Below are 56,423 nucleotides of genomic sequence, written 5' to 3'. Positions count from 1 at the left end.
AAGCCGGTCAGGTCGAGCGTATCGTTGTCGTCGCCACCCGCGCCGCCATCCACCAGATCCCCGGCGCCGCCGATGATGGTATCCGCATCATCGCCGCCATAGATGGTGTCGGCATCCGCGCCACCGTCGATGACATCGGCGCCCAACTCGCCATAGATCTCGTCTTCGCCCGCGCCGCCGGTCAGGACGTCGTCAAAGCATTCTTCTTCCGACCCGACCGTGGTGAAGGAAATGTCGCCGATCCCGATGGTGCCGGAATAGGTCGCGGCGTCGCCGTTGTCATGGATGATCGTGAGGCTGGTGATCGGGCCTGCGATGGACACGGTCACGGTGTCGGGCGATCCGCTGCCTTCAACGCCGGGGTTCCAGTTGCCTTCGCCCTCGATCGTGCTGCCACTGATCGCGTGGATGTAGGTGTTCGAGAACACGACCGGAACCTGGTTCCCGTCGGCGTCAAGCGCGATCACGGTGACCTTGTCGTCCCAGGTGCATTCATCGGAATCCACGTCGAACAGTTCAAAACTGATATTGGTGACTTCGCCGGAGAAGCTGACCGAGACCTCGGTCCCGTTGGTCACACTGGCGCTGGTTAGTTCCGTCTCGCCTGCAATGGTGCCCATGTAGAAGGAATCGCCATTGACGTTGGTCGGCGTCGAAACCGTCACATCGATCGAGGAACCGCCGGAGGTGACCGTATTCACCCCGTCGATGTTTGCCCCGACAAAGGAGAAGGACATCGCGGTCGGGGCCGCAGCTCCCGCGCCGCCGACGCTGCCATCATAGTTGGTGTCGCCGCGGATCAGGTCGTTGCCCGCGCCGCCGTCGATAGTGTCGCAGCCTTCGCCGCCCATCAGCCGGTCGTCGCCGCCCGCGCCCGCGATGCTGTCGTCGCCAGCTTCGCCCCAGAATTCGTTGGTATAGGTGTCGGACGGGGCGCTGCCCGATTGGTCGAAGCCGATCAGCGTGTCGTCATGAGCGGACCCGATGGCCCCGTCGATGCCCTGGATGATGCTGTCGCCCTCGGCGTCGCCGCCCGACAGGGCGCCGGTTGCGAGGTTCACATAGACAGCGGAATCCGAGGCCGAGTAGTCGATGTTGTCCTGGCCGGCATTGCCCGCGAAGGCATCGTGGCCTTCGCCGCCAATAAACAGGTCATCGCCCGTGCCGCCGTAAAGAGTGTTGTCACCCGCGCCACCGGACAGCACATCGTTGCCACTTTCGCCATAGACGGTGTCGTCGCCGTCTCCGGCAAGCACAGTATCGTTGCCGCCACCTGCAAGGATCAGGTCGTCATTGCCGCTGTGGCCGCCGATGATGGCATCGTTGTTGTCGACCATGTCGCCCTGCGGATCGCCGGTGTAGCCCGCGTCGATCAGGTCGTCGCCTGCGGTGCCCGAAACCGTGCCGTCCAGGGTCGGCCCTGCAAGGTCAAAGGCAATGTCGCCCACGCCGACGGTGCCGGAATAAGCTGCCGCGTCGCCATTGTCGTGAATGATCTCAAGCTTCACGATCGGGCCGGGGATGCTGACCGTCACGCTGTCCGGAGCGCCGCTGCCTTCGACGCCGGAATTATAGTACCCCTCACCTTCGACCGTGCTGCCGCTGACCGAGTGGTAATACAGATCGGAAAAGTTCACCTCGACCTTATTGCCGTAGGCGTCATAGGCGTAGATCGTAACCTTGTCGTCCCATGTGCATTCGTCGGAATCGACGTCGAACAGTTCGAACGACAGGTTCTCCACCGCCTGGTCGAAGTTGATGACGATCTTGGTCGGATCATTCACGCAAGACGACTTGAGCCCGTCGGACCCGCCGGCCGTGCCTTTGGTCCAATAGTTTCCATCTACATTGGTCGGGGTGGAAACCGAGAACCCGATAGACCCACCTGTTCCCGATGCACTGTTCGTCCCGTCAATATTGGTGCTGGACCAATCAATCAAATAATCCGACATGTCACGACTTCCCTAAAGCCCTTGGCAGCGGACGGTTTCCCGTCCGGGCGTTCACGCAAAAGCAAGCAGAAGCGACCGCAGTCGGTCGGGGCACCACACACTCTTACGTTGGTTGACGGGCTTGCGCCCACCAACCGAAAATTGATGCGAAAGGACATCCCTCGCAGACTAACTCTTCGTTCGGATCAGAAGTTCTGATCGAACCCGACCGCCCCACTCGGCCGGTAAGCCCCCCAGTTGGGCTTTGTCTTGGATACCGGCAAGAATGTGGCAAAAAAAGCGAAAAATATTTGGATGAGAGGGGAAAAACGATTGGTGCGCCGCAATTTGGCCAGATTCTAGTTCGGTTCCACACTCCGATATCCTGCCGATTGTTTCTGATATCGAAACGCGACCTATCCAAAAGGTCAGGTCGCGGGCCGAATGGCGCAACTCATGGTGGAAAAAACGCGGGAGTTCTTGCATCTAGGCCCAAAACTGTTTCATGGCCCGCGACCGATCCGCCGCTCTTAACCATGCGCCAGATTCTTGCCTGATTTCGGAGGGAATTGTCCGCGATCTGTGAAAAGTCCGCTGTTGCCCCCCGGATCAGTTCCATTTCAGGCAACAAACACGATTCGATTCGTCGAAAATTCGATACTTGATGGGTTTTCAAGGAGTTCTGGTGCCGGTGGAGAGACTCGAACTCTCACGATGTTGCCATCGGCGGATTTTGAATCCGCTGCGTCTACCATTCCGCCACACCGGCCAGCGAAGACCGTCTAGCGCCCGGTCACGGCGGCGTCAACGGCCCATGGTTGACCTGCGCCCCGGATTAGGGGACTAAGGTCAAAACAAGGGCACCGAGCAATGATCCGCAGCCTGTATGACTGGACGCTGTCGCTGGCGAACCACCCGCGTGCGCTTTGGGCGCTGGCGCTGATTGCCTTCATTGAAAGTTCGGTTTTTCCGATCCCGCCGGATGTGCTGATGATCCCGATGATCATCGCCGCGCCGCGCCGCGCCTTCCTGATCGCGACAGTTGCCACCGTGTCGTCAGTGCTGGGGGCGCTCCTGGGCTATTACATTGGCGCGGTGCTGTTCGATACGGTCGGCCAGCCGGTGCTGGACTTCTACGGCAAGGGCGATGATTTCGCGGCCTTCGCAGACCGCTACAACGAATGGGGGGCATGGGCCGTCCTGATCGCGGGTGTGACCCCCTTCCCGTTCAAGGTCATCACCATCGCATCCGGGGCCACGGGGCTGTCGATCCCGGTGTTCATCGTCGCCTCTATCATCGCGCGGGCGTTGCGGTTCTTCATCGTGGCGGCCCTCCTGTGGAAATTCGGCCCACCCATTCGTGATTTCATCGAACGGCGTTTGGGTCTTGCCTTTACCGCCTTCTGCGTCCTTCTTGTCGGCGGTTTCATCCTAGTGAGGTATCTATGACCCGGACCCGACTGATCCTTCTGGCCGCCGGTGGGTCATTCGCCCTACTGGCCGGGGCGTTCCTGTTTCAGGCGCTTGGCTGGGCACCCTGCAAGATGTGCCTGTGGCAGCGCTATCCGCACGGGGCCGCAATCGGCATCGGGGCGCTGGCGCTGTTGGGTCTGGGCTGGCGTATCCTGCCCTGGTTGGGTGGGCTTGCGGCGCTGACCACCGCCGGGATCGGGATGTATCATTCGGGCGTCGAACAGAAATGGTGGGATGGTCCGGCAAGCTGCACTGCCTCTGGCGGGGCGCTGGACGGGCTGTCGGGCGCATCCCTCTTGCCCGGCGCCGCGGCGGAGGCCCCTGCCCTCGTGCTGTGCGACACCTTCACCCCGTTCCTCTTCGGCCTGTCGATGGCCAATTGGAACACGATCCTGTCGGTGGGCCTTGTCGTTCTCTGGCTGATGGCGGCGCGGCGGGCCTAGCGCCGTGCGGCGCGGCGGGTCGACAAGAGAAGGTTGGTCTCTGACCGGGTGACGCCCTCCAGCTTGCGAATGTCAAAGAGCACCTGATCCAGCGCCTCAAGCGTATCGGTCCCGATCTCGACGATCAGATCCCACGTGCCATTGGTGGTGTGCACGGCAACGACCTGCGCCATGCCGGTCAGGCGTTGGATCACCTTTTCGGTGCCGCGCCCCTCGATCTCGAGCATCATCAGCCCCCGCACCGGCGAGGCCGCGATATCGTTGCGGGTCAGGACCGTAAACCCAGCGATCTCGCCACTTTGGGACAGGCGGGCGATCCGGGCGCGGACGGTTGTCCGGGTCACGCCAAGATCGGCGGCAAGCTCTGACAGGCTCGCGCGGCCGTCGCGTTTCAAGGCAGCCAGCAGGCGCTGATCCAGTTCGTCCATGATGGGCATCCGTTTTGATCACTCCGCCCCCCTTTTGATCCTTTTGCCTGCTTTTGTCATCCCCGAAATGGCTAAAGTATAAAGCATGGAACAGACTCATATCATCTTGATCGGGGCCCCGATGGACAGCGGCAAGCGTCGTCGGGGCTGTCTTATGGGGCCGGACGCCTATCGGACCGCCGGCATCGCCGAGGCGATTTCAGAGCTTGGGCACAGCGTGACCGATATCGGCAATGTGGTGCCGGACAGGGTGACCGACGTCCCGGTCCTCAAGAACCCGCAGGTGCACGCGCTGGCTGAAACCATCGGCTGGACACAGGCCCTGATGCGCAGCGCGCAAGAGGCAGCGCCGAAAGGGCTGCCGATCTTCTTGGGCGGCGATCACGCGCTGGCGCTCGGTTCGGTCGCAGGAATGGCGGCCCACGCACAGGCACAGGGGCGGCCGCAATTCGTCCTGTGGCTGGACGCCCACAGCGATTTCCACACGCCTGAAACCACCGGCTCCGGCAACCTGCACGGCACGCCCGTGGCCTATGTCACCGGTCAGCCGGGGTTCGATGGCTTCCCCGCCCTGCCCGCGCCGGTGCCCACCGAAAACGTTTGCATGATCGGCCTTCGGTCGGTCGACGGGGCGGAAAAGGCGGCGCTGGAGCGACTGGATGTCTCGCTTGCCGATATGCGGACCATTGACGAGGTCGGGATCACCGCGCCGCTGACCGCCTTCCTGAACCGGGTCGCGGCGGTTAACGGGATGCTACATGTCTCGCTCGACGTGGATTTCCTCGACCCGACCATCGCGCCCGCCGTGGGCACGACCGTTCCGGGCGGGGCCACGGTGCGCGAAGGCCATCTGGTGATGGAACTGCTGCATGACAGCGGGCTGGTGACCTCGCTCGACCTCGTGGAACTGAACCCCTTCCTTGATGACCGGGGCAAGACCGCCAGCCTGATGGTGGACCTCACCGCCTCGCTTCTGGGGCGGCGCATCTTTGATCGACCTACGCGGAGTTTCGCATGACCACCCCTTCCGATCTGGCCCTCGTGCCCTTCGTCTCTGTCGACCACATGATGGGGCTGGTGCATCACATCGGCATCGAACAGATGCTGATCGACCTCGCCGCCGAGATCGAGGCGGATTTCAAGCGGTGGGAGCTGTTCGACAAGACCCCGCGCGTTGCCTCGCACAGCCCCGTCGGGGTGATCGAACTGATGCCAACCTCGGACGGCGAGATGTATGGGTTCAAATACGTCAATGGCCACCCCAAGAACACGCGCGAAGGGCTGCAGACCGTGACCGCCTTTGGGCTTCTGGCGGATGTGAACACCGGTTATCCGAAGCTTCTGACCGAAATGACGATCCTGACGGCGCTGCGGACGGCGGCGATGTCGGCGCTGGCGGCCAAATACCTTGCCCCCAAGGGCGCGCGGACAATGGCGATGATCGGCAATGGTGCTCAATCGGAATTCCAGTGCCTTGCGTTCAAGGCGATCTGCGGGATCGATACGGTTCGGCTGTATGACGTCGACCCCAAGGCGACGCTGAAATGCGCCACCAACCTGCGCGGAACGGGCCTGACGGTTGTGTCCTGCGACAGCGGCGAAAGCGCGATGGAGGGGGCGGAAATCATCACCACCTGCACGGCGGACAAGCAGTATGCCACGATCCTGACCGACAACATGGTCGGCAGCGGCGTGCACATCAACGCCATCGGCGGCGACTGCCCGGGCAAGACGGAACTGGCGGCGCCGATCCTGCACCGGTCCGAGATTTTCGTCGAATACCCGCCGCAAACCCGGGTGGAGGGGGAGATCCAGCAGCTGGACACCGACCATCCGGTGACAGAGCTGTGGCAGGTGATGACCGGTGCCGCCGAGGGCCGCCGGGACGCGCGACAGATCACCCTGTTCGACAGCGTCGGCTTCGCGATCGAGGATTTCAGCGCGCTGCGCTATGTCCACCGGGCGATTCAGGGGACGCGGTTCTTTACCAACCTGGACATGCTGGCCGATCCGGACGATCCGCGCGATCTGTTCGGGATGGTGGCGCGTGCCGCTCCGGGGGCGGTGGGTTAAAACCCACCACCTTCTAATGGTAGCGGAATTCGCCCACCACGTTGCGCCATTCGCCTGGGCGGATCAATTTGCGGTGAGTATAGCGGACCGAATGCAACGGCCCCTCGATCTCTTCCCGCCAGAAGGAAATGAACCCCAAGAGCCTATCGTGATCCGGGGCAAGGTCGTAGTCCTGCCAGATGAAGGTATTGAGAACGTGCGGATGGTCGGGCATGTGATAATAAAGCTCGGCCGTCGTCAGCCCATAGCCCTTCAGCATCAATTCGGTTTCGGTGGTCATAACGCCCCCTTTTATCTGCCTGATGGGAAAATGAGATCACAACCATATTAATTGTCAATTAAAACAAAATATTAGCAGCCGATCCCTGCGGCTGCCAAACTGGCTGGGCTTATGGCGTTGCACCCCATATCCGGGGTCTGATATAACACCGCAAACAAGATATAGCAGCCTTTGGGCAGACAGGCGGACGACGTGAGCGATACCCCGGAAACCCCTGAAAACGAAGAAGAAAAGCCGATCCCGCGCAGCACCTGGGAGGGGCCCAGCATCTCGATTACCTCCGAGATGAAGACCTCTTACCTTGACTACGCGATGAGCGTGATCGTCAGCCGGGCCATTCCGGACCTGCGCGACGGGCTGAAGCCGGTGCACCGCCGCATCCTTTATGCGATGCATGAAACCGGCAATACGCACGACAAATCCTACCGCAAATCGGCCCGCCCCGTGGGCGACGTGATGGGGAAATACCACCCCCACGGCGACAGCGCGATTTACGAGGCACTGGTGCGGATGGCGCAGGATTTCTCGATGTCGCTGCCGCTTTTGGACGGTCAGGGCAACTTCGGGTCGATGGACGGCGATAATGCGGCCGCCATGCGCTATACCGAGGTGCGGATGGACAAACCCGCGGCTTATCTGCTGGCCGACATCGACAAGGACACTGTCGATTTTCAGGACAACTACGATGGTAAGGACCGCGAACCGACCGTTCTGCCCGCCCGTTTCCCGAACATGCTGGTCAATGGCGCGGGCGGCATCGCCGTCGGCATGGCCACCAATATCCCGCCCCACAATCTGGGAGAGGTGGTGGACGCGACCCTTGCCCTGATCGAGAATCCCGATCTGTCGTCCGAGGACCTGATCCATTATGTCCCCGGCCCCGATTTTCCGACCGGCGGCATCATGCTGGGCCGGTCCGGCGCGCGGAAGGCATATCTGGAGGGCCGCGGGTCGGTCGTGATCCGGGCCAAGACCCATGTGGAGGAGATCCGCAAGGACCGTTGGGCGATCATCATCGACGAGGTCCCCTATCAGACCAACAAGGCCACGATGATCGACCGCATCGCCGAAGCGGCGCGGGAAAAGCGGATCGAAGGCATTGCACATGTGCAGGACGAGTCCGACCGCAACGGTGTGCGTGTGGTGATCGAGTTGAAGCGGGACGCAACCGCCGAGGTGGTGCTGAACCAGCTGTTCCGCTTTACGCCGATGCAGACCTCCTTCGGCTGCAACATGCTGGCGCTGAACGGGGGGCGGCCCGAACAGCTGACCCTGCGCAGCTTCCTGACCAACTTCATCGACTTCCGCGAAGACGTGGTGGCGCGGCGCACCGCGTTCGAACTGCGCAAGGCCCGGGAACGCAGCCATATCCTGTGTGGTTTGGCGGTGGCCGTGTCCAACGTGGACGAGGTCGTGGCCACCATCCGGTCGTCCCGCGATGCGGCGGAAGCCCGTGAAAAACTGATGACCCGCCGCTGGCCAGCCCATTCGATCGTCGAGTACCTGAAACTGATCGACGACCCGCTGCACCCGGTCAACGACGACGGCACCTATAACCTGTCCGAGGTTCAGGCCCGCGCGATCCTTGACCTGCGTCTGCAACGCCTCACCCAGATCGGGGTCAAGGAAGTCACCGACGAGTTGGAAGAGCTGGCCGGCAAGATCAAGGAATACCTTGCCATCCTCGCCAGCCGCGAGCGTATCATGGGCATCATCGCGGACGAGCTGCGCGAAGTGCGCGAGTTGTTCGCCGTTCCCCGCCGGACCGAGATTGTCGATTGGTCGGGCGACATGGACGACGAGGACCTGATCGAACGCGAAGACATGGTCGTGACCGTCACCTCGGGCGGCTATATCAAACGCACGGCGCTGGCTGACTTCCGCGCCCAGAAGCGCGGCGGCAAGGGCCTGTCGGGGATGCAGACGAAGGAAGAGGACGTGGTCACCACCCTTTTCGTCGCCAACACCCATACGCAGCTGTTGTTCTTCACCACCGATGGCATGGCCTACAAGCTGAAGACCTGGCGCCTGCCGCTAGGTGGCCGCACCGCCAAGGGCAAGGCTATCGTCAATATCCTGCCGATCCCGACCGGCGTATCGGTTGCCGCAATCATGCCGGTCGACCGGCCCGAGGATGATTGGGACGCTCTGCAGATTGTCTTTGCCACTTCCAAAGGGTCTGTGCGCCGCAACCGCCTTTCGGATTTCACCAATGTGAAATCCAACGGCAAAATCGCGATGAAGTTCGAAGGCGATGATGAAAACACCCGTCTGATCGACGCCCGGATCTGTTCCGAAGACGACGACGTGATGCTTGTGACCAATTCGGGCCGTGCGATCCGCTTTGCGGTGCCGGATGTGCGGGTCTTTAATTCGCGCAGTTCGACCGGGGTGCGGGGCATTCGCCTGCTGGGCGATGACGAGGTGGTGTCGATGTCGATCATCCGCCACTTCAACGCGGAATCGGACGAACGCGCCTCCTATCTGAAGATGCGCCGCCTGATGGCTGGCGTCACCGACGACGAGGCCGCCGACGAAGAAGGCGACGCGGATACGCCGCTTCCCCAGGACCGCTATGCCGAAATGTCCGCGGCTGAAAACCTGATCCTGACAATCACGGCGCAGGGTCTGGGCAAATTGTCGTCCAGCCATGACTACCCGATCCGGGGCCGTGGCGGGATGGGCGTGACCGCTTGGGAAAAATCCATGCGGGGCGGCGACATCGTGGCCTCCTTCCCGGTCGAGATGGATGACCAGATCATGCTGGCCACCTCCAAGGGGCAGTCGATCCGGGTTCCGGTAGAGGGCATCAGCTTCCGTTCGCGCAGCGCGGGCGGTGTACGGGTATTCAACACCGGCAAGGGCGAAGAGGTCGTCAGCGTCGCTTGGATCGCTGATCAGGGCGATGAGGACGAAGGGCCCGTCTCTGACGCTGTCCAGACCAACGACGGTTGAACGGGTAATGTCACACGTGCCGGGGATCGGTCCAGACGGACTGGTCCCCGGCAGCGTGTGATGTTATGATTAACTCATTCTAAAATTCATTGCATGATGGGGAAGATCATGAAAATCACAACCTTGGCCGGTGTCACGGCCGCTACACTTGTTGCATCCTCAGGCGTCGTTCTGGCGGAAGGTTCCAATACCTACAGCGGCTACTACGGAAGCTTCGATCACTTGTCCGACCCAAAAGGAAGCGGTCACCAACTGACTTTCGGCCTCGACCGAGAGTATGACTTCGGCAATGTCGTGGTGTTCGGCGGGCTTTCCCATACTGAATTTGGTGGGGATTTTCCCGACTTTGGGTTTTCGCTGATCAATATTGGCGCCGGATACAAGATCTAGCCTGAGATCATCGTTGGTGCCGAGCTGTTGAACTATCTCGACGACGATGGCGACAGCGATCAGGAACTCGGCCTGTTCGCGCAATATGACGGCGGTGCAACGCGGGCCGCTCTTTACGTGCAGCGTGACCTCAATAACGGATCGGGGTTCTACGGCGGCATCTACGGCGAATTCATGCCCAGCCCGCAGCTTGACCTTCGCGCGTCGATGGAATTCTCGGACGACGGGGCGGAATGGTTCCAGGTTGGCGGTGACTACAAGATCAACCAGTTCACCGTGTCAGCAGCCTTTGCAACCGATCCAAATGCCGATGACTTCAACATTTCTTCTCTGGGCCTGGGCTACCAGATCAACGACCAGTTCGGCGTGGATGTCGGGTTCAGTTGCTGGGATTCGGGCGACGAGTACATGCAGTCGGTTCGGTTGGGTGGCAGCTTTGAACTTGCCTCCGGCGTCGATATCGAAGCCTATGTCGGACGCAGCGAGTTCAGTGTCGGGCCCCAGCTGCGCACCTTTGGCATTTCTCTGAAGTTCGAGACCGGTCAACGGGGCATCATCCATCGTGACCTGATCGAGAAGTCCTATGACGACATCGGTGGAGGCCTGCCGATCTTCATGGTCTTCTAAGCGCATTTCGCCTAGTGCGACGATGGGGCGCCTTCGGGCGCCCCGTTTTGTTTTCGGATGTATTGCACGGCCCCTTTGGCCCCGCTACATCCCCAATATGACAAAGACACTTCATATCGTGGGCGGCGGCATGGCCGGGTCCGAGGCGGCATGGCAGGCGGCACAGGCCGGAGTGCGCGTGGTGATCCACGAAATGCGACCCAAGGTCGAAACCTTTGCCCATCGCACCGGCAATCTTGCCGAAATGGTCTGTTCCAACTCGTTCCGGTCAGATGACAATGAACAGAATGCCGTGGGGCTGTTGCATTGGGAAATGCGGCAGGCAGGCGGGATCATCATGGACACGGCCTATCGCCACCGGCTGCCGGCCGGGGGGGCGCTGGCGGTGGACCGCGACCCGTTTTCCGAAGATGTGACCGCCGCGCTTAAGGCGCTGCCGAATGTCTCGGTGTCATATGAAGAGGTGACAGAGCTTCCCGATCAGGACCACTGGATCTTTGCCACCGGGCCGCTGACCTCCCCGGCCCTGGGCGCGGCGATCCGGGCGGAAACCGGAGCCGAGGCGCTGGCCTTTTTCGACGCCATCGCGCCGATCGTCTACTTCGACAGCGTCAACATGGACGTGGCCTGGATGCAGTCCCGCTATGACAAGGGCGAGACCGAGGAAGAGCGCACCGCCTACCTCAACTGCCCGATGACCAAGGACCAATACGAGGCTTTCATCGACGCGCTGCTTGCCGCCGATAAGACGGAATTCCACGAAGGTGAAACCGCAGGCTATTTCGACGGTTGCCTTCCGATTGAGGTGATGGCCGAACGCGGACGCGAAACCTTGCGCTTTGGGCCGATGAAACCGATCGGGCTGACCAACGCCAATGATCCGACGAACAAGCCCTACGCGGTTGTTCAGTTGCGCCGGGACAACGCGCTGGGGACGCTTTACAACATCGTCGGGTTCCAAACCAAGATGAAGTATGGCGCACAAACCGCTGTTTTTCGAATGATTCCGGGGCTTGAAGATGCGCAGTTTGCGCGTCTTGGCGGCATCCATCGCAACACCTTCATCAACTCGCCCACGCTTCTGGACGATCAAATGCGGCTGAAATCGCGGCCCAATATTCGCTTTGCCGGGCAAATCACCGGGGTTGAGGGTTATGTTGAATCGGCGGCCATGGGCCTTTTGGCCGGGCGACTTGCCGCCGCCGAACTACAGGGCCGAGCGGTGCCTTCGGTGCCAGATACCACCGCAACCGGCGCGCTGGTCACCCATATCACCGGCGGGGCGGATGCGAAGACCTTCCAGCCGATGAACGTGAATTTTGGCCTGTTCCCCCCGGTTGACGGGCTGAAAAGCGGACGGCGCGGGCGCAAGGACCGTTACAAGGCCTATACCGACCGGGCCAAGGTGGACTGGCGGGGCTGGCTGGACGCGCAGGGGTGATCACCCGCTTTGCCCCCTCGCCAACCGGCCCGCTGCATCTGGGCCACGCTTACGCGGCGATCTATGCGCATGACATGGCGCGGGCGGCAGGCGGTCAGTTCCTGTTGCGGATCGAAGATATCGATCAGACCCGCGCGCGGCCCGAATGGGAACAACAGATCTATGACGACCTGACCTGGCTTGGGCTGACATGGGATGGACCGGCGCTTCGGCAGTCCGACCGGATGGACCGATATGAACAAGCGCTTGTAAGGCTATGGGATATGGGCGTTTTATATCCCTGCACCTGCAATCGGCGCGATATCCTTGCCGCCGTGGCCGCGCCGCAGGAAGGCGGATTGATCCTGACCGGGCCGGACGGGCTGATCTATCCGGGCACCTGTCGGCCCGGGACCGCGCCGGTTGGTCCATTGCCCCGGGACACCGCCCTGCGGTTAAACATGAAGGCCGCGCTGGATCATATTGGCAAAAAATCGTTTTCCTTCCTTGAACGCGGCGCCGGTCCGGCCGGTGAACATGGGGAAATCACCATTTCCGACGATGCGCTGGTCGAGGCCGTTGGCGATGTGGTTCTGGCCCGGCGTGACATGGGGACATCCTATCATCTGGCAGTCGTCGTCGATGATGCGGATCAGGGGATCACCGATGTGACGCGCGGTGCCGATCTGTTCGAGGCAACCAAGATTCATGTTGTCCTTCAGTCGCTTCTTGGCCTTCCTTCACCCACCTATCACCATCATCTGCTGCTCCGCGATGACAACGGCAAGCGGCTGGCCAAACGGGATGACGCCCGCGCGATTGCCAAATACCGCGCCGAGGGTGCATCCCCGGAGGATATCCGGCGGCGTGTCGGTCTGTCGGTATAGGTGGGACTTGTCCCGCCGTCCCCGTCAGCGCTCCGGCGCCATCAGCTCCACCTCTCCCCCGTCCCGCACGGCTGTGTAGAAACAGCTGCGCCGATTGGTGTGGCAGGCAGGGCCCGTCTGATCGACAAGAACCAGCAGGCAATCGCGGTCGCAATCCACGCGGAAATCGACAAGCCGCTGCACATGGCCAGAGCTTTCGCCTTTCACCCAGAACGACTGCCGCGAGCGGCTCCAATAGGTGACTTTGCCAGTCTCAAGGGTCCGCGCCACGGCCTCCGCATTCATCCAGGCCATCATCAGCACCTCGCCCGAGCCATGATCCTGCGCGATTGCGGGGATCAGACCATTGGCATCATACTTTAGGCTAGCTGGGTCGAAAGACATGGGATTTCCCTTTTGCATCCGGGCACAGGACCCTATCTAAGGGGGGAAATCACGAAGGGCAAACCGCCATGTCGTCCGACGCCGACCTGATCAAGCTTTATTCCGGCCGCATCCTTGCACTGGCCGCCGACATGCCGCGGACCGAGCGGCTGACCGCGCCAGATGCCACCGCGCGCAAGCGGTCGCCGCTCTGCGGATCGACGGTGACGGTCGATATTGCGTTGAAGGACGGCAAGATCACCGACTACGGACAGGACGTGAAGGCCTGTGCGCTGGGGCAGGCCTCGGCGGCCGTGGTTGGGGCCAATATCGTTGGGTGCAGTCGCGACCAGGTGCAGGCTGGCCGTGATCAGCTTTATGCCATGCTGAAGGAAGGTGGCCCCGCCCCGGATGCGCCCTTTGACGCGCTTGCGGTTCTTGAACCGGCGCGGGACTACAAGAACCGCCATGCGTCGATCCTGCTGGCCTTTGACGCGACCCTTGCCGCGCTGGACGAAGCCGCGGCCAACGCCTGACCTAATCGCGAAAAAAGAAACCGCCGCACATCCGGGACAGGATGGCGGCGGCAGGCAGAGAGTGTTCGCGTGGGACCCGGTTACCGTCCGATTGGGGAGGCAGACCCCGGTGATGACTGGGACAGGCAGTTCAGTCTGGCATCGCAGTTTGGGACAGGCGATGCGGGGACGGACCGGCGCGAAACTCCGGGCAGAAACTCAGAATAGTCCCGGCAACCACAGGCCGGCATAAAGAAGCACGATCAGGGACACCGCACCCAACATGTCGCTGATCAGCGTGTCGCGGCTGCGGGTGATGCTGGCTTTGATCTCTTGGGCCATTGGGGCGTCTCCTGCTCTGGTGTTCTCTTTGTTGCCCCTTTGTTCTCATATGGTTAACGCCGTGTAAAGAACTTTATAAGAACATTAGTGAACTTTTTGGAACATCCAGAGTGGGGTTTCCCCTAACCCACTGAAATCAAACGGATCGCCCGATCCTGTTCCATCAGCCAGAGGAGTGTCCGCGCGGCCTGTCCCCGCTCGCTCGTCAGCCCGGGGTCGTCGTGCAGCAGTTTTCGCGCGTCGGATTGGGCCATCTGCATGACCGCGGCCTGCCGTTCCAGATCGGCTACCCGGAACCGCGGTAGCCCCGATTGCGCGGTCCCGATCACATCGCCTGCGCCGCGCATGGCAAGGTCTTCCTCGGATATGCGGAACCCGTCCTCTGTCTCGCGAAGGATTTCCAGCCGCCGACGCCCACCTTCGGTCAGGGGCGGCTGATACATCAACAAGCAGGTCGAGGCGGCGGCCCCGCGCCCGACCCGCCCGCGCAACTGGTGCAATTGCGCCAGCCCGAAATGTTCGGCCCGTTCGATCACCATGATCGAGGCGTTGGGCACGTTTACCCCCACTTCGATCACCGTTGTCGCGACCAGAACGGATGTCTCTCCGGCGACGAAGCGGGCCATGGCCGCGTCCTTCTCGGACGGGGGCATTTGCCCGTGGACCAGCCCCACCACCCCCTCGCCAAGCGCCGCGCGCAGCACCTTGAACCGTTCTTCGGCGGCGGTCATGTCGCTGACTTCGCTTTCCTCTACCAGCGGGCAGACCCAATAAGCCTGACGCCCCTCGGCCACGGCGCGGCGCAGGTGGTCCACCACTTCGTCCATCCGGCCGGTGCTGACCAATGCGGTTTTCACTGGGGTCCGTCCCGGCGGTTTTTCGTCCAGAACCGAGACGTCCATATCGCCATATTGGGCCAGTGACAGCGACCGGGGGATCGGCGTGGCGGTCATCACCAAGACGTCCACGGCCAATCCCTTGGCCCCCAGTTCCATCCGCTGCGCAACGCCAAAGCGATGCTGTTCGTCGATCACCGCCAGCCGCAGGTCATGGAATTCCACATCCTTCTGGAACACCGCATGGGTGCCCAGAAGGATCTGGATTCGCCCCTCCCTCAACGCCTCCAGCTTGGCCCGACGCTCCGCGCCCTTATCCCGCCCTGTCAGCAATTCGACCACCACGCCCGCCGCCTCGGCCAGCGGCCGCAGCCCGTCTAGATGCTGCCGGGCAAGGATTTCGGTCGGGGCCATCATCACCCCCTGCCCGCCTGCCTCGACCGCGATCAGAAGCGCCATCAGCGCGACCAGCGTCTTGCCCGCGCCGACATCCCCCTGCAACAGCCGGTTCATCCGGGTCTCGGCCGCCATATCTGCGGCGATTTCATCAAAGGCGCGGGTTTGCGCATTCGTGGGGGTGTAGGGAAGCGTGGCAAGAACCTTGCCCCGCAGATGTCCGTCGCCCGTGCTGGCCCGCCCTTTGCCGCGCCGCAACTGCTGCCGGGCCAGCGCAAGGGTCAGCTGATGGGCGAACAATTCGTCATAGGCCAGCCGCTGACGCGCCGGATCGTGCGGCGACAGATCGACCGAGGATTCGGGCGCGTGGGCCGAGACAAGCGCATCGCGCCAATCGGGCCAGCCTTCGCGGGCCTTCAGCCCCGGATCAATCCATTCCGGCAGGTCCGGAGCCATCGCCAACGCCGAGCGTGTCGCCTTGAACATGGTCTTTTGCACCACGCCGGAGGTAAGCGGATAGACAGGTTCATAGGGCGGGATCTGATCCCCCTCCTCGACCGGCAGGATATGATCGGGGTGCGGCATCTGCGCGATCCCGTCGAACAACTCGATCTTGCCCGACACCACACGCCGCTGTCCGGTCGGCAGCACCTTTTGGAGGTAGTCGCCACGGGCGTGAAAGAACACAAGCTGAAACTCGGTCTCTGCGTCCGTGACGTGCACCCGGTAGGGCCGCCCCTTTGTGCGTGGCGGATGGTGCATCCCCACGGTCACCTCGACCGTGACGGTCGCTGGGGCAACCACCTCGCGGATCGTGGCGCGGCGGCGGCGGTCGATCCCCGAATGCGGCAGGGTAAACAGCAGGTCGCGCGGCTTCTCCACCTCCAACTGGCCCATGTGCTGCGCCGTCTTCGGCCCCACACCGTCCAGCGCGGTCAACTCGCCGAACAGCGGCCAGAGGATTTCAGGGCGGCCGCTCATGCGTCCCCGATCAAGGCGAGCCAGCCGTCTTCGTCGATGGTTTCGATCCCTAGGTCCGCGGCCTTTTTCGCCTTGGACCCGGCGCCCGGACCGGCGACCAGAAGGTCGGTCTTGGCACTGACCGATCCGGCCACCTTGGCCCCCAGCGCTTCGGCCCGTGCCTTTGCCTCGGCCCGTGTCATCTTTTCCAGGGTTCCGGTGAACACCACCGTCTTGCCCGCGACGGGGCTGTCGGTTGCGCGTGCCTCGGGCGGGACCGGGGTCAGATGGGACAGCAGGCGGTCGATGGCGGCCCGTTCGTCGGGGTTGGCCAGCGCGTCCGACAGGGACAGGGCCATGACCGGGCCAATGCCGTCCGCGCCGATGAGGTCAGACCATGCAGCGGTCGCGTCGTCGGGAATGTCCTGTCCGGTAAGGGCGGCCGCGCGAGCCTCTGACACCCGGGCGCGGCGGTTCTCCATCGTGGCGGCGGCACGTTCGGCCTCTGCCGCCTCGTCCGCGGCCCTATGGGCCAGTGCGGCCGGGCGCGCCGTATCAAGGGCAGACGCAAGCGCCTCCCACGTTGAATAGTGGCGGGCCAGATCCTGGGCGGCGACTTCGCCCACATGCCGAATACCTAGCCCAAAGATCAGACGGGACAGGGGAATTTCCCGTTTATCTGCAATGGCTTGAAACAGGTTCTTCGCGCTGGTTTCGCCCCAGCCCTCGCGGTTCTTCAACTGCTGAAGTCCCGTGCCAAACCGGGCCTCCAGTGTGAAAATATCCGCCGGTTCCGCGATCCAGCCGTCTGCGTGGAATTGCTCCACCTGCTTGGACCCCAGCCCTTCGATATCGAAGGCAGCGCGGGAGACGAAATGTTTTAGTTTTTCAACGGCCTGCGCGGCGCAGATAAGGCCTCCGGTGCAGCGGCGCACCGCGTCGCCCTCCTCGCGAATGGCGGGAGAGCCGCAGATCGGGCAGGTTTCGGGGAAGACATAGGGCTGTGCCCCCTTGGGCCGTTTGGTCAGGTCCACATCGGCAACCTTGGGGATCACATCACCCGCGCGGTAGACCTGTACCCAATCCCCCACCCGAATGTCCTTGCCCCCGCGAATCTCGTCCCCATCGGCCCCGCGTCCGGCGATATAGTCTTCGTTATGCAGCGTGGCATTGGACACGACGACGCCACCCACGGTGACCGGATGCAACCGCGCGACGGGTGACAGCGCCCCGGTCCGGCCCACCTGAATGTCGATGGCCTCCAGCCGGGTCCAGGCAAGTTCGGCCGGAAATTTATGCGCAATAGCCCAGCGGGGCGTGGTCGAGCGGAACCCGAGCCGCGCCTGAAGCGACAGGTCATCGACCTTATAGACCACCCCGTCGATGTCATAGCCAAGGGTCGCGCGCTGGTCTTCGATGGCGCGGTAGTGGGCGATCATTGCCTCGGGGCTGTTGCAGAGCCGGGTCAGCGGGTTTGTCTGGAACCCAAGGTCGGCCAGCCGCTCGATCGCGCCCATTTGGGTGTTGGACAGGGGCGTGCTCAGCGCCCCCCAGGCATAGGCAAAGAACCGTAGTGGCCGGGCGGCGGTGATCGTCGGGTCAAGCTGGCGCAGCGAACCGGCGGCGGCGTTGCGCGGGTTGGCGAAGGTCTTGTCGCCCTTCTCGGCTTGCCGAGCGTTCAACGCCTCGAAATCCGCATGGGCCATATAGACCTCGCCCCGAACCTCCAGCACCTCGGGCGCGCCGGTCAGGGTCTGGGGAATATCCGCGATAGTGCGGGCGTTCGCGGTGACGTTTTCGCCGGTTTCACCATCGCCACGTGTTGCCGCCTGCACCAACGTGCCGTTTTCATAGCGCAGCGACAGCGACAGCCCGTCGATCTTGGGCTCGGCGGTGTAGGCCAGCGGCGCGTCGGGCCCGAGGCCAAGGTAGCGGCGGATGCCCGCATCGAAATCGGTGATGTCCGCGTCTTCAAATGCATTCGACAGTGACAGCATCCGCACCGCATGGCGGACCTTGCCGAATCCGTCCGAAGGGGCGGCGCCGACCTGTTCCGAGGGGCTGTCAGGGCGTTTGAGGTCGGGAAACCGCGCCTCGATCGCGGCATTGCGCAGTTTCAGTGCATCATAGTCCGCATCGCTGATCTCGGGGGCGTCGTCGCGGTGATAGGCAGTGTTCGCCCGCGCCAGCGCATCCGCCAGCCGCGCCAGTTCCTGCGCGGCCTCCTCCCGGCCAAGTTCCGATACCGCTTTGGTCTTCAGCGCCGTCACGAATGCCCCCTTCACCGATCAGACCTTTCCCTCGGTTCGTGCGGGTCCGGGGAAGGTATTGACCAAGTCTTAGGGGGCAAGGATTGCCCCGTCCAGTGGCGCCAGCCCTCAAGCTCCGTGAGTGGTGGGGCCAGCGCCGCTGTCCGGGAGAAAACGACAGCCGTCAGGCGCCGACGGCGAGCCGTTCGCTATCCGATCCGGTGTCGGGATCGCGCAGCACATACCCGCGGCCCCAGACGGTTTCGATGTAATTGTCACCACCGGTTGCCTGCGACAGCTTCTTGCGGAGCTTGCAGATGAACACGTCGATGATTTTGAGTTCCGGTTCGTCCATGCCGCCATAGAGATGATTGAGGAACATCTCCTTGGTCAGGGTCGTGCCCTTGCGCAGGCTGAGCAACTCCAGCATCTGGTATTCCTTGCCGGTCAGGTGCACGGGCGTGCCGCCGACATCGACGGTCTTGGCATCAAGGTTCACCGCGATCCGCCCGGTCTTGATCACCGATTGGGCGTGGCCCTTGGACCGGCGAATGATCGCATGGATGCGCGCGACCAGTTCTTCGCGGTGGAAGGGTTTGGTCAGGTAGTCGTCGGCGCCCGACCCAAATCCACGCAGCTTCGATTCGGTTCCATCCTCGCCCGACAGGATCAGGATCGGCGTGTCCACCCGTGCCAGCCGCAACTGGCGCAAGACCTCGTGTCCAGTCATGTCGGGCAGGTTGATGTCCAGCAGGATCAGGTCGTAGTCATAAAGCTTTGCCAGATCGATCCCTTCTTCCCCGAGATCGGTCGTATAGACGTTCAGGTTCGCGTGGGTCAGCATCATTTCGATGCTTTTCGAGGTCGTTGGGTCGTCTTCCACCAAAAGAATGCGCATCCCGGGGTCTCCGCTTGTCTCAAATCATCTTCGTTAACCTAAATGGCAATTGGTTAATTACCCGTTACCGGACGATTTGAGCTTGGCAGTTCGCCTTAGGGTTGTCTATACTTTTGAAGCGCGGTGGCTTTCAACGCAGCTTCCCCATGCAAGGTTACGGCGGTTTCCCACTCCCGGAATTCATCGTCGGACAGGCCATAGTCGTTCAGCGCTGTTTCGCGCGAGATCAGGCCCGAAGCCACCGCGCGCACCACCGCAGCCTTTCTTGACGCAACCCATCGACGGGTATCCCGAGGCGGAAGATCCGCACGGGTCATGATCGTTCCGTCGGCCAGGGTCACCGCCCTTGGGCCTTCCACTTTTCGCAAATACATCTCTCTCACCCCTCTCGGTCCTCAGACGAAAGCAGGGTCAAACTGGGCGGACAGCCTTAAGAACGGGTGAAACCGCCTCTTGAGAGTATGTCGCATTTTCCTATATTCCGGCAGACCTCAGACCCGATTGGAAAGCCCATGCCGCTTGACCCTGCCCTGAACTCGCTTGGCTTTGCCAAACCGCCCTCGGAAACGCGGGTGGTGGTGGCCATGTCCGGCGGCGTCGACAGTTCCGTGGTGGCCGCGCAACTGGCCGAGGAAGGCTATGACGTGGTCGGCGTGACGCTGCAGCTTTACGATCATGGTGCGGCGCTGGCCAAGAAGGGCGCCTGCTGCGCCGGGCGGGATATCCACGATGCCCGCCGGGTGGCCGAGGAAATGGGGTTTCCGCACTATGTCCTCGACTACGAGAACATCTTCAAGGACGCGGTGATCGACGAGTTTGCCGATAGCTACCTTGCCGGGGCGACGCCAGTTCCCTGCATCCGCTGCAATGAACGGGTGAAGTTCAAGGATCTTCTGGCCACGGCCAAGGACCTTGAGGCCGATTGCATGGCCACTGGCCACTATATCCAGCGCAAGATGGGGCCAAACGGCCCGGAACTGCACAGCGCCGAAGATGCGAACCGCGACCAGTCCTATTTCCTGTTCTCGACCACGCCGGAGCAGCTGGACTATCTGCGGTTCCCGCTGGGCCATCTGCCCTCGAAAGAGGCAACCCGGCGATTGGCCGCGAAATACGGGCTGGCGGTGGCGGACAAGCCCGACAGCCAGGACATCTGCTTTGTCCCCAACGGCAACTATGCCGCGGTGATCGAAAAGCTGCGCCCCGGCGCGGCCGAGCCGGGCGAAATCGTGGACGTAGACGGAAAGGTTCTGGGCACCCATCGCGGGGTGATCCACTACACCATCGGACAGCGCCGGGGCCTTGGCATCGGTGGGCTGGCCGATCCGCTGTATGTGGTAAAGCTGGACGTGGACACCCGGCAGGTGATCGTCGGCCCGAAGGAGATGCTGGCCACGCGGAAAATCCCGGTGCGCGAGATCAACTGGCTGGGCGATGGCGCCTTTGAGGATGCGTCCGAACGCCAAGTTCTGGTCAAGGTGCGATCCACCCGCCCCCCGCGCGAGGCGGTGATCCGCCCCATTTCCGCGACCGAGGCAGAGGTTGAGCTGGTCGTCCCCGAGGAGGGCGTCAGCCCCGGTCAGGCCTGTGTCTTCTATGAAGAGGGCAGCAGCCGTATCCTTGGCGGCGGCTGGATCTGGAAGGGCTGAGGGGGCCATGGGTCAAGACCCATGGTGACAACAAAGGGGCTCTGCCCCTCTGGCCCGTAACCGGGCCATTCACCCCGGGATATTTATTGACCCAAAGAAGGGGACAGCACTTCAGGATCCTTGAGTGCTTGTCACCTCGCGTTCTGCGTGTAGGCTGACAGGTATTGTTAAGGATCAATTGGATGGAAGCTGTCGTTCTCATTTTTCTGGGCGGAGTTCTTGTTCTGTTCTTCGCCCCGAGGCGCCGATCAAGGACGTCCAGACCGCCGGTGGACCTAAGGCCAGAGGTGCGGCGCAGGCCGCCACCGCCTGTTCGCCGGCAATTTGACGGCGAAACGTCAGTTCCCGTGGCCGAGCCGAAGGTTCTGCGGGGCCGGGCCTGGGTGGTGGATGGCGATACCATCGTCATTCAGACGACCCAGATCCGGTTGTTCGGGATCGACGCCCCGGAGATGAACCATCCCTATGGCAAGAAAGCGAAATGGGCGCTTCACGCGCTATGCAAGGGGCAGATCGTCGAGGCGCGGTTGACGGATGTCGATGATTTCGGTCGGACCGTTGCCCGGTGTCAGCTGGAGGACGGGCGCGATCTATCCGCTGAAATGGTCAAGGCCGGGATGGCGATTGATTGGCCGAAGTTTTCCGGTGGGGAATATGGATGTCTGGAACAGCCCGACGCGCGAAAGAAGCTTTGGTTGGCTGACGCGCGTCAGAAGGGGCGCATGTTTGTCTGGGAGAAATTCGAAGCCCGTCAGGCGGAGCGGCGCAAGGATTGCTAGGGCCGGGTCGGCAGCCGGTCCAGCACAGCCCGGGCGGCCCGCAGTCCCGGGGCCTCTCCGCCCTGACCAAGCCGTTCCATCGTGACCCTCATCGCGTCGATCTGCGCCGATGGGTCGGCAAGCACGTTGGACAGCGCCTCTGCGATCGGGGCGGGCTGGCAGTTGGCGCCAATGAATTCGGGTACCGTGCGGGTGTCGGAGACAAGGTTCACCAGCGTCACCGTATCCACCCGCAGCATCCGCCCGATGATCTGCCGTGACAGCCAGGACATGTCGTAGGCGATGACCATCGGAGTCGATGCGGCCGCGAGTTCGAGTGAGACGGTGCCGGAAGCTGCAAGCGCTACATCGGCGGCGCGGAAGGCGGCCAGTTTGGCGGGCTTGTCGGCGGCGGGGAGGATGAGCGGCTCCACGGGCCAAGCGGTGACCTGCTGGCGCACAAGGTCTTCGACCGGGCCAGCGCAGGGCAGGACGATCCGCGCGTCGGGATGGCGCGCCACCACCTGCCCCAGCGCCGCGCCAAAGGTTTCAGACAGACGCGCGACTTCGCCCCGGCGCGATCCGGGCAGGGCAAGGATCAGGGGGGCCGAGCCAATGCCGTGGGTGGCGCGGAACGCCTCTGCCTCGGCCTCGGTCGCGACGGGTTCGGCGACAACCGGGTGGCCGACGAAATCGCAGTCCATCCCGGCGGCGGTCATATAGGGCGGCTCGAACGGGAACAGCGCCAGAACATGGTCGATGACCTGCGCCATCTTCTGCGCCCGCCCCGGACGCCAGGCCCAGACCGTGGGGGCGACGTAATGAACCGTGCGAATACTGCTGGCGGCCTTGACCAGACGCGCGACCCGCAGGCAGAAATCGGGGCTGTCGATGGTGATCAGCACATCGGGTTGCGCCGCGATCACCGCCTCGGCCGTCTGGCGGATGCGCCGTTTCAGGTGGCGGTATTTCGGCAGGATCTCGGCGATGCCCATGAGGCTAAGCTCGTCCATCGGGAACAGGCTGCCCATCCCTTCGGCCTGCATCAGCGGGCCGCCAACCCCTTCGAATGTCACATCCGCTACCTGCGACTTCAGCCCGGCCATGAGCGCGCCGCCTAGCTTGTCGCCCGACACCTCGCCCGCGATCAGGAACACCTTCATGGCTTCACCCACAGGAACATGTCGCGGGCCTCTAGCGTGGTGATGACCGTTTCAAGGTCTAGGACCATGACGCCTCCGGCCCCGATCACGATTCCGGACAGTCCCGCCTGCGCCGCGGCCCGTGCCGTATATGGACCGATCAAGGGCATATCGGCGCGCATGTCCTGACCAGGCTTGGGTGCCTTGTAGAGGATGCCGCCCCGCGCCGTGTCACCGAGACCGGCCAAAAGCGCGTCTGTCCCGGCGTCGTCTTCCCGCGCGACGACCCGGCCATCACGAACGATCACGGCCTGCCCAAGGTCGGCGCGCCCCATTTCCTGCAGGGCAGCGTGGGCGGCGGCGACATCGGCGTCGATCTCATCCGGACGGCGGCCACAATACATGCCAGATGGGGGCAGAAGGTCGGGCAGCAGCTCTGCCGCGCCAACCACCGCGAAACCCATGTCTTCGAACAGGGCAATGATCGCCCGCAAGGCCCCATCGTCCCCCTGCCCCATGGCAGCGGCCAGCCGGGGGATCAGCGGTGCGGTGGCGGCGTCAATCAGCGTAGGGTCGATTGCAGGGCGACGCACAGCGCCTGCCAGACAGATCCGGGTCACGCCGGACGTTTTCAACGTCTCAAGGAGGGTGCCCAGCGTCTCCAGCCGGAACCGCCGACGCGGCAGGTTCGGCTCCACCTCGGAGGGGAATTGTTCCAATTCGCACAGCACAGGCGGATGCCCCTGCCCCGACAATTCGCGGACTAGAACCGGGGGCAAGCCGCCCTGCCCTGCGATCAGCGCAAGTGTCATCACGGGGTCAGGAAATTGCGGTCGGTCTCGCCAAGGATGAAGTCGACCATTTCGCGGACGTAAGCGCTGTCGCTTTCGTCAGACAGACGGCGGGCGCGGTCCATGAACGATCCTTCGCCGTCCTTGAGCATCTGAAAGGCGGCGCGCAGCGCGGTAATATCGGCGCGGTCGACGCCCTTGCGCTTGAGCCCCACAAGGTTCAACCCGTCCAACTGCCCACGCGGCCCTTGGACCAGCCCGTGCGGCAGCACGTCATTGGTCACCATGGTCACGGCGCCGATGATCGCGCCGCGGCCGATGCGGACCCATTGGTGGACCCCGCACAGACCGCCGATGATCACGTCATCCTCGATCACGCAATGCCCGGCCACGGCCGAGGAATTGACGATGATGACCCGGTTACCGACCCGCGCGTCATGGGCCACGTGACAGCCCGCCATCAGCAAGCAGTCATCGCCCACGCGGGTTTCACCGCCGCCCCCGGCCGTGCCAGTGTTGATCGTGACATGTTCACGAATGCGGTTGCGGGCGCCGATCCGCAGGCGGGTCTTTTCCCCGGTGAACTTCAGATCCTGCGGGATCTCTCCGATCACCGAGAACGGGAAGATGATCGTCCCCTCGCCAATCTGTGTGTCGCCGGTGACAACCACATGGGATTTCAGGGTGACATTCGGGGCCAGAACCACCTCTGGCCCGACCACGCAGAACGGGCCGATGTCGCAGCCCTCTCCGATAATCGCGCCGTCTTCGATCACCGCGCTGGGATGAATTCGGCTCACGCAGGCGCCCCTTGCATATCCATCATCGCGGTGAATTCGGCCTCTGCCGCCATTTCACCGTCGACCGTGGCCACGCCCTTGAATTTCCAGACCTTGCCGCCCGGTTTGCCGCGGGTGGTTTCCACCTTCATGATCAGCTGATCGCCGGGCACCACCTTGCGGCGGAATTTGCAGCCGTCGATCGCCATGAAATAGACCAGCAGGTCGCCGTTGATCAGCCCCATCGTGGTGCCGACCATCACGGCGGCAGTCTGTGCCATCGCTTCGATGATGGTCACGCCGGGCATGATCGGGTTGCCGGGAAAATGCCCCTGAAAATGGGGTTCGTTCATGGTGACGTTCTTGATGCCCGTCGCCGATTGGGTGCCGTCGATATCAACGACCCGGTCCACCAGAAGAAACGGATAGCGATGCGGCAGGATCGCCTGAATCAGCTGGATATCGGCGGTGGTGGGGGCTTCGGTCATGCGGCGGGTTCCTTTCAGGTGTGGGCGGTTCGCCCGTCTTTCCACCTGAGTAGCAACAAGCCCTGCACCCGGCAAGCACGGCGGCACCTATTGCGGCGCAGCCACCTGTGGAACTGAATAGACATCCGCACCATCGCCGATTTCTGCGTCGATCGCCCGAACGGCGTCGTCCGTGATATCGACGGACTGTGCAAACAGGCGGACCGACCGTCGATCCAGCAACAGAACAGCACCCCGGTCCTGCATGAAGGTCGCCAGGATCGGGTCGGCTGTCGAAATAAAGACCGTCAACAATTCTTCACGCGCGGACTGAAGGGCGGTTTCCTTCGCATCTTGGGTCGCGCGGATCACCTGAACCCGCGCGTCAAATTCCTCTGCCGCTTCGCGAAAATCGGCAGGAGCCATGTCCGGCCGCCGCGCTGCAAGCTCTTGTTCTTCGGCCTGCAATTCCTGCGTGATGCGGGTGTTTTCCGCCTCAAGCGCGCGGGCGGCCTGCGAAAATTCCGCCACGACCCGCTGCCCGAACATGGATTGGGAAAACGCCCTGTCGTAGTCGATCACCAGAACAACAGGGGCGACGACGACAGGGTCTTGTGGCGTGACATTGCCCGCATCCTGCGATCGGACGGGTCCGGCGGCCAGAGCCGCCAGAAGTCCAACAAGCGCAAGGCGGACTCGCATCAGAACGTGGTCGACACGGTCAGTTCGAACGACCGCGGGTCATCCTGCGGCTGGGCGTCCAGCGCCTCGGTCCAGTTGAACCGCAAGGGGCCGATGGGCGTGGTCCAGAACAGCGACACACCAACCACGGACCGTGGCGTGAAATCGTTGTAAAGAACGTCCGACGTATCGGCGAGACCAGTATCCCAAAGCGAGCCGTAATCGAAGAACACCCCACCGGACATGCCGTATTCCTCGGGCAGGCCAAGCGGGAATTCCGCCTCGAGCCGGGCGACCGCATAGGCGTTGCCGCCAAGCGCGTCGTCGGTCAGCGCATCGCGCGGTCCGAACCCACCGGGGTTGAACCCGCGCATCTGGCGGCTGGACAGGAAGAACCGGTCGATGATCCGGCTGTTGCCGTTGGTATAGGACAAAAGCCCCCCTTCCAACGTTGCGCGCAGGGTCACCTCTTCGTTCAGAACGTCCGCTTCGGCTGCGGCAACTGCCGTGGTCTTGACGAATTCAACATCGCCAAACCCATATTCCTGACCGAACCGCAGGTAAACGCCGGCCGTGGGGTTCAGCCCGTTGCGGCGGCTGTCCCATGTATAGGTGTAGCCGACCGAATTGGTCCACAGCCCGCCAACCAGACCATCGGCCACGATCGGGGCGCTTGCGGTGGTGACATCGCTGATGTCGGCATAGTCAGCCGAATAGAAGACCCCCAGCCGCGACCGTTCGCCAATCGGGAAGGTCAGCGAGGGCGAGAAGGTGAACTTCTCGGTGTCATACAGAGCGTTTTCATTGTCCGTGGACGCATATTCCACGTCAAACCCGAACCGTAGATCGCGGCCCAGCAGGTTCGGCTCGGCAAAGTTGAACACGAACAACCGGTTGGTTTCGGCAGTCGACAGGTTGAAGTTGAGCGACTGCCCACGACCCAGCCAATTGCGCTGCGACAGGCTCGCGACCAGTGACAAGCCGTTGTCGGAGTTGAAGTTGGCACCGAAGGACAGCGACCCGGTCGGCTGTTCAACCACGTTCACATCCACAATGACCTGATCGGGGCTGGAGCCTTCGCGGGCCTGCACATCGGCATTGCCGAAGAAACCAAGCGCGCGAATGCGTTCGGCGCTTTCGCGGATCGAACGAGGGTTGAAGGGGTCGCCTTCGACAACGCGAAACTGGTTGCGGACAACCCGGTCAAGCGTGGTGTTGTTGCCTTCGATGTCGATCCGTTCGACGAAGATGCGCGGCCCACGGATCAGCACATATTCCACGTCAAGCGTCAGATCGCGGTCGTTGCGGGTAATCCGGGGTTCGACCTGCATGAACTGCACGTTGTTCTGAAGGGCCAAACGTTCAAGACGCGCAATATCGTTTTCAATCGCCACTGGCGAATAGATGTCGCCCGACCGGGTCCGCAACGCGGCCTCGAACACGTCGGCGTCCACTTCGTCCATTTCACTGGACAGGGTGACTTCGCCGAACCGATAGCGCTGCCCTTCCTGAACGTTGAAGGTAATCAAATAGGCGTCGCGCTGACGGGTCAGGGACACATCGACGGATTGCACTGTGAAATCGACATAGCCGCGCGACCGGTAGAAATCGGTCAGCACCTGTTTGTCGAATTCGATCCGGTCGGCGACAAAGGTATCGCGCTGAATGACCGCCCGAAGGATACCGGCCTGTTTGGTTTCGAGAACGCGGCGCAGGCGGCGGTCCGAATATTCCCGGTTCCCGACAAAGCTGATCCGCTCAATCTCGGTCACACCGCCTTCGAACACTTCGAAGACAAGATCGACGCGGTTATCGGACCGGCGGATGATGCGCGGGGTGACTGTCGCATTGATCCGGCCTTGATCGGCATAGGCTTGGGAAATGGCGGCCACGTCAGCCTCTGCCTGGGACGGGCTGTAGACGCGGCGCGGCTGGGACCGTACCAGCGGACGCAGCTCATCGTCGCTCAGCCGGCGGTTTCCTTCAAAGTTGATGCGATTGATCGTCGGGTATTCGACAACCGTGATCAGAAGCGTGTTTCCACGCGGCGTGGCGTCAACACTTTCGAACAGGCCGGTGGCGCGAATCCGCTGAATGCCGTCGTTCAGATCGGCCGTTGAAACGGCCTCTCCCCTCGTGACGCCGAGGTAGCTGAGAATCGTTGCGGTTTCGATCCGCTGGTTGCCGTCGATCTGGACCGAGGAGAAGACAAAGCTTTGCGCCACCGCGCGGGAAGCTGGCAGGGCCGCCAAGGCAATGAAAACAAATACGAAAAAGGCGCGGGCAAAACCCACGGTTCGCGCAAAGGCGTTATTGTTGTTCATATGCATAAATCCAGCCACTTCAGACATCCCAGATACAAGATGAAGTAGCTGTTTGGGGGGGGCTTGTCAAAACGAAGAACGCGCCCGAAGGCGCGCATATCTTATCCACAGGCGGGTGGAGTTATCCCCGTCAGAAGGACCCGAGCAGGGACCCGAGCCAAAGCGCCGCAATGATGGCGGCGCCGTACATCAGCCGGTCCAGGTTTAGGCTGAACAGGAAAGACAGGCTGCGGTATCCGGCGTTGATCGTCTGCATGGCATTGCCCCGTAGGTTCGAATGTCGTTGTTCGAACTATCCCCGCGAAATGTGGCGCAAAGGTGGCAAGGGTTGGACGGTTTGTAGGTTTCGCGCGGTGATCGCCTAGCAGAGGAACAGTTCGTTGGTCAGCGCGAAGACCATCAGCGACAGGATCAGGGTCAGCCCGATCGTGTACATCACCCGCAGCACCTTGTCCGACGGGGGCTTGCGGGCCACGGCCTCGTAGGCGTGGAACACAAGATGGCCGCCGTCCAGAACCGGGATCGGGAACAGGTTTAGCATGCCCACTGCGGTGGAAATGACACCAATGAAGCCGATGAATTCCTCGAGTCCCGCGGATGCCATGGCACCGGACGCCTGCGCGATCCCGACCGGGCTGGACAGGTTGCAGGTCGAGATATCGCCGACGATCATGTACCACATTGCTGACAGGGACAGCTTGATTAGGTACCAAACCTGCCAGACGCCGTTTTCAATCGCCGTCCACAGGCCCGGAAACTCGGTTTCCGCGTCCAGCACGATGCCGCCGTTGATCCCCATGATATAGCGGGTTTCAAAAGTGCCGTCAGAGCGGGTCACATCCGACATCTCGGGCGTGATCGCGATTTGCAGCGTCTCCCCTGCCCGCCAGATATCAAGGATCAGATCGCCCCCGCCCGACGCGTTCACGATTTGGATCATCTGATCGAAGGCAAAGACCGGCTGCCCGTTGATCGCGGTGACCACATCGCCCTCTTTCACGCCCGCGGGTGCGGCGGGTTTGTCGAAACTGACGCTTTGGACGGCGGTGGTCTCCGGGTAAGGGCCAAGGACGACCATCTCGGTCCCGTTCCGGCGGATGGTATAGTCCAGCGCGGGTTCCAGCGGCAGCGCGTCCAGCACGTCGGACAGATCCTCGCCCCGGCTGATCTCCATCCCCTCGATCGCAAGGATCTGGTCGCCTTCCTGAATTTCCACAACATAGGGCGCAGGAAGGTCAGGGACGCTGCGAACGGTCATCGGATAGGACACGATGCCGTAGATCATCCCAAAAATGGCAAAGACCACAGCGGAAAAGATGAAATTGGCCAGAGGCCCGGCAAAAACTGTTGCCGACCGGGCCCAAAGCGGTGCGCCCAGCATGGTGTTGCGCCCGCCCTTGGTGCCGCCCGCGCTGGCGGCATTGGCATCCCCCAAAAACTTCACATAGCCACCCAATGGCAGCGCTGCGATCTGCCAACGGGTGCCGTGCTTGTCCATCCGGCTCCAGATCACCGGGCCAAAACCCAGCGAGAACACCTCGGCATGGATGCCGGACCAGCGCCCGACGATATAATGGCCGTATTCATGGATCGCGACGATCACTGACAGTGCGACGACGAAGGCGGCAAGGGTCCAGCCGATGTTGCCAAAAATGGGGATGAAATCTGCCATGGGCCTCTTGGTCTAATTCTTTTGGGCAAGCGCGGCGGCGATCCGCCGGGCCTGCGTGTCGATCTCTGCCACCCTATCTAGGCACATCGGGGCATTTTGCAGCCCCAGATCGGGAGAGATTTGGGCGAGCGTGTCTTCCACGACCCCGGACATGTCCATGAACCCGATTTTTTCGGCGATGAACGCATCCAGAGCGGCCTCTTTCGCGGCGTTGAAGGCCGCCCCCGCATAGCCGCCCGTTTCCATCACCTCGCGGGCAAGGCGCAGCGCGGGATAGCGGGCCTCATCTGGCGCGCGAAAGGTCAGTTGCCCGATCTTGGCAAGGTCCAGACGCTCGACCGGCAGGGGGTGCCGGTTTGGGTGGTTCAGGGCGAACCCGATGGCGTGGCGCATATCAGGGGGGCCGACATGGGCCATCAGCGCCCCATCCTGAAACCCAACCAGCGCATGAACAAGGCTTTCGGGATGCACCAGCACCTCGATCTGATCCGGCGTGAGGCCGAAAAATTCATGCGCTTCAATGACTTCCAGCGCCTTGTTGAACATCGACGCGCTGTCGATGGTGATCCGCTGCCCCATTGCCCAGTTTGGATGGGCCGAGGCCTGCGCGACGGTGGCGCGGGCCATGTCCTCCAATGACCAGTCACGGAATGCGCCGCCGGACGCGGTGATGATCACCCGTTCCACGGCGGCGAGGTCTTCTCCGATCAAGGCCTGGAACACGGCGGAATGTTCGCTGTCGACTGGCAGGATGCGGGCGCCATGCGCGGCGGCCTCGGCCGTAAGGATCGGACCGGCGCAGACCAGCGATTCCTTATTGGCCAGCGCCAGCGTCGCCCCTTGTCGGACCGCTTCGATCCCCGGGCGCAGGCCCGCGGCCCCGACAATAGCGGACATGACCCAATCGGCGGGGCGCTGCGCGGCCTCGATCAACGCGGGCTCGCCCGCTGCCGCCTCAACCCCGCTTCCGGCAAGCCTGTCGCGCAACGCGGGCAATAGCGCCGGGTCGGCGGTAACGGCCACATCCGCGCGGAACCGGATTGCATCGCGGGCCAGTTGGTCGATGTTCTGCCCGCCGGTCAGCGCAACCACGTCATACCGGTCCGGGTCACGGGCAATCAGGTCGAGCGTGTTCTGCCCGATGCTGCCGGTTGCCCCAAAGACCGAAATCCGCCGCACGTCAGGCCCCGGAAAACAGCATGTTGAACAGAAGCAGGAACAGCCATGCCCCGGCCAGCGCATCGAAGCGGTCCAGAAGGCCGCCGTGGCCGGGGATCAGGTTTGAACTGTCCTTGATGCCGGTCGCCCGCTTGATCGCGCTTTCGGCGATATCGCCCATCTGCCCGGCAAAGGCGGTCAGGATCGACATCAGGATCAGGATCGCCGGGGCGCCATCGAATACGACCAGGGCCCAGCCGATCAACCCGGCCCCGACCCAGCCCGCGATAGTCCCCGACCAAGTCTTCTTGGGGCTGACGCGCGGCCAGAATTTCGGCCCGCCCATCGTCCGGCCCGCGAAATAGCCCATAACGTCAGACGCGACGATCACCAGCACGACCCAAATGATCGCGAACAACCCGCCATCGGCCCCGCGCAGCATTACCAGATACCAGACCGCCATTTGTAGGCCATAGGCATAGAGCGGCACCCAAAGGCGCAGTTTCCGGCCCTCCGAGGCCAGAAGCGCTGGAACGGCTAAGAACAACAGGAAAGATGGCAGGCCGCCGGGCCAAAACGCGAGCGCCATGAACACGGCCCCAAGCGCACCCGCGGCCACATGCTTGGCGCTGTTGTCGGGGATCACCATCCGGGCCAGTTCCCAGATCATCAGCCCGGTCACAACCACCCCAAGCGCGGCAAGTGCAAGCCCCCCGGCCCAGATCGCCCCGGCGCCGATCACGACCATCACCAGCGCGGACAGAACCCGCGCCCGAAGGTCGGTCCAGTTGCCGCCCTCAGTTGACATCGGCCTCTCGCACCGCGCCGAACCGGCGATCCCGGCCCGAGAAATTGCCGACCACGCGGGCAAATTCGGCGCGGGTAAAATCCGGCCAGAGCGTATCGACGAATTCGTATTCCGCATAGGCCGATTGCCAGAGTAGGAAGTTGGAAATCCGTGCTTCGCCGCTGGTGCGGATCACAAGGTCGGGGTCGGGCAGCACATGGGTATCAAGGAATTTCGCCAGCGTTTCGGCGTCCACGTCCTTGTAGGACAGGCGGCCCTGTTCGACCTCATAGGCCAGCCGCTTGGCCGCGCGGGTCACCTCGTCCCGGCCGCCATAGTTGATGGCGACGGTCAGGTGGCATTTGTCGTTCTTCTCGGTCAGCAGTTCCAGGTGGTCCATCAGGTCCACCAGATCGTCGGCCAGTTTCACCCGGTCGCCGATAAACCGGACCCGGACACCCGCCTCGAACAGGTCGCGGGCCTCGCGCTGGATGTAGCGTTTGAACAGCTTCATCAGACCGGCAACTTCGGTCTGGGTGCGTTTCCAGTTCTCGGTCGAAAAGGCGAAGATCGTCAAATACTTGACGCCCAGTTCGGGACAGGATTCCACGATCTCGCGGACCCGTTTGGCCCCGGCGTGGTGCCCGAAAAGACGCGGCCGCCCGCGCATCTGCGCCCAGCGGCCGTTGCCGTCCATGATGATGGCGACGTGACGCGGGCCGTTTTTCTGGCTGTCTTTCGCCATCACCACTTCCTTTTTACGCGACGGGGTAACCCGTCAGACCTGCATGATCTCGGCTTGCTTGGTTTCCAGCATCGCGTCGATCTTCTTGACGTAGGTGTCGGTCAGGTCCTGAACTTCGGATTCCCAGAACTTCTGATCGTCCTCGGACAGACCATCGGCCTTGGCCTTCTTGACCTGATCCATCCCGTCGCGACGCAGGTTGCGGATTGCCACACGGGCGTGTTCGGCATAGTTGCCGGCGACCTTGGTCAGCTCGCGGCGGCGTTCCTCGTTCAACTCCGGGATCGGCAGCATGATGATGGTGCCGTTCAGCTGCGGATTGATCCCCAGCCCGCTTTCCCGGATCGCCTTTTCCACCTTGCCGACAAGCCCCTTGTCCCAGACGTTGATCGTGACCATGCGCGGTTCGGGCACGTTCACGGTGCCGACCTGATTGATCGGGGTCATCTGGCCGTAGGCATCCACCTGAACCGGCTCCAGCATAGAGGCCGAGGCACGGCCGGTCCGCAAGGATGCGAATTCAGTGCGCAACGCGGCAAGCGCTCCGTCCATGCGGCGGGTCAGGTCATCGGTATCGAGTTCGAAATCATCGGACATCTGCTCTGCTCACTCTTCTTGGGGCAGTTGATTGCGAAAGGGTTTAGTCCACGAGGGGGCAAATGTATAGACCATCCGCCCCCGGGATCGTGCAGCGCTTGTGCAGGCGCTATCCGTGGACCTTGGTGTAGGTGCCTTCACCGGCCAGAATGCCCTTGAACCCGCCGGGTTCATCCAAACTGAAAACGATGATCGGCAGGTCGTTGTCGCGGGCCAAGGCGATGGCAGAGGCATCCATGACGCCAAGTCGTTTCTGCAACACGTCATCATAGCTGACCGTGTCATAGCGTGTGGCATCGGCGTGTTTCACTGGGTCCTTGTTATAGACCCCGTCCACCTTGGTGCCTTTGAAGATCGCCTCGCAGTTCATTTCGTTGGCCCGCAGGGTCGCGGCGGTGTCGGTGGTGAAATAGGGGTTGCCGGTACCGGCGGCAAAGATGCAGACCCGTTTCTTTTCAAGGTGGCGGACGGCGCGACGGCGGATATAGGGCTCGGCCACCTCGTCCATGCGGATGGCGCTGATGACGCGGGTGAAGACCCCCAGCCCTTCCAGCGCAGATTGCATGGCCAGCGCGTTCATCACCGTGGCCAGCATCCCCATGTAGTCGGCGGTTGTCCGCTCCATCCCCTGGGCGCTGCCCTGAAGACCGCGGAAAATGTTGCCGCCGCCGATGACCATGCAAATCTCGACGCCCATGTCGTGGACCGATTTCACTTCGCGGGCGATCCGCTCGACCGTTGGCGGATGCAGGCCGAATGCCGTGTCCCCCATCAGCGCCTCCCCGGAAATCTTCAGCATGACGCGGTTGAAGGTGGTTTTTCCGGTGTCGTCGCTTGTGTCGGTCATGGCGGGGCCTTCCAAAACTTGGGGGGTGCTTTCTTCCGGGCGCAAGATGTATGAAAAGGGGCGCGGGTTCAATAAGCTGCGGGCCGCGCGTGGCGGTTTTTCCCGCCCCAACGGGGGGCAACGCGGACAACAGGGGATCAGATGAGCGACACAGGCCTTGATCTGTCCGCCATTCCGGCGGACCTGCCAGTGGTGATTGCCGGGCCGACTGCCTCGGGCAAGTCGGCGCTGGCGCTGGCGATCGCGGCGGGGTCGGGCGGGATCGTGGTGAATGCCGACGCGCTGCAAATCTTCGACGGTTGGCGCATCCTGACCGCCCGGCCCAGCCGGGACGAAGAGGCGGTCGCGCCGCACGCGCTTTATGGTCATTTGCCCTATGACGCGGACTATTCCGTGGGCCACTGGCTGCGCGACGTAACCCCCTTTTTGTCCGGGCCGGAGCGGCCAATCATCGTCGGGGGAACCGGGCTCTATCTAACAGCGCTGACCGAAGGGTTGGCCGAGATCCCCGCAACCCCGCCAGATATCCGGGCAGAGGCCGACACGATTCCCCTGCCCCGGCTTGTGGCCGACCTTGACCCCCGCAGCCGCGACCGGATCGACCTGAACAACCGCGCCCGCGTTCAACGGGCGTGGGAGGTGCTGCGCGCCACCGGGCGCGGGATCGCGGACTGGCAGGCCGACACACCGCCACCGCTTCTGCCCGCCGATCAGGCCCATTGCGTGGTCTTGATGCCGGAAAAAGAATGGCTGAACGACCGGATTGCCCGGCGGTTCGACATGATGCTGTCCCAAGGCGCGCTGGAAGAGGCACAAGCGATGCTGCCCAATTGGAACCCGGCACATCTGTCGTCCAAGGCCATCGGCGCGCCCGAGCTGATCGCGCATCTGAAAGGCGAGATCACGCTTGAAGACGCGCGCGAGCGCGCCATCATCGCCAGCCGCCAATATGCCAAGCGTCAAAGAACTTGGTTTCGGGCCCGAATGGCCGGATGGGAAAAGATACAGAAGTTATCCACAGGGTAATCCCCGGAAATTGACTGTTTCCGCCCGGTTCTGCCGTTGTTTTACAGGCGCGCCCGGTCCAAACTTGCACATATCGAACACGTGTCGAGGGGATGGGACATGGACTTTCAGGATCCGGCTTTGGCCAATCGCCTGTCGCTGACCGCGGTCGGCTACAATTCGTCCACCGGCAAATGGCGGACCGAGGCGATGCGCAGCCACAGCTCTCCCCGGCTTTTGTACATCGGGAAAGGTCAGGGGCGGATCACCATCGCCGGTCTGACGCGCGGCTATGGGCCGAACAACCTGATCTTCATCCCCGCTCGCACCATGTATGGATTCGAGGTCGGGCCGACGGTTTTTGGCCAGATGCTGACCATTCCCGCCGCCATGGCTGCCGAATGGCCGGACGAACCGGTGCATCTGCGGTTGCGCGATGTGCTTGGACAAAAGGAACTGGCCCAGTTGTTCGACAATCTGGAACGGGAACTCGTCTCGGCCCGCTCGGGACACAGCCGCGCGGCCCATTACCATCTTGGCCTGTTGTCGGTGCTGTTCGAACGGCAGATGGACCTTCAGGCCGAACAGGAGCCGGCCGGCAAGGACCGCACGACCAGCGCCGCCGCGAAACTGGTCGCGGCCTATTCCGATCTGGTGGACCGGGATTTCAGATCGTCCAAGGGGGTCGCGGAATATGCTGCCGCGCTTGGGGTGACGCCCACCCATCTGACCCGCTGCTGCAAGCAGACCTGCGGCAAATCCGCCCTTGCCATTCTGAATGACCGAACCCTGTTCGAAGCACGGATGCTGCTGCGGCAAACCCGGCAGCCGGTGCAGGCGATCGCGGCCAATCTTGGCTTTACCTCTCCCGCCTATTTCAGCCGCGCGTTTCACAGCGCCACCGGGCAGACGCCATCGGCCTTCCGCCGTTTGGGACCGATTGCAAATCCCCGATAGGCAGGTCCGACGTGGGCTGCTTCCGCATGCAATTGCATACATCGGGCATGTCGCAAACATAACGGTCCAACGTCGCTTTTGTGATCAGAAAACCTGATGAAGGTCATTGACGTTGCGTCGAAAAAGTTGCGCAATGTTCCCGACACGGGAGGAAAGACGCAATCTTATTGCGTTAGTGCCGCAACGAGGATGTTGCGGCATCACGATCCCACGTCAGTGAAGACGCCACCCTGGTGGCGCCGCCGTTCCGGGAACCCGGCCTGGTGGACAACAATACATGTCGCAGGGAGAAACTGACATGACAGAACTCAACAAGGATCTTCATCCGGCCGCGTATATGTACGCGGAAGAGGAAAAAGCCGGCAAAATGGATCGCCGCGAATTCCTTGCCCGGACGACCGCGCTTGGCGTGAGCGCCACGGCAGCCTATGGCCTTCTGGGCCTGCAGGCCCCGGTTGAAGCCGCCGCGCACATGCAAGCCGGTGGGACGCTGCGCATTCAGCAGGAAGTGCGCGCGCTGAAAGATCCCCGGACCTGGGACTGGACCCAGATTTCGAACTTCTGCCGCGGTTGGCTGGAATACCTCGTGGAATACAACCGCGACGGCACCTTCCGTCCGATGCTTCTGGAAGGCTGGACTGCGAACGACGACGCCACCGAATACGTGCTGAACGTGCGCAAGGGCGTGACCTGGAACAACGGTGACGAACTGACCGCCGATCACGTGGCCTGGGTCATCAACTACTGGTGTGACAGCGGCGTGGAAGGCAACTCGATGGCCACCCGGATGGGGTCGCTCATCGACGCTGAAACCGGCGTGGCCCGCGAGGGCGCGATCACCGTCGTCGACAGCCACACCATCAAGCTGTCCCTGCCGGCACCGGATATCTCGATCATCCCGGGCATGGCCGACTACCCGGCCGCCGTTGTGCACCCGGACACCAACCTTGACGATATCATGGGCACCCCGATCGGCACCGGCGCCTTCCTGCCGACCAGCCTCGAGGTTGGCGTCAAGGGCGTGCTGACCAAGAACGCCGACCACGACTACTGGGGCAACTCGGTTGACGGCTATGCCGGTGGGGCGCTGGATTCGATCGAATTCATCGACTACGGCACCGACCCGGCAACCTGGATTGCCGCGGTGGATTCCGGCGAAGTCGACATGCTGTATCAGAACAACGATGAATTCATCGACATTGTTGATGCGATCGGCTGGGAAAAATCCGAAGTGGTCACCGGCGCGACCGTCGTCGTCCGCTTCAACCAGCAGACCGAAGTTGACGGCATGAAGCCCTATGCCGACCTCCGCGTGCGCCAGGCCATCAGCCAGGCCGTGGACAACGCTGTTGTTCTCGAACTCGGCTATTCGGGTCTGGGCGTTCAGGCCGACAACCACCACGTTGCCCCGGTGCACCCGGAATATGCCGACATCGGTCGTCCGAAGTATGACCCGGCCGGTTCCGCCGCGCTGATGGCCGAAGCCGGCATGGCCGATTTCGAGCATGAGCTGATCACGCTGGATGACGGGTTCAACAAGAACACTGGCGACGCAGTTGCCGCGCAGGTGCGCGATGCTGGCATCAACATCAAGCGGACAGTTCTGCCCGGGTCGACCTTCTGGAATGACTGGGCGAAATACCCGTTCTCGGCCACCGAATGGAACCACCGCCCCTTGGGCGTTCAGGTTCTGGCGCTGGCCTACAAGTCGGGTGTGCCGTGGAACGAAGCGGGCTATGCAAACCCCGAGTTCGACGCGCTGCTGGATCAGGCCATGTCGATCGCCGATGCCGACACCCGTCGCGAGGTGATGGAAAAGATCGAAACCGTGTTCCAGAACGACGCGGTGATCATCCAATCCTACTGGCGCTCGCTCTATCGTCACTTCCGTCCGGGCGTTGTGGGCGCAGACATGCACCCCTCGTTCGAGATCCACGTGCACAAGCTGGGTCTTGCCGCCTGATAACGGCGCGAAAGACACCCCCATCCCGGGTCAGCCGGGGTGGGGGTTTTCGTGACGGCGGGGGCGATTGCCCGCGCGGCCGCGACAGACTGAAATAAACGGGCATCGAAAAGGTGCCGGTCTACCAACCGGGGGACTCCCATGGGAGCGTTCATCCTACGGCGCGTCGGTCTGATGGTGCTTACCGCACTCTGCCTGACCTTCGTCGTATTCTTTCTGACCAATCTCTATCCAAACCTTGAAAAGCTGGCCAAGACGCAGGGCAGCCAACGTATGTCGGACGCCGAGGTTTCTCAGTGGCTTGATAATCGGGGCTATACGCAGCCCGTCGTCCTGAAGTACGGCCAGTGGCTTGGCGTGCTGCCGACGCCGGTGATCGAAGGCACCGACGGGGAACTGCGCAGCCGCTGCAAGGATGCCGACATGAGCATCGAAGAAGCGCCCCGGTTCTGCGGGGTCCTGCAAGGGGATTGGGGTTTCTCCACGGTTTTCAAGGATGACGTCTCCGGGATCATCTCGACCCGACTGGGCCTGACCGGATGGCTGATGATGTTCGTCATGCTGGTCATGGTGCCCGCCGCGCTGATCATCGGGGTTCTGGCCGGGATGCGCGAGGGGTCCAAACTGGACCGGTCGCTGTCCACCGTCGCCATTACCACCACGGCAACCCCGGAATATGTGTCGGGCGTCGTGTTCATTGCGATCTTCACCTCTTCGGCTGTGGGGCTGAAATGGTTCAACGGCTCGGCCACATCGGCGATGGATGACATCACGTTCGCCAACTTCACCCTGCCCGTCCTGACCATTGCGCTCTATGGAACCGGCTATATCGCCCGGATGACCCGTGCCTCGATGGCGGAGGTGATGACCGCCCAATACATCCGCACCGCGCGGCTGAAGGGTGTGAGCTTCCGCAACATCGTGATGAAGCACGCGCTGCGTAACGCGCTGATCGCGCCCTTCACTGTCATCATGCTCCAGTTCCCCTGGTTGCTGAACGGGGTCGTCATCGTCGAGACCCTGTTCAACTACAAGGGCTTCGGCTGGACGTTGGTGCAGGCCGCCGGGAACAACGACATCGAATTGCTTCTGGGCCTTTCGGTCGTGTCGGTTTTCGTCGTTCTGATCACGCAGCTGATTTCCGATATCGGCTATGTGTTCCTGAACCCCCGCATTCGCATTTCATAAGGAGGCGCAGCCATGGATAATCTTACATGGACCGGTGCGCTGGGCACCATTCTGGACCCGATCCTTTTCGCCGTTGCCGGGTTCTTCATCGTCCTGACCGTCGCACAGATCGTTTTGTCGTTCTTCGCCGCGCCGGTCACCCTGCAATCGAACCCGGACGGCACCCTGCAAAAGCAGGGCGGTGTTCTGGGGACTGTTGAAAGCCTCAACAAGTGGCTGTTGCTGGGACTGATCGCCATTGCCATCGCCTATATCGTCGGCGGCATGATCATGCCCTATGGCTCTGCCGGGATCGTCGGCGCAATGGCCAAACAGTTCACGCCGGTCTGGATCGCGCTCGTCGCGACCTATGTCCTGTCGATCACGTTCAAGCGCAAGCTGGGCCTCTATGGCAAGCTGTTCGACAGCACCATCGGGATGATCGGTTTCGGGTTGGTCATGTTCTGGGTCTACACCGCCATTTTCGGCGCAGCGCTTGAATGGATCCCGACCCACGAACCGCTGACCCAGGTGTCTGGCCTGAAGAACAAGGTGCCCGGCACCGCCGTTCCGGGGGCCGAGGTCTGGGGACCGGGTGCACATTACCTTCTGGGTGGCGACAACCTTGCCCGCGACGTGTTCAGCCGGATGGTCTACGGATCGGGCATCGTGGTGCTGATCGCGCCGATGGCGACCCTGTTCGCCTTCATGGTCGGGATCACGCTGGGCCTGCCGGCCGCCTATTTCGGCGGCAAGCTGGACGCGATCCTGTCTTTCATCGCCAACCTTGTGCTGGCCTTCCCGGTGATCCTGCTGTTCTACCTACTGGTGACACCCGAAATCACCCTTACTGGCCTGCCGCAATACATGGCGACGGTGCTGTTCTTCTTCCCGCTGATCTTCTTCGGTGTGCTGATCCATTCCCGCTACAAGACCCAGCCTCAGCAAAATTACATCCGGCTTGCCGTGGTGCTGATCCCGCTGTTCCTGATTTATGCCTCCGCGATCAACGCAGTTGCCTCCAAGATCGACTTCTGGCCGCTGGATTTCTTCGACATCGCGCCGGGCATTCTGGTGGTTTTCGTCTCGGTGGTTTTCGTGAACTCGCCCACGGTGTTCCGGATCGTCCGGGGTCTGGCGATGGACATCAAGACCCGCGACTATGTGGCCGCCGCGCAGACCCGTGGGGAAACCCCGTGGTACATCATGCTGTGGGAAATCCTGCCCAACGCGCGCGGGCCGCTGATCGTCGATTTCTGCCTGCGCATCGGCTATACCACCATCCTTCTGGGAACCCTGGGCTTCTTCGGCCTTGGCCTTCCGCCGGATAGCCCGGACTGGGGGTCCACGATCAACGAAGGGCGCAAATTGATGGTCGCCTATATCCACCCTGCCCTGCCGCCCGCCTTCGCGCTTCTGACCCTTGTTCTGGGTCTGAACCTGCTGGCTGACGGCCTGCGCGAAGAAAGCCTCAAGGACTAAGGAGACGGACCATGACCAAATGGGATTATGACGGCCCGATCCTCGAGATCGACAAGCTTTCGATCAGCTTCTTCACCCGGTTGCGGGAAATCCCCGCCGTCATGGACTTTTCCGCCAAGGTGATGCCGGGCGAGGCGCTGGGCCTTGTCGGCGAATCCGGCTGCGGCAAATCCACCGTGGCGCTGGGGGTTATGCAGGACCTTGGGGTCAACGGCCGGATCGTCGGTGGCTCCATCAAGTTCAAGGGTCGCGACCTATGCGCCATGTCGCCCGAGGAACTGCGCGACATTCGCGGGTCCGAAATCGCGATGATCTATCAGGAGCCGATGGCCTCGCTCAACCCGGCGATGCGCATCGGTAAGCAACTGATGGAAGTCCCGATGATCCACGAGGGCGTGTCCGAGGAAGAAGCCTACAAGCGCGCGCTTGAGGTCGTGACGGACGTGAAACTGCCCGACCCGGAACGGATGCTGAAAAGCTATCCCCACCAGTTGTCAGGGGGGCAGCAGCAGCGGATCGTCATCGCCATGGCGCTTATGTCGAAACCGTCGCTTCTGATCCTTGACGAGCCGACAACCGCGCTGGATGTGACGGTGGAGGCCGCTGTGGTCGATCTTGTGAAGGACCTTGGCAAGAAATACGGCACCTCCATGCTGTTCATCTCGCACAACCTTGGGCTTGTGCTGGAAACCTGCGACCGGATCTGCGTGATGTATTCGGGCGAGGCAGTGGAACGCGGCAGCATCGAAGACGTGTTCGACCAGATGCGCCACCCCTATACACAGGCCCTGTTCCGGTCGATCCCGCTTCCGGGGGCGGACAAGAATGCGCGGCCGCTGGTGGCGATCCCGGGCAACTTCCCCCTGCCCCATGAACGGCCCAACGGGTGCAACTTTGGCCCGCGCTGCGATTATTTCGAAGCCGGGCGCTGTGATGCGACCGACATCAAGATGGCGCCGGTAGAAGGGGACGAACGGCACGAAAGCCGCTGTCTGAAGTTCACGGAAATCGACTGGGACGCGCCAATTCAGGTGTCCGAGGTCAAGGAAAAGGGCGAGATCGGCCGCACGGTCCTGAAAATGGACAACCTCAAGAAATACTACGAGGTGGCGGCGAACGCGCTGTTCGGCGGCGGCGACAAGAAGGTCGTCAAAGCCAACGAGACGCTGTCGTTCGAAGCCCGCGAATCTGAAACCCTTGCGATCGTGGGCGAATCCGGCTGCGGCAAATCCACCTTTGCCAAGGTGCTGATGGGGCTGGAAACGGCGACCGACGGAAAGATTCTGCTGGATAACTCTGAAATTCAGGGCACCGCCATTCAGGATCGGGACACCAAGACCGTTGCCGACGTGCAGATGGTGTTCCAGAATCCGTTTGACACGCTCAACCCGTCGATGACGGTGGGGCGGCAGATCATCCGGGCGCTGGAGATTTTCAAGATCGGCAAGTCCGATGCCGAGCGGAAGACCAAGATGCTCGAACTTCTGGATCTGGTGAAATTGCCCCGCGCCTTTGCCGACCGGATGCCGCGCCAGCTTTCAGGCGGTCAGAAGCAGCGGGTCGGGATTGCACGCGCCTTTGCGGGCGGCGCCCGGATCGTGGTCGCGGACGAACCGGTTTCGGCGCTGGACGTGTCGGTGCAGGCGGCGGTCACGGACCTGCTGATGGAAATCCAGCGGCGCGAGAAAACGACGCTTCTGTTCATCAGCCACGATCTGTCCATCGTCCGTTATCTGTCCGACCGTGTCATGGTGATGTATCTGGGCCATGTGGTTGAACTGGGCACGACCGATCAGGTCTTCGCCCCGCCCTATCACCCCTATACCGAGGCGCTTTTGTCCGCCGTGCCCATCGCCGACACCCATGTGAAGAAAAAGCACATCGTGCTGGAAGGCGACATTCCTTCGGCCATGAACCCGCCGACGGGCTGCCCGTTCCAGACCCGCTGCCGCTGGAAGTCCAAGGTCGCGGGCGGGCTTTGCGAAAAAGAGGTGCCGCCGGTCCAGACGCTCGACAACGGGCATCAGATCAAATGTCACCTTTCGGCAAACGACTTTGCCGAAATGGAACCGGTGATCGAGGTCGCTGCGGAATAGCGGCGGCGCCTACAAGGGAAAGAACGTTGACAACTCCACCCCCAGCGGGTGGAGTTGTTGCATTATTGAACGGGCGCTGCGGTTCTACCGCGCGGCCAACACGCATTTCAGGAGGAATAAATGTCAGGTCATTTCGTCGTCTGGGACATCAAACGGCAGGATAGTGACGCCCTGCGCAGTGCCTTTACCACGCTGTCCCATGATATCGTCAACGCCGACCCGCACGTGTGGAACCCGCACACCCAGCAAACCCTGATGACGGCGATGGGGGGTGGTGCGATCAATCGCGAGGATATGCCGTCGCACGGGTACTACCACATCAACCATCCCAGCCAGACCGCCTGCGATACTGCGCGTGATGGCGGAACGCTCGACAGTCTTGCGCTTCGGCTGGTGCGTCCCAACATCGGGCTAAAGACCCTTGCCCCGGATGCGGCGATTGCATGGGGCGAGGGCCGCAAACTGGATGCGCTTCTGGCGCAGGCGCGGCATTCGACTGCGACGATCGAGTATTATTACGCCGCCGGGATGCACGTCTGACCGGACCGGGTCAGCTGCCCCAGATCACCTGCACGTAATTCTGGGTTTCTCGGTAAGGAGGTATCCCGTCGTGGCGGCGCACGGCCTCTGGTCCGGCGTTATAGGCGGCAAGCGCCAGCCGCCATGACCCGAACGTATCATACTGCTGCCGCAGGTAGCGGGCACCGCCGTCCAGGTTTTCGTAGGGATCGGTGGGGTCCACCCCAAGGCGTCGCGCCGTGGCGGGCATCAGCTGTGCCAATCCAATTGCTCCTTTGGGTGACACTGCGCCTGCGTTCCACCCGCTTTCCTGCTGAACAAGCCGCAAGAACAGGTCCGTCGGGATACCGTGACGCAGCGCCGCCGACCGCGCCATGTCCAGATAGGGGCCGCGGTAGGTTCCTGTATATGGGGGGCTACCTGCGCCGGGGACGACGGGTTCGGTCGGTTGCAGGCGGACAGAGTTGGAATATTGTTCGGCCGCCCGCCCATCGAGGACGTCAAGCTGGGACTGGAACAATTGCAGGCGGTTCCGACTGGAAAAAGTTTCCGCCGATACGGGCGCTGCCGCCCCTAGGGCAGCGGCACAACCGCAGATGTAGGCCAATACCCGGCCTCGTCCCATATCCCAACTCATCGGCGCCAATCCGTCCGTCACCACAAACCTTGCGAAAGGTAGGGCAGGATGCCTGCAATTGCCAGTCTTTCCAATCTGACCGGCGGTCTGCCGCCCCCGGATTGGCAGATTAGCCTTCCATTAACCATGTCGGGGTGATGTAACAGGGCAAAGCAAGACAGCAAGATTCGAAGGGGGGTGCCGCATGGCCGGATCCGTAAACAAAGTCATCCTGATCGGAAACCTGGGCCGCGACCCTGAAATTCGAAATTTCCAGAACGGCGGCAAGGTCGCGAACCTGCGCATCGCCACCTCGGAAAACTGGAAAGACCGCAACACCGGCGAACGCCGCGAACGGACCGAATGGCACACCGTCGCGATCTTCTCGGAACCGCTGGTGCGTCTGGCGGAACAGTATCTGCGCAAGGGGTCCAAGGTTTATATCGAGGGCCAGCTGGAAACCCGCAAATGGCAGGACCAGTCCGGGCAAGACCGCTATTCGACCGAGGTTGTCCTGCGCCCCTATCGTGGGGAAATCACCATGCTGGATGGCCGGGGTGACAACAACGGCGGCGGCGGCGGCGGTGGCTATTCCGATGACCGGGGCGGCTATGGCGGCGGCGGCTACGGGGGCGGCGGCTACGACAGCGGCCCGTCGGGCGGTGGCGCTGGAAGCGGCGGCGGTGGCCGGTCCGACATGGACGACGAAATCCCGTTCTGAACGAGGGGCCGCGACGGCGAGTTCTCAGGCCGGGGGCGTTCCCGGCCTGAATGCGTTTTCAGGCCAGATTTCTGCAAAGGGAACAGCCCGGCGGCTGGAGGTTTCTGGTCCGAACTCCACCGTACCGGGCGGCGGGTAGAATGTCATCACGCGGTCAGGCGGCAGGGCTGCGACATCTGATTGCCAGCCGCTCCAGCGGAACGCCTTGTAGAACTTCTCCGATACGCCCGACAGCATCGCTTCAACAAAGCCGGAATGCTTCAGGCCCATAGACTCCCATGCATTGGTATCGGGCGCAAAGTAGCAGACCTCACCCAGCTTGGCGTCGGGCAGGCCACCGCCATTGATCGCAAAAAGCCCACCAATCACATCCGCACCGATGAGCAAGGCGCCGCTATCGGCGGTCAGGCCCAGACTCGCGCCCAACTCCAGAATGTCCGGGAGCGGCCCGCCAGCAGCGCTTCCGAACAGGCGGAGCCAGCCATGGTCTATCTCGATCCCGCCCGTGTCATGGACCTGCGCCCCCAGGGGCGACCGGCGCGTGACCTGCAATCTCAGCAGGTTTTGATCGGCGCGGGCCGGATCGGGGGCATGCAACCGCACATTCCCACCCCAATCGGATATCCACGACTCCAGCGTGGCAATGAACGGCTCATCGGTCTCGGTCAGTTCTGACAGCGGCTTCATCGCCCGACGAGTCCGTCGCCCAGGACCGACAGAACCACATCACGCGGCACATCCGAGGTGACAAAAGCCGCGCCGATCCCACGGGCCATGATGAACCGCAGGGTGCCATCGACCACCTTCTTGTCCTGCCCCATCAGCTCCAGCAGTGCGGCGGCGTCCGGCAGGTCGCCGGGAATATCGGCAAGATCGGTCTTCATCCCCATTGCTTTCAGATGCGACCGGACCCGGCTTGGGTCTTCCTGACTGCACAGACCCAGCCGGGCCGAGGTCTCAAATGCCAGTGCGCAGCCGATGGCAACGCCTTCGCCGTGCAACAGCCGGTCGGAATAGCCGGTGGCCGCTTCCAGCGCGTGGCAGAAGGTATGCCCGAGATTCAGCAGTGCGCGGTCGCCCTGTTCGGTCTCATCCCGCATGACGATCTCGGCCTTCATCTGGCAGGACCGGGTCACGGCATGGACCCGCGCGGCCATATCCCCGGCCGCGGCCTTGGGGCCGTTCACCTCGAGCCAGTCAAAGAACGCTGCGTCGCCCAGAAGCCCGTATTTCACCACCTCACCATAGCCCGCCAGAAAATCGCGCGGCGGCAGGGTGTCCAGAAGGCTGGTATCGGCCAGAACCAGGACCGGCTGATGGAAGGCACCGACAAGGTTCTTGCCCTGCGCCGTGTTAATCCCGGTCTTGCCGCCAACGGAACTGTCCACCTGTGCCAGCAGGGTTGTGGGGATCTGGGCAAAGCGGACGCCCCGGCGGACCACGGCGGCGGCAAAACCGGCCAGATCACCGATGACCCCGCCGCCGAAGGCCACGACCAGATCGCCGCGTTCGATCTTCTGCTCCAAGAGCCATTCGACGGTGCGGGAAAATTGAGTCCAGCCCTTGGTCGCCTCACCTGCCGGCAGGGCCAGCGCGGCGTGGGTGATCCCTTCGGCCTCCAGTGCGGCCTCAAGCGTCGCAAGATGGGCCGCCGCGACCCGTTCATCGGTCACGATGGCGACCTTCGGGCGGCGCAGATGGGGCGACAGGTGCTTGCCTGCCTCCGCCAGCAACCCCGGTCCGATCAGGATGTCATATTCCCGGCCCGGCAGGCCGACGTGAACGCTGTCTTGCATCATGTCTTCTCCAGCACGTCGGGGCGGGTCAGCAAGACCTCGATCACCCGGTCGGTGGTTTCTTCGATAGAGTATTCCGGCAGGGTTTCCGCCCGCAGGTCAGCCAGTTGATAGACCGGCACCCGGGTTGCGAAAATCTCTTCCAGCGTCTTGCGCGGGTTGTCAGTGCGCAGCAGCGGACGGGTGTCTTTGTGCTTTACCCGTTCCCACAAGAGATCGACAGACGCGTCCAGCCAGACCGCGACCCCCTTGTCATGGATCGCCTGTCGGTTCCGCTCGGCAAGGAAAGCGCCGCCGCCGGTCGACAGGATGCAGGGCGGACCGGACAGAAGCCGGGCAATCACCTCGGCCTCGCGGTCGCGAAAGAACGGCTCTCCGTCGCGGGCAAATATCTCGGAGATGGTGGCATTGGCCGCGCGTTCGATCTCGGCATCCGAATCAAGCAGTTGCACGCCCAGACGGGCAGCAAGGCTGCGCCCCACGGCGGATTTTCCGCAGCCCATCATGCCCACCAACACAACGGTCCGATGCAGGATCATCCCGCCCGTCACCCCGTTCTGCCTGCCTGCAATGCCCATCTTGCCGAAAACCCCTGACTGGGCGGGGTCAAATGATCGGCATCCCCCCGCGCACCCCTTGAATTTAGCCCTTCAATGGCGTGAACTTGCCGAAAAGGCCATATATAAACGAACCACTGACCGCAAATGTCGGCAGGATGGGCAAAAGGCCGGGGGACAACCGGCCAACTGGGCAGAGGCAGAAAGGGGCACGTGCCAAGATGATCTGGCGGCTGATAAAATACCTGTTGATCCTCGCGGTTCTGGCCGCGATCGGGCTTGTGATCTACGCCTATGCCGGGCCGATCTTTTTCCCTGCGGACTTTGCCGCGCCCACGCAGGATATCGTGGCACCTGTGACGCTTGAGGTGGACTGACGTGGCCCGGACCCACGGCACGCTTGGCCTGACCGCCGCGCTGCTGGCGGGGTTTGCGGGCGTGGCGGGAGCACAGGATGGCGGTGCGCCCCTGTCGGCGATCGACTGGCTGTCACGGTCGGTGGAAACCCCGGCCGTTGCTGCCGCTGGCCCACGGCCCGGTTTGCGCCCGCCTGTACCGGGCGAGCCACCGGTATCTCAGGACGCAACCGCGCCGGATGTCTCCGTCGCGCCCCTGGACGCGGTATCGCCCGATGCAATCGGCCTTTTGCCGCCCGAGGTGACGGGCCTGCCCCGGTCGCTGTGGTCGGGGTCGTCGGTCGATCTCTTGACCGACCTGATCCATGCCGAAAGGGTCGAAACCCTGCCCGCCCTGCAAGAGCTGATCATCACGCTGATGCTGGTCGAGGCGGACCCGCCAATGGGGGCCGCGCCGGACGGGCGCATGTTCCTGGCCCGCATCGACAAGCTTCTGGACCTTGGGGCCTTGGATCAGGCCCTTGCCCTGCTGGACGAGGCTGGCCCCGACAGCCCGGCCCTGTTCCGGCGCTGGTTCGACGTGTCGCTCCTGACCGGGACCGAGCAAGAGGCCTGCACCCTTCTGCGCAGCAAGCCAGAGTTCGCCCCGACCTATCAGGCCCGCATATTCTGCCTTGCCCGCAATGGCCAGTTCGACGCGGCGGTCCTTGTCCTGAACACAGGCGAGGCGCTGGGGGATATTTCGCCCGAAGAAGACGCGCTTCTGGCCCGCTTCCTTGACCCGGACCTGTTCGAGGGTGAAGGCCCCCTGCCGCCGCCCTCCCGCCCCTCGCCGCTTGTCTTCGCGATGCGCGAAGCGATCGGGGAACGGCTGTCCACGGCCACCCTGCCCCGCGCCTTTGCCCATGCGGATTTGCGGGACACGGCGGGATGGCGCAACCAGATGGAAGCGGCTGAACGGCTTGCCCGCGTGGGGGCAGTCGACCCGAACCGGCTTCAGGCGCTTTATACCGAACGGACCCCGGCGGCATCCGGCGGGGTCTGGGACCGGGCGGCGGCGTTTCAGCGGTTTGATGCCGCCATCGCGGCGCGGAACGCCGATGCTGTCGCACAAACCTTGCCGGCGGCCTTTGATGCCATGGAAACCGCCCGGATCGAGATACCCTTTGCCCAGCTCTACAGCGCGCATCTGGCCACGGTCGATCTGACGGGCGAGGCGGCGGCGCTTGCCTTCCGGGTCCGTCTTTTGTCGTCAGCCTATGAATCGGCGGCGCTGTCCTATCGGCCCACGACTGCGGAAGACCGGTTTCTGGCCGGTGTGGCGCGGGGCACGGCGGAGCTGTCGGATGCGCCCGATACCCCCGCCGGACGGGCCGTGGCCGAGGCGTTTTCCGGCCACCCTGCCCCCGATGCCCTTGCCACCCTCGCCCGCAATGGTCGGTTGGGAGAGGCGATCTTGCGGGCGATTGCTCTGATTTCCGAAGGCACATCCGGCGATCCAGTGGCGGTCCGGGATGGGTTGTCGTTCTTCCGCTCTGTCGGGATGGAAGATCTGGCCCGGCGCACCGCCCTGCAATACCTGATCCTGGACCGGGCGCCGTGACACAGGCGGCAACAGACCGCAGCCAGGCCCATTGGGTGCAAGCCTTCCTCGAGGCCCAGGCGGCAGAACTTGACGCGGCCACGAATACGCAACTGGCCTACGGACGCGATCTGTTGCAATTCGCCGATTGGCTGGACCGGCGCGGCCTGCACTTTGCCACCGCAACACAAGAACACGTCGAATCCTATCTGATCGACTGCGAGGCCGAGGGGCTGTCCCGCGCCACCCGCGCCCGCCGCCTGTCGGCGATCAAGCAACTGTATCGCTTCGCCTTTGAAGAGGGCTGGCGCGGCGACAACCCCGCGATCCGGATCAAGGGGCCCGGCCGGTCCAAGTCCTTGCCCAAGACCCTGAGCGTCGAGGAGGTCGACAGGCTTTTGGCCGCTGCCCGTGACCACGGACGACAGCCGACCCGCAACCGCTGCCTGATGGAGATTCTCTATGCCACCGGCATGCGGGTCAGCGAGTTGGTCGAGCTGCCGGTCAGTGCTGCGCGGGGTGATCCCCGGATGCTGCTGGTCCGGGGCAAGGGCGGCAAGGAACGCATGGTGCCCCTGTCCGGCGATGCCCGTGCCGCATTGGCCGACTGGCTGGCGGAACGGGACCGGGCAGAGGAGGTCGCCCGCGCCCAAGGCACGCCAGCCTCGCGCCATCTGTTCCCGGCGATGGGCAAGGCCGGTCATCTGACGCGGCAGGGGTTCTACCGGCTGATCAAGGATATCGCGGTCGCCGCAGGGGTCAGCCCTTCCAAGGTGACGCCGCATACGATCCGGCACGCCTTTGCCACCCATCTTCTGGCGGGCGGCGCCGACCTGCGGTCGATCCAAACGATGCTGGGTCATGCGGATGTGGCCACGACCGAAATCTATACCCACGTGCTCGAAGACCGGCTTCGCGATCTGGTGCTGGAGCATCACCCGCTGGGGAAAGCTGCGCCAAAGGCTTGAAGCGGACCGGCCCTGCCCCCATAAACAGGGAACCCAACAATTTTCTCCGGACCCATGGACCTTTCCCTTCTCGACGCGGCCTTCTGGATCACCTGCGCCGCGGTGCTCGTGCTTCTGATCCTGTCGGCCTTCTTCTCTGGCTCTGAAACCGCGCTGACCGCTGCGTCGCGCGGGAAGCTTCGGTCGGCCTCTGACAAGGGGGATGCCGGCGCCGACCGGGCCCTGAAGGTGACCGAGGACAGCGAGCGGCTGATCGGGTCGATCCTTCTGGGCAACAACGTGGTCAACATCCTTGCCACCGCGCTGGCCACCGCCGTACTGACCCGGATCTTCGGGCAGAATGGGGTCGCGCTGGCGACGCTTGGGATGACCCTTCTGGTGCTGATCTTCGCCGAGGTGCTACCGAAAACCTATGCCATCACCAATGCCGAAACCGTGGCGGCCCGCGTGGCCCGCCCGATCCAATGGGTAATCCTGATCTTCGCCCCGGTGGTCAGCGCCGTGCGGGTCTTTGTCCGGCTGGTGCTGCGCCTTTTCGGGGTGCGGGCCGACCCCGACAGCCATATCCTTGCCGTGCGCGAAGAAATCGCCGGTGCCCTCCAACTGGGCCATTCCGAAGGGGTGGTGGAAAAGGAAGACCGGGACCGTATCCTCGGCGCGCTCGACCTTGGCGACCGAACGGTGGAAGAGGTAATGCTGCACCGCTCGGGCATCGAGATGATCGACGCCGACCTGCCCGCCGAAGAGATCATGGCGCGCTGTCTGGAAAGCCCCCACACCCGCCTGCCGCTCTACCGTGACGACCCCGAGAACATCGTTGGCGTGATCCATGCCAAGGATCTGCTGCGGGCCATGCACAAGCTGTTGAAGAACGGCCGGATCGACCCGCGCGGGCTGGCCGAATTCAACGTGCTGGACGTGGCGATGAAACCCTATTTCGTCCCGGAAACCACGACGCTGGACGACCAGATGCGCGCCTTCCTCAAGCGCAAGTCGCATTTTGCGCTGGTGGTGGATGAATACGGCGGGCTTCAGGGGCTGATCACGCTGGAAGACATCCTTGAAGAAATCGTCGGCGAAATTGCGGACGAGTTCGACCTGGTCGAGGAAGCCCCGGTGGCCAAAGCGCCCGATGGGTCCTTCATCGTCGATGGGGCGATGACCATCCGCGACCTGAATCGCGCCCACGATTGGACCCTGCCGGATGACGAGGCGAACACGATCGCCGGGCTTGTGATCCACGAGGCGCAGATGATCCCCACCGTGGGGCAGGTGTTTTCTTTCCACGGCTTCCGGTTCGAAGTTCTGGAAAAGGACGAAAACCGGTTGTCGCGGCTGAAGATCCGACCCCTCTGACAGGAATGGTGGGTCAAGACCCACCTTCCCTCGGGGCCGCTTCCCCCCCCATCCCGAAAACACATGGCCCCCAGAGGTTATTTGGAACCCAACGAAGGACGAATCTCGAGTCCAGCCCCCTTCTTTGGGTCAAAAATATCCCGGGGTGAATGGCCCGGAACGGGCCAGAGGGGCAGAGCCCCTCAAACGTAAGGTGGGTTTCAACCCACCGCCCCCTTGACCCTTCCCCGGTCCGGGGCGAAGGTCGCCGAAACCGGCTTTTCGCCGCGCGGATGATCCCCTAGAAGGCCCTCATGCATATTCTCGACAAGATCAAAGCCTACAAGCTCGACCATATCGCCGCCTGCAAGGCCGCCCGCCCCATTGCCGAGGTCGAGGAGGCCGCGCGCGCCGCATCCCCCACTCGTGGCTTTGCCGATGCCCTGATTTCCGCCAGCCGCGAAGGTTACGGCCTGATCGCCGAGATCAAAAAGGCCAGCCCGTCCAAGGGGCTGATCCGCGCCGATTTCAATCCTCCGGACCTCGCCCGCGCCTACAAGGCCGGGGGCGCGACCTGCCTGTCGGTGCTGACCGATGCGCCGTCCTTTCAGGGTGCGGATGACTATCTTGTCGCCGCCCGCGAGGCGGTGGACCTGCCCGCCCTGCGCAAGGATTTCATGTATGACCCCTATCAGGTGGCCGAGGCCCGCGCATTGGGGGCCGATTGCATCCTGATCATCATGGCCTCGGTCTCTGACGCGCAGGCGGCCGAGCTTGAGGCCTGTGCCTTTGACTGGGGCATGGATGTCCTGCTTGAGGTGCATGACGCCGAAGAGCTCGAGCGGGCCTGCCACCTGAAATCCCCGCTCATGGGGATCAACAACCGCAATCTCAAGACCTTCGAGACGACGCTCGACACCACACGTGACCTTGCCCGGCGCGTCCCCGAGGACCGGTTGATCGTCTGCGAAAGCGGGCTGTTCACCCCGGACGATCTGGCCGATATGGCCCGTTATGGCGCCCGAACCTTCCTGATCGGCGAAAGCCTGATGCGGCAGGATGACGTGGCGGCCGCCACCCGCGCCCTGCTGGCCAATCCCTTGCAAGCGGGGGGCATGTGATGGCCGACACGGGGCTGACCCATTTCGACGCCTCCGGCAAGGCGCATATGGTAGACGTTTCGGACAAGCCCGTGACCGCAAGGCAGGCCGTGGCAGAGGGCCATATCACCATGACCCCGGACACCCTGTCGCGCGTGGCAGAGGGCCGCGCCGACAAGGGCGATGTTTTGGGCGTGGCCCGTCTGGCCGGAATCATGGGGGCCAAGAAGACATCAGAGTTGATCCCGCTGTGCCACCCGCTGCCGGTGACCAAGGTTACGCTGGATCTGCTGGTCGATCCCGCCCTTCCCGGCGTTCGGGCCACAGCGACCGTGAAGACCTCTGGCCAGACCGGGGTCGAGATGGAGGCGCTGACCGCCGTTTCGACTGCGCTGCTCACGGTCTATGACATGGTCAAGGCGGTGCAGAAGGATATGGAGATCGGCGGCATTCGTCTGCTGGCCAAGGATGGCGGCAAATCGGGGAGCTATCGGGCCGAATGATTTCCGTCGCAGACGCCCTGTCGAAGCTCTTTGCGCTGGCCGCACCGCTGCCTGCAGAAGAGGTGTCACTGGTCGACGGATCGGGCCGTGTCCTGGCCGTCCCTGTCGCCGCCCGCCTGACCCAGCCGCCCTTCGACGCCTCCGCCATGGATGGTTATGCCGTGATCGCGGCCGAGGTCCGCCCCGGCGCCACCTTCCGCGTCATTGGCACGGCACAGGCCGGAACCGCCTTTGCCGGAGAGGTTGGGCCGGGCGAGGCGGTCCGCATCTTCACCGGGTCGCCCGTGCCCAAGGGGGCAACCCGTATTGTCCTGCAAGAGGATGTGACCCGAGAGGGTGACACCGTGACCATCGGCGACCGGGTCGACACCGGCCCGCATATTCGGCCCGCAGGTCAGGATTTCGCGTTTGGGCAGGAATTGTCCGCGCCGCGCCGCCTGACCCCTTCGGATATCGCGCTTCTGGCGGCGATGAATATCCCCCGCCTGCCCGTCACCCGCCGCCCCGAGGTTGCGATCATCGCCACCGGGGACGAACTGGTGCAGCCCGGGGAAACCCCCGGACCGGACCAGATCATCGCCTCCAACAGCTATGGAATCGCCGCGCGACTTGCCGCCGCCGGGGCCGTGCCGCGCCTGCTGCCGATTGCCCGCGATACGGTTGAGAGTCTGCGGTTCACCTTCGACCTTGCCCGTGGGGCCGATCTTGTCATCACCATCGGCGGGGCCTCGGTCGGGGATTATGACCTTGTGGGCGACGTGGCGCGCGATCTTGGGATGGAGCAGTCCTTCTACAAGGTGGCGATGCGCCCCGGTAAACCGCTTATGGCGGGGCGGATGGGGCCGGACCACGGCGGCGCGATGATGATCGGCCTGCCCGGCAACCCGGTGTCGGCCATGGTCTGCACCGAGATTTTCGTGGTCCCGGTGATCAACAAGATGCTTGGCCTTGGCGCGCGGCCCGCCCCGCGTGAAACCGTGCGGCTGGACAGCGACCTTGCCGCCAACGGACCGCGCGAACATTACATGCGGGCCCATGCCGGGCCGGACAGCGTGCGCGTCTTCGACCGGCAGGACAGCGCCCTTTTGACGGTGTTGTCGCAGTCCAACTGCATGATCGTGCGGCCCCCGAATGACCCGGCCCGCGCCGTCGGCGACCCGGTCGAGATCATCCGCATCTAGGAACATTCCCGAAACCGTTGACACAAAACGGGAACATCGGTAGAACATAGTCAAAACGGACCGCCCGTCCGCACCATGTTCGCCCGGCACCTGCACGGGCCCAGATGAAGGGGAAACCCGATGCTGACCAAGAAACAACTCGACCTGCTGGAATTCATCCATGTCCGGGTGCAGCGCGATGGCGTGCCCCCCTCGTTCGAGGAAATGAAGGACGCGCTGGACCTGCGGTCCAAGTCCGGCATTCACCGGCTGATCACGGCGCTGGAAGAACGCGGGTTCATCCAGCGGCTGGCGCATCGGGCGCGGGCGCTGGAAATCGTCAAACTGCCCGAGGCGCTTGAGGCGAAACTGGGTGGCAAGCGCGCCGGATTCTCGCCCCGGGTGATCGACGGGGACCGCCCCGACCACACCCCGCCCGCCGCGCGGACCATCGAAACCGCCGGTGCGGTCGAATTGCCGGTCATGGGCCGGATCGCCGCCGGTGTCCCGATCGAGGCGATTTCCGAAGTGTCCCACAATGTGGCCGTGCCCGGATCCATGCTGGGCAAGGGCGAACATTATGCGCTGGAAGTGCGCGGGGATTCGATGATCAACGCGGGCATCAATGACGGCGATGTTGTGGTGATCCGCGAAACCTCTGTCGCCGACAACGGCGATATCGTGGTGGCCCTTGTCGAAGGGCAAGAGGCAACCCTGAAGACCCTGCGGCGGCAGAACGGGATGATCGCGCTTGAGGCGGCAAACCCGGCCTATGAGACCCGGATTTTCCGTGACGATCAGGTGAAGGTGCAAGGCCGATTGGTCGGGCTGATCCGCACCTACTGACGCTGGAACCCATCTGAGCAAAAGATGAGGGGGCGCAGAGCCCCCTTTTTCATGCCTGCCGGACAGGTTCGTAGCCTATTCTTTTTCGCCCCGCGCCCGCATGACCCTATCGGCCTTCTTGCGCACAAGCACCGACCGGAGGTCGTGCATCGCCAGCAAAAGCGTATCGGTGATCTCTTCAAGCTGGTCGTCGGTGGCCTTCGACTGGACCCATTGCGTTGTCAGGTTCAGGTGATCAACGGCGCGGTGAATGTCATCGACCGTCCGCCGGGCCAGCATTTCTGTTCGGGCGTCTTTCCAATCCTCGATCGCGGCAATTTCTGCCGGGGTCAGCTGATGATCACCCTGCGCTTTGATCTGGCCGTTGTTGACGTTGACGACGGCGATCTGATCCATCTCGATCCGGCGCTGGCGGTTTTCTGTATCCACACGAAACACGGCCGCCCCGTTTTCCTGGACGCGGAAATAGAACTCTGGTAGTTCTGCACTCATATACTGCTCGCCCCTGCGCAGGCCCTGATGTCCTTTGCGCGTGATCCTAGCAGCCCGGGACTGGGCAGGCTAGCTTTCTGTAAGACCGTCGCAGAACGTCTGAATCCTCCGGCAGGCTTCTTCTAGGGCCGCGTCGGATGTGGCGTAGGACACCCGGAAATTCGGCGACAGGCCAAAGGCCGCGCCGAAGACAACCGCAACCCCGGTTTCCTCCAGAAGCGCGGTGGCGAATGCCTCGTCATCCGCAATCAACGTCCCCCCGGCAGAGGTCTTGCCGATGCAGGCGGAGATGTCAGGATAGACATAGAACGCCCCTTCCGGCACCGGACAGGTCACGCCCTTGGCCGCGTTCAACATCGACACCACAAGGTCACGGCGGCGCTGGAACAGGGCCTTGTTGCCGTCAAGATAGTCCTGCGGCCCGGTCAGCGCTTCGACCGCCGCGTATTGGCTGATCGAACAGGGGTTCGAGGTGGATTGTGACTGGACCTTGCGGATTGCCCCAATCAGCTCTTTTGGGCCCGCGGCATAGCCGATCCGCCAGCCCGTCATCGCATAGGCCTTGGACACACCGTTGACCGTCAGGGTCCGGTCGTAAAGCCCCGGTTCCACCTGCGCCGGCGTACAAAATTCAAACCCGTCAAAGACGAGGTGTTCATACATGTCGTCGGTTAGCACCCAGACATGCGGATGGCGCATCAGCACATCGGTCAGCGCCTTCAACTCGTCCCAACTATAGCCCGCGCCCGTGGGGTTGGACGGCGAGTTGAACAGGAACCATTTGGTTTTCGGGGTGATCGCGGCCTCCAATTGCTCGGCGGTGATCTTGAATGCGGTTTCCAGACCGGCGGGAACGACGACGGGCGTCCCCCCGGCCAGCAGCACCATATCCGGATAGCTGACCCAATAGGGCGCGGGGATGATCACCTCGTCGCCGGGGTTCAGGGTCGCCATGAAGGCATTGTAGAGGACCTGTTTGCCCCCCGTTCCCACCGTGACCTGCGACGGGTCATAGGTCAGGCCGTTTTCGCGGGCGAATTTGTGGCAGATCGCCTGCTTCAGTTCCGGCACCCCGTCCACGGCGGTATAGCGGGTCTTGCCCTCTTCAATCGCGCGGATGCCAGCGGCGCGGATGTTCTCGGGCGTGTCGAAATCGGGTTCGCCGGCGCCAAGGCCGATCACATCCTTGCCCGCAGCCTTCATTTCGGCCGCTTTGGTGGTCACGGCGATGGTCGGCGACGGTTTGACGCGCGCAAGTGTCGCGGAAAGGAAGGTCATGGCGGGCTCCCGGTGGCCAATCTGGTTCAGACGTGTCATACGTCCGGCCCGAAACCGGATC

56 protein-coding genes and 1 tRNA gene (1 of these 57 only partly in view) are annotated in these 56,423 nt (G+C 62.8%); 28 read left to right on the top strand and 29 right to left on the bottom strand.

The genetic code is table 11. The features are described from left to right. Nucleotides 1–1,952, bottom strand: the 5' portion of a protein-coding gene (locus U3648_RS15580; protein WP_420860155.1) for a Hint domain-containing protein. 2,350 nt of this gene lie to the left of the window's left edge; the window shows 1,952 of its 4,302 coding nt (coding positions 1–1,952); its start codon is at nt 1,950–1,952; the stop codon falls past the left edge of the window. Between the two features lie 662 nt (nt 1,953–2,614). After that, a tRNA-Leu gene (locus U3648_RS15575) sits at nt 2,615–2,700 on the bottom strand. Nucleotides 2,701–2,801: 101 nt separating this feature from the next. Here U3648_RS15575 and U3648_RS15570 point away from each other — a divergent pair. Together U3648_RS15570 and U3648_RS15565 are read left to right on the top strand one after the other, a co-directional pair. Next, nucleotides 2,802–3,380 carry a YqaA family protein gene (locus U3648_RS15570; protein ID WP_420860154.1) on the top strand — a complete coding sequence of 193 codons (579 nt, stop codon included), beginning with the start codon at nt 2,802–2,804 and terminating at the stop codon, nt 3,378–3,380. Next, on the top strand, nt 3,377–3,847 hold the full coding sequence (locus U3648_RS15565) for a disulfide bond formation protein B (protein WP_420860153.1): 471 nt from the start codon (nt 3,377–3,379) through the stop codon (nt 3,845–3,847). Before U3648_RS15570 ends, U3648_RS15565 begins: the two co-directional genes overlap by 4 nt. Here the strand turns inward: U3648_RS15565 and U3648_RS15560 are convergent. Further along, nucleotides 3,844–4,275, bottom strand: a complete 432-nt coding sequence (locus U3648_RS15560) for an Lrp/AsnC family transcriptional regulator (protein ID WP_129681117.1) — start codon at nt 4,273–4,275, stop codon at nt 3,844–3,846. The genes U3648_RS15565 and U3648_RS15560 overlap by 4 nt on opposite strands. Nucleotides 4,276–4,360: 85 nt before the next feature. Here U3648_RS15560 and rocF point away from each other — a divergent pair, with 85 nt between their 5' ends. Continuing rightward, entirely contained in the window at nt 4,361–5,293 is a 933-nt protein-coding gene (gene rocF / locus U3648_RS15555; RefSeq protein WP_420860152.1) for an arginase, read from the top strand. After that, the gene (locus U3648_RS15550; protein ID WP_420860151.1) at nt 5,290–6,348 is read left to right on the top strand and encodes an ornithine cyclodeaminase; all 1,059 of its coding nucleotides are present in this window, start codon (nt 5,290–5,292) and stop codon (nt 6,346–6,348) included. The genes rocF and U3648_RS15550 overlap by 4 nt, the downstream gene beginning before the upstream one ends. A gap of 13 nt (nt 6,349–6,361) precedes the next feature. Here the strand turns inward: U3648_RS15550 and U3648_RS15545 are convergent, their stop codons facing one another. Further along, nucleotides 6,362–6,628, bottom strand: a complete 267-nt coding sequence (locus U3648_RS15545; protein WP_129681123.1) for an usg protein — start codon at nt 6,626–6,628, stop codon at nt 6,362–6,364. Between the two features lie 192 nt (nt 6,629–6,820). Here U3648_RS15545 and gyrA point away from each other — a divergent pair, with 192 nt between their 5' ends. The 5 genes from gyrA to gluQRS all read left to right on the top strand — a co-directional run bounded on the left by gyrA (nt 6,821) and on the right by gluQRS (nt 12,907). After that, entirely contained in the window at nt 6,821–9,583 is a 2,763-nt protein-coding gene (gene gyrA, locus U3648_RS15540; protein ID WP_420860150.1) for a DNA gyrase subunit A, read from the top strand. Between the two features lie 108 nt (nt 9,584–9,691). Further along, the gene (locus U3648_RS15535; RefSeq protein WP_420860149.1) at nt 9,692–9,973 is read left to right on the top strand and encodes a hypothetical protein; all 282 of its coding nucleotides are present in this window, start codon (nt 9,692–9,694) and stop codon (nt 9,971–9,973) included. A gap of 27 nt (nt 9,974–10,000) precedes the next feature. Continuing rightward, nucleotides 10,001–10,600, top strand: coding sequence for a porin (locus U3648_RS15530; protein WP_420860148.1), 600 nt, complete (start codon nt 10,001–10,003; stop codon nt 10,598–10,600). A gap of 97 nt (nt 10,601–10,697) precedes the next feature. Continuing rightward, nucleotides 10,698–12,041 (top strand): methylenetetrahydrofolate--tRNA-(uracil(54)-C(5))-methyltransferase (FADH(2)-oxidizing) TrmFO, encoded by a 1,344-nt coding sequence (trmFO, locus tag U3648_RS15525; protein WP_420860147.1) that lies wholly within the window; start codon nt 10,698–10,700, stop codon nt 12,039–12,041. Beyond that, a complete protein-coding gene (gluQRS, locus tag U3648_RS15520; RefSeq protein ID WP_420860146.1) occupies nt 12,038–12,907 on the top strand; it encodes a tRNA glutamyl-Q(34) synthetase GluQRS in 870 nt (289 codons plus the stop codon). The genes trmFO and gluQRS overlap by 4 nt, the downstream gene beginning before the upstream one ends. Nucleotides 12,908–12,931: 24 nt before the next feature. Here gluQRS and hisI read toward each other — a convergent pair whose 3' ends face one another. Further along, nucleotides 12,932–13,291 (bottom strand): phosphoribosyl-AMP cyclohydrolase, encoded by a 360-nt coding sequence (hisI, locus tag U3648_RS15515; RefSeq protein WP_420860145.1) that lies wholly within the window; start codon nt 13,289–13,291, stop codon nt 12,932–12,934. A 68-nt stretch (nt 13,292–13,359) separates the two neighbouring features. Between hisI and U3648_RS15510 the strand changes: the two genes are divergently transcribed. After that, nucleotides 13,360–13,806, top strand: coding sequence for an iron-sulfur cluster assembly scaffold protein (locus U3648_RS15510; RefSeq protein ID WP_420860144.1), 447 nt, complete (start codon nt 13,360–13,362; stop codon nt 13,804–13,806). A gap of 198 nt (nt 13,807–14,004) precedes the next feature. On the opposite strand, the gene U3648_RS15505 is transcribed toward U3648_RS15510, so the two are convergent. The 5 genes from U3648_RS15505 to sciP form a co-directional block, all read right to left on the bottom strand. Further along, on the bottom strand, nt 14,005–14,127 hold the full coding sequence (locus tag U3648_RS15505; RefSeq protein WP_420860143.1) for a hypothetical protein: 123 nt from the start codon (nt 14,125–14,127) through the stop codon (nt 14,005–14,007). Between the two features lie 122 nt (nt 14,128–14,249). Next, nucleotides 14,250–16,340 (bottom strand): ATP-dependent DNA helicase RecG, encoded by a 2,091-nt coding sequence (recG, locus tag U3648_RS15500; protein ID WP_420860142.1) that lies wholly within the window; start codon nt 16,338–16,340, stop codon nt 14,250–14,252. Then, complete coding sequence (gene ligA, locus U3648_RS15495) at nt 16,337–18,589, bottom strand: NAD-dependent DNA ligase LigA (protein ID WP_420860141.1); 2,253 nt, start codon at nt 18,587–18,589, stop codon at nt 16,337–16,339. The genes recG and ligA overlap by 4 nt, the downstream gene beginning before the upstream one ends. A gap of 163 nt (nt 18,590–18,752) precedes the next feature. Next, nucleotides 18,753–19,466, bottom strand: coding sequence for a response regulator transcription factor CtrA (gene ctrA, locus U3648_RS15490; protein ID WP_420860140.1), 714 nt, complete (start codon nt 19,464–19,466; stop codon nt 18,753–18,755). Nucleotides 19,467–19,561: 95 nt separating this feature from the next. Next, nucleotides 19,562–19,840 (bottom strand): CtrA inhibitor SciP, encoded by a 279-nt coding sequence (gene sciP / locus U3648_RS15485; RefSeq protein WP_420860139.1) that lies wholly within the window; start codon nt 19,838–19,840, stop codon nt 19,562–19,564. A 138-nt stretch (nt 19,841–19,978) separates the two neighbouring features. On the opposite strand from sciP, the gene mnmA reads away from it, so the two are divergent. Continuing rightward, nucleotides 19,979–21,115, top strand: a complete 1,137-nt coding sequence (gene mnmA / locus U3648_RS15480) for a tRNA 2-thiouridine(34) synthase MnmA (RefSeq protein WP_420860138.1) — start codon at nt 19,979–19,981, stop codon at nt 21,113–21,115. A gap of 347 nt (nt 21,116–21,462) precedes the next feature. After that, nucleotides 21,463–21,894 (top strand): thermonuclease family protein, encoded by a 432-nt coding sequence (locus U3648_RS15475; protein WP_420860137.1) that lies wholly within the window; start codon nt 21,463–21,465, stop codon nt 21,892–21,894. Here the strand turns inward: U3648_RS15475 and lpxB are convergent. The 13 genes from lpxB to pyrH form a co-directional block, all read right to left on the bottom strand. After that, entirely contained in the window at nt 21,891–23,036 is a 1,146-nt protein-coding gene (gene lpxB, locus U3648_RS15470) for a lipid-A-disaccharide synthase (RefSeq protein WP_420860136.1), read from the bottom strand. The two genes, U3648_RS15475 and lpxB, sit on opposite strands and share 4 nt — an antisense overlap. Beyond that, nucleotides 23,033–23,827, bottom strand: coding sequence for an LpxI family protein (locus tag U3648_RS15465; RefSeq protein WP_420860135.1), 795 nt, complete (start codon nt 23,825–23,827; stop codon nt 23,033–23,035). Before U3648_RS15465 ends, lpxB begins: the two co-directional genes overlap by 4 nt. After that, nucleotides 23,827–24,606 (bottom strand): acyl-ACP--UDP-N-acetylglucosamine O-acyltransferase, encoded by a 780-nt coding sequence (gene lpxA, locus U3648_RS15460; protein ID WP_420860134.1) that lies wholly within the window; start codon nt 24,604–24,606, stop codon nt 23,827–23,829. Before lpxA ends, U3648_RS15465 begins: the two co-directional genes overlap by 1 nt. Beyond that, a complete protein-coding gene (fabZ, locus tag U3648_RS15455; protein WP_420860133.1) occupies nt 24,603–25,073 on the bottom strand; it encodes a 3-hydroxyacyl-ACP dehydratase FabZ in 471 nt (156 codons plus the stop codon). The genes lpxA and fabZ overlap by 4 nt, the downstream gene beginning before the upstream one ends. An 87-nt stretch (nt 25,074–25,160) precedes the next feature. Next, nucleotides 25,161–25,754, bottom strand: a complete 594-nt coding sequence (locus tag U3648_RS15450) for an OmpH/Skp family outer membrane protein (RefSeq protein ID WP_420860132.1) — start codon at nt 25,752–25,754, stop codon at nt 25,161–25,163. Then, a complete protein-coding gene (gene bamA / locus U3648_RS15445) occupies nt 25,754–28,057 on the bottom strand; it encodes an outer membrane protein assembly factor BamA (RefSeq protein WP_420860159.1) in 2,304 nt (767 codons plus the stop codon). The genes U3648_RS15450 and bamA overlap by 1 nt, the downstream gene beginning before the upstream one ends. Nucleotides 28,058–28,187: 130 nt before the next feature. Beyond that, nucleotides 28,188–28,313, bottom strand: coding sequence for a hypothetical protein (locus U3648_RS15440; protein WP_420860131.1), 126 nt, complete (start codon nt 28,311–28,313; stop codon nt 28,188–28,190). A gap of 105 nt (nt 28,314–28,418) precedes the next feature. Next, complete coding sequence (gene rseP, locus U3648_RS15435; protein WP_420860130.1) at nt 28,419–29,729, bottom strand: RIP metalloprotease RseP; 1,311 nt, start codon at nt 29,727–29,729, stop codon at nt 28,419–28,421. A 12-nt stretch (nt 29,730–29,741) separates the two neighbouring features. Further along, complete coding sequence (gene dxr / locus U3648_RS15430) at nt 29,742–30,908, bottom strand: 1-deoxy-D-xylulose-5-phosphate reductoisomerase (RefSeq protein WP_420860129.1); 1,167 nt, start codon at nt 30,906–30,908, stop codon at nt 29,742–29,744. Nucleotide 30,909: 1 nt separating this feature from the next. Next, the gene (locus tag U3648_RS15425; protein WP_420860128.1) at nt 30,910–31,695 is read right to left on the bottom strand and encodes a phosphatidate cytidylyltransferase; all 786 of its coding nucleotides are present in this window, start codon (nt 31,693–31,695) and stop codon (nt 30,910–30,912) included. Beyond that, a complete protein-coding gene (gene uppS / locus U3648_RS15420; protein WP_420860127.1) occupies nt 31,685–32,419 on the bottom strand; it encodes a polyprenyl diphosphate synthase in 735 nt (244 codons plus the stop codon). Before uppS ends, U3648_RS15425 begins: the two co-directional genes overlap by 11 nt. A 33-nt stretch (nt 32,420–32,452) precedes the next feature. Beyond that, the gene (gene frr, locus U3648_RS15415) at nt 32,453–33,016 is read right to left on the bottom strand and encodes a ribosome recycling factor (RefSeq protein ID WP_129681163.1); all 564 of its coding nucleotides are present in this window, start codon (nt 33,014–33,016) and stop codon (nt 32,453–32,455) included. A gap of 109 nt (nt 33,017–33,125) precedes the next feature. Continuing rightward, complete coding sequence (pyrH, locus tag U3648_RS15410) at nt 33,126–33,863, bottom strand: UMP kinase (RefSeq protein WP_420860126.1); 738 nt, start codon at nt 33,861–33,863, stop codon at nt 33,126–33,128. Nucleotides 33,864–34,004: 141 nt separating this feature from the next. On the opposite strand from pyrH, the gene miaA reads away from it, so the two are divergent. The 7 genes from miaA (at nt 34,005) to U3648_RS15375 (ending at nt 43,073) form a co-directional block, all read left to right on the top strand. Beyond that, complete coding sequence (gene miaA, locus U3648_RS15405; RefSeq protein WP_420860125.1) at nt 34,005–34,889, top strand: tRNA (adenosine(37)-N6)-dimethylallyltransferase MiaA; 885 nt, start codon at nt 34,005–34,007, stop codon at nt 34,887–34,889. A 99-nt stretch (nt 34,890–34,988) separates the two neighbouring features. Further along, nucleotides 34,989–35,825 carry a helix-turn-helix domain-containing protein gene (locus tag U3648_RS15400; protein ID WP_420860124.1) on the top strand — a complete coding sequence of 279 codons (837 nt, stop codon included), beginning with the start codon at nt 34,989–34,991 and terminating at the stop codon, nt 35,823–35,825. Between the two features lie 298 nt (nt 35,826–36,123). Beyond that, complete coding sequence (locus U3648_RS15395) at nt 36,124–37,788, top strand: ABC transporter substrate-binding protein (RefSeq protein ID WP_420860123.1); 1,665 nt, start codon at nt 36,124–36,126, stop codon at nt 37,786–37,788. 141 nt (nt 37,789–37,929) lie between these two features. Then, on the top strand, nt 37,930–38,976 hold the full coding sequence (locus U3648_RS15390) for an ABC transporter permease (RefSeq protein WP_420860122.1): 1,047 nt from the start codon (nt 37,930–37,932) through the stop codon (nt 38,974–38,976). A 12-nt stretch (nt 38,977–38,988) separates the two neighbouring features. After that, nucleotides 38,989–40,437 (top strand): ABC transporter permease, encoded by a 1,449-nt coding sequence (locus U3648_RS15385; protein ID WP_420860121.1) that lies wholly within the window; start codon nt 38,989–38,991, stop codon nt 40,435–40,437. A gap of 11 nt (nt 40,438–40,448) precedes the next feature. After that, nucleotides 40,449–42,533 carry a dipeptide ABC transporter ATP-binding protein gene (locus U3648_RS15380; RefSeq protein WP_420860120.1) on the top strand — a complete coding sequence of 695 codons (2,085 nt, stop codon included), beginning with the start codon at nt 40,449–40,451 and terminating at the stop codon, nt 42,531–42,533. Between the two features lie 120 nt (nt 42,534–42,653). Then, on the top strand, nt 42,654–43,073 hold the full coding sequence (locus tag U3648_RS15375; protein ID WP_420860119.1) for a hypothetical protein: 420 nt from the start codon (nt 42,654–42,656) through the stop codon (nt 43,071–43,073). 10 nt (nt 43,074–43,083) lie between these two features. Here U3648_RS15375 and U3648_RS15370 read toward each other — a convergent pair whose 3' ends face one another. Then, nucleotides 43,084–43,689 carry a lytic transglycosylase domain-containing protein gene (locus U3648_RS15370; RefSeq protein WP_420860118.1) on the bottom strand — a complete coding sequence of 202 codons (606 nt, stop codon included), beginning with the start codon at nt 43,687–43,689 and terminating at the stop codon, nt 43,084–43,086. Nucleotides 43,690–43,873: 184 nt separating this feature from the next. Here U3648_RS15370 and ssb point away from each other — a divergent pair, with 184 nt between their 5' ends. Then, nucleotides 43,874–44,389: a single-stranded DNA-binding protein gene (ssb, locus tag U3648_RS15365; protein WP_420860117.1), complete on the top strand. Its 516-nt coding sequence runs from the start codon at nt 43,874–43,876 to the stop codon at nt 44,387–44,389. A gap of 24 nt (nt 44,390–44,413) precedes the next feature. Here ssb and U3648_RS15360 read toward each other — a convergent pair whose 3' ends face one another. The 3 genes from U3648_RS15360 to U3648_RS15350 are packed head-to-tail and all read right to left on the bottom strand — an operon-like array spanning nt 44,414 to nt 46,763. After that, nucleotides 44,414–45,076: a DUF2625 family protein gene (locus U3648_RS15360; protein ID WP_420860116.1), complete on the bottom strand. Its 663-nt coding sequence runs from the start codon at nt 45,074–45,076 to the stop codon at nt 44,414–44,416. Beyond that, nucleotides 45,073–46,185 carry a 3-dehydroquinate synthase gene (gene aroB / locus U3648_RS15355; protein WP_420860115.1) on the bottom strand — a complete coding sequence of 371 codons (1,113 nt, stop codon included), beginning with the start codon at nt 46,183–46,185 and terminating at the stop codon, nt 45,073–45,075. Before aroB ends, U3648_RS15360 begins: the two co-directional genes overlap by 4 nt. Beyond that, nucleotides 46,185–46,763 carry a shikimate kinase gene (locus U3648_RS15350; protein ID WP_420860114.1) on the bottom strand — a complete coding sequence of 193 codons (579 nt, stop codon included), beginning with the start codon at nt 46,761–46,763 and terminating at the stop codon, nt 46,185–46,187. Before U3648_RS15350 ends, aroB begins: the two co-directional genes overlap by 1 nt. A 200-nt stretch (nt 46,764–46,963) precedes the next feature. On the opposite strand from U3648_RS15350, the gene U3648_RS15345 reads away from it, so the two are divergent. The 8 genes from U3648_RS15345 to lexA all read left to right on the top strand — a co-directional run bounded on the left by U3648_RS15345 (nt 46,964) and on the right by lexA (nt 54,592). Beyond that, nucleotides 46,964–47,119, top strand: coding sequence for a hypothetical protein (locus U3648_RS15345; protein WP_420860113.1), 156 nt, complete (start codon nt 46,964–46,966; stop codon nt 47,117–47,119). A 1-nt stretch (nt 47,120) separates the two neighbouring features. Further along, entirely contained in the window at nt 47,121–48,701 is a 1,581-nt protein-coding gene (locus tag U3648_RS15340; protein ID WP_420860112.1) for a hypothetical protein, read from the top strand. Next, nucleotides 48,698–49,648, top strand: coding sequence for a site-specific tyrosine recombinase XerD (locus U3648_RS15335; protein WP_420860111.1), 951 nt, complete (start codon nt 48,698–48,700; stop codon nt 49,646–49,648). The genes U3648_RS15340 and U3648_RS15335 overlap by 4 nt, the downstream gene beginning before the upstream one ends. A 54-nt stretch (nt 49,649–49,702) precedes the next feature. Next, nucleotides 49,703–51,004 (top strand): HlyC/CorC family transporter, encoded by a 1,302-nt coding sequence (locus U3648_RS15330; protein WP_420860110.1) that lies wholly within the window; start codon nt 49,703–49,705, stop codon nt 51,002–51,004. Nucleotides 51,005–51,297: 293 nt separating this feature from the next. Next, the gene (trpC, locus tag U3648_RS15325; protein WP_420860109.1) at nt 51,298–52,104 is read left to right on the top strand and encodes an indole-3-glycerol phosphate synthase TrpC; all 807 of its coding nucleotides are present in this window, start codon (nt 51,298–51,300) and stop codon (nt 52,102–52,104) included. Next, nucleotides 52,104–52,586, top strand: a complete 483-nt coding sequence (moaC, locus tag U3648_RS15320; protein ID WP_420860108.1) for a cyclic pyranopterin monophosphate synthase MoaC — start codon at nt 52,104–52,106, stop codon at nt 52,584–52,586. The genes trpC and moaC overlap by 1 nt, the downstream gene beginning before the upstream one ends. Continuing rightward, nucleotides 52,583–53,767, top strand: coding sequence for a molybdopterin molybdotransferase MoeA (locus U3648_RS15315; protein ID WP_420860107.1), 1,185 nt, complete (start codon nt 52,583–52,585; stop codon nt 53,765–53,767). Before moaC ends, U3648_RS15315 begins: the two co-directional genes overlap by 4 nt. 120 nt (nt 53,768–53,887) lie before the next feature. Next, on the top strand, nt 53,888–54,592 hold the full coding sequence (lexA, locus tag U3648_RS15310) for a transcriptional repressor LexA (protein ID WP_420860106.1): 705 nt from the start codon (nt 53,888–53,890) through the stop codon (nt 54,590–54,592). Between the two features lie 75 nt (nt 54,593–54,667). On the opposite strand, the gene U3648_RS15305 is transcribed toward lexA, so the two are convergent. Together U3648_RS15305 and U3648_RS15300 are read right to left on the bottom strand one after the other, a co-directional pair. Beyond that, on the bottom strand, nt 54,668–55,084 hold the full coding sequence (locus tag U3648_RS15305) for a hypothetical protein (RefSeq protein WP_420860105.1): 417 nt from the start codon (nt 55,082–55,084) through the stop codon (nt 54,668–54,670). A 69-nt stretch (nt 55,085–55,153) separates the two neighbouring features. After that, nucleotides 55,154–56,362 carry a pyridoxal phosphate-dependent aminotransferase gene (locus U3648_RS15300; RefSeq protein ID WP_420860104.1) on the bottom strand — a complete coding sequence of 403 codons (1,209 nt, stop codon included), beginning with the start codon at nt 56,360–56,362 and terminating at the stop codon, nt 55,154–55,156. Nucleotides 56,363–56,423 lie beyond the last annotated feature (61 nt).

The organism is Marivivens marinus (genome assembly GCF_035969385.1).
Taxonomy (GTDB): Bacteria; Pseudomonadota; Alphaproteobacteria; order Rhodobacterales; family Rhodobacteraceae; genus SELP01.
This window is presented reverse-complemented; position numbering and strand designations above follow the sequence as displayed.

Excerpts from the sequence above, each read along its gene's own strand:
- U3648_RS15505 (WP_420860143.1), bottom strand. The coding sequence starts at position 14,127 with ATGGCCCAAGAGATCAAAGCCAGCATCACCCGCAGCCGCGACACGCTG.
- U3648_RS15395 (WP_420860123.1), top strand. The coding sequence starts at position 36,124 with ATGACAGAACTCAACAAGGATCTTCATCCGGCCGCGTATATGTACGCG.
- aroB (WP_420860115.1), bottom strand. The coding sequence starts at position 46,185 with ATGCAAGACAGCGTTCACGTCGGCCTGCCGGGCCGGGAATATGACATC.
- mnmA (WP_420860138.1), top strand. The coding sequence starts at position 19,979 with ATGCCGCTTGACCCTGCCCTGAACTCGCTTGGCTTTGCCAAACCGCCC.
- U3648_RS15375 (WP_420860119.1), top strand. The coding sequence starts at position 42,654 with ATGTCAGGTCATTTCGTCGTCTGGGACATCAAACGGCAGGATAGTGAC.
- U3648_RS15565 (WP_420860153.1), top strand. The coding sequence starts at position 3,377 with ATGACCCGGACCCGACTGATCCTTCTGGCCGCCGGTGGGTCATTCGCC.
- U3648_RS15305 (WP_420860105.1), bottom strand. The coding sequence starts at position 55,084 with ATGAGTGCAGAACTACCAGAGTTCTATTTCCGCGTCCAGGAAAACGGG.
- ssb (WP_420860117.1), top strand. The coding sequence starts at position 43,874 with ATGGCCGGATCCGTAAACAAAGTCATCCTGATCGGAAACCTGGGCCGC.
- U3648_RS15390 (WP_420860122.1), top strand. The coding sequence starts at position 37,930 with ATGGGAGCGTTCATCCTACGGCGCGTCGGTCTGATGGTGCTTACCGCA.
- U3648_RS15560 (WP_129681117.1), bottom strand. The coding sequence starts at position 4,275 with ATGGACGAACTGGATCAGCGCCTGCTGGCTGCCTTGAAACGCGACGGC.
- ctrA (WP_420860140.1), bottom strand. The coding sequence starts at position 19,466 with ATGCGCATTCTTTTGGTGGAAGACGACCCAACGACCTCGAAAAGCATC.
- U3648_RS15300 (WP_420860104.1), bottom strand. The coding sequence starts at position 56,362 with ATGACCTTCCTTTCCGCGACACTTGCGCGCGTCAAACCGTCGCCGACC.
- U3648_RS15425 (WP_420860128.1), bottom strand. The coding sequence starts at position 31,695 with ATGTCAACTGAGGGCGGCAACTGGACCGACCTTCGGGCGCGGGTTCTG.
- U3648_RS15570 (WP_420860154.1), top strand. The coding sequence starts at position 2,802 with ATGATCCGCAGCCTGTATGACTGGACGCTGTCGCTGGCGAACCACCCG.
- U3648_RS15450 (WP_420860132.1), bottom strand. The coding sequence starts at position 25,754 with ATGCGAGTCCGCCTTGCGCTTGTTGGACTTCTGGCGGCTCTGGCCGCC.
- U3648_RS15510 (WP_420860144.1), top strand. The coding sequence starts at position 13,360 with ATGTCGTCCGACGCCGACCTGATCAAGCTTTATTCCGGCCGCATCCTT.
- fabZ (WP_420860133.1), bottom strand. The coding sequence starts at position 25,073 with ATGACCGAAGCCCCCACCACCGCCGATATCCAGCTGATTCAGGCGATC.
- U3648_RS15400 (WP_420860124.1), top strand. The coding sequence starts at position 34,989 with ATGGACTTTCAGGATCCGGCTTTGGCCAATCGCCTGTCGCTGACCGCG.
- miaA (WP_420860125.1), top strand. The coding sequence starts at position 34,005 with ATGAGCGACACAGGCCTTGATCTGTCCGCCATTCCGGCGGACCTGCCA.
- U3648_RS15385 (WP_420860121.1), top strand. The coding sequence starts at position 38,989 with ATGGATAATCTTACATGGACCGGTGCGCTGGGCACCATTCTGGACCCG.
- U3648_RS15360 (WP_420860116.1), bottom strand. The coding sequence starts at position 45,076 with ATGAAGCCGCTGTCAGAACTGACCGAGACCGATGAGCCGTTCATTGCC.
- recG (WP_420860142.1), bottom strand. The coding sequence starts at position 16,340 with ATGAGCGGCCGCCCTGAAATCCTCTGGCCGCTGTTCGGCGAGTTGACC.
- U3648_RS15330 (WP_420860110.1), top strand. The coding sequence starts at position 49,703 with ATGGACCTTTCCCTTCTCGACGCGGCCTTCTGGATCACCTGCGCCGCG.
- lexA (WP_420860106.1), top strand. The coding sequence starts at position 53,888 with ATGCTGACCAAGAAACAACTCGACCTGCTGGAATTCATCCATGTCCGG.
- U3648_RS15440 (WP_420860131.1), bottom strand. The coding sequence starts at position 28,313 with ATGCAGACGATCAACGCCGGATACCGCAGCCTGTCTTTCCTGTTCAGC.
- U3648_RS15370 (WP_420860118.1), bottom strand. The coding sequence starts at position 43,689 with ATGAGTTGGGATATGGGACGAGGCCGGGTATTGGCCTACATCTGCGGT.
- U3648_RS15550 (WP_420860151.1), top strand. The coding sequence starts at position 5,290 with ATGACCACCCCTTCCGATCTGGCCCTCGTGCCCTTCGTCTCTGTCGAC.
- U3648_RS15535 (WP_420860149.1), top strand. The coding sequence starts at position 9,692 with ATGAAAATCACAACCTTGGCCGGTGTCACGGCCGCTACACTTGTTGCA.
- moaC (WP_420860108.1), top strand. The coding sequence starts at position 52,104 with ATGGCCGACACGGGGCTGACCCATTTCGACGCCTCCGGCAAGGCGCAT.
- lpxB (WP_420860136.1), bottom strand. The coding sequence starts at position 23,036 with ATGAAGGTGTTCCTGATCGCGGGCGAGGTGTCGGGCGACAAGCTAGGC.
- U3648_RS15545 (WP_129681123.1), bottom strand. The coding sequence starts at position 6,628 with ATGACCACCGAAACCGAATTGATGCTGAAGGGCTATGGGCTGACGACG.
- U3648_RS15350 (WP_420860114.1), bottom strand. The coding sequence starts at position 46,763 with ATGGGCATTGCAGGCAGGCAGAACGGGGTGACGGGCGGGATGATCCTG.
- hisI (WP_420860145.1), bottom strand. The coding sequence starts at position 13,291 with ATGTCTTTCGACCCAGCTAGCCTAAAGTATGATGCCAATGGTCTGATC.
- pyrH (WP_420860126.1), bottom strand. The coding sequence starts at position 33,863 with ATGACCGACACAAGCGACGACACCGGAAAAACCACCTTCAACCGCGTC.
- trpC (WP_420860109.1), top strand. The coding sequence starts at position 51,298 with ATGCATATTCTCGACAAGATCAAAGCCTACAAGCTCGACCATATCGCC.
- frr (WP_129681163.1), bottom strand. The coding sequence starts at position 33,016 with ATGTCCGATGATTTCGAACTCGATACCGATGACCTGACCCGCCGCATG.
- rseP (WP_420860130.1), bottom strand. The coding sequence starts at position 29,729 with ATGGCAGATTTCATCCCCATTTTTGGCAACATCGGCTGGACCCTTGCC.
- U3648_RS15380 (WP_420860120.1), top strand. The coding sequence starts at position 40,449 with ATGACCAAATGGGATTATGACGGCCCGATCCTCGAGATCGACAAGCTT.
- bamA (WP_420860159.1), bottom strand. The coding sequence starts at position 28,057 with ATGAACAACAATAACGCCTTTGCGCGAACCGTGGGTTTTGCCCGCGCC.
- sciP (WP_420860139.1), bottom strand. The coding sequence starts at position 19,840 with ATGTATTTGCGAAAAGTGGAAGGCCCAAGGGCGGTGACCCTGGCCGAC.
- U3648_RS15315 (WP_420860107.1), top strand. The coding sequence starts at position 52,583 with ATGATTTCCGTCGCAGACGCCCTGTCGAAGCTCTTTGCGCTGGCCGCA.
- trmFO (WP_420860147.1), top strand. The coding sequence starts at position 10,698 with ATGACAAAGACACTTCATATCGTGGGCGGCGGCATGGCCGGGTCCGAG.
- rocF (WP_420860152.1), top strand. The coding sequence starts at position 4,361 with ATGGAACAGACTCATATCATCTTGATCGGGGCCCCGATGGACAGCGGC.
- U3648_RS15465 (WP_420860135.1), bottom strand. The coding sequence starts at position 23,827 with ATGACACTTGCGCTGATCGCAGGGCAGGGCGGCTTGCCCCCGGTTCTA.
- uppS (WP_420860127.1), bottom strand. The coding sequence starts at position 32,419 with ATGGCGAAAGACAGCCAGAAAAACGGCCCGCGTCACGTCGCCATCATC.
- U3648_RS15345 (WP_420860113.1), top strand. The coding sequence starts at position 46,964 with ATGATCTGGCGGCTGATAAAATACCTGTTGATCCTCGCGGTTCTGGCC.